The following is a 53,301-nucleotide window of genomic DNA, read 5'->3' as shown; positions in this document are numbered from 1 at the left end:
CCTTGCCGTTCAGCTAACACTTCCCCTCACCGGGTGTGTGGAGGACTTTCACCTCTTAGTCGCTCTTTGGCCACCACAGCTAAAGAACAGCGCCTGTCACGGCGCTACGCGCCATGCCCGGCGCACACATAAATAACCGCCACATAAATGCGGCGGTTCCAACAAAATTAGATTACGGCACCCATAAACTGCTTATTAACAGTTCCCGGTATTGAAATTAGCTCACCGGGTCAAAATAGTCTCAACAGACGCTGGATCGGGATAATACCAATTCCATCCCCAACCTGAATAATATGGATAACCATAATAATTCCAGGCCCCAGAATTATAAGGCACCAATACCCGCTGAACAGTCTTCCAACGTTGATAGCCCGTTGCATTAATCACAACATAGGCGTGATCCGCATGACCAATTTTACCCTTCTCCAACCCCATTATCGGGCCAACAACAGTGACGTAATTTCCTTTAAAATCATCAGGCTCAAGAAAGTTATTAACATAAGCATAGACACGACCGAAAGAAGGCTCATGCAGTTCTGGACTGGCATCTGATGCTAATGGCAATGACGATATCTCCAGACGGGTACGATGATTTTCATTCACCACATCAAGTACCTTACCACCAAACCTCCCTTCCTGACCGATAAACAACTCAGGTGCATTCTTAACAGAAAGCAGATCTTGAACTGGTGATGGCGACGTTCCTTTTACTGAATCAGGAACAGAGATACAACCTGTGAGCATGACAACAGCTAATACGACTAGTGCTTGAATACTCATTCGGCAGTTTATTACTTTTAACATAACCACCTTCTCCTGAAAATTGATCCAATAATACGATCAAAATAACTCTATTTATTTGATGCTTTGTTTTACTACAAGTTTCATCAATCGATGCTTAACGGCCCGGTAATTTTTTCCAAGTAACTTCATTACGTAAGTATACCGGTTCAGCGTGTTCTACGGCCGTTATCTCACCGTTCCGCCACATCTGCACAGCCAGGGGTAACATATCTTCAGCATGAGGTAATGTGATATCACTATCAGTTAGCGTTAAATGACTTGTCACCAATTGAGGATAAGCCTGCCAGCCAGTACCAGCAATCACCCAATCTCCATTCAATGAAGCCATAATCTCCTGTACCCGCTCCGGTTTCAGCACGGCTTCTGTTTCATTACCCTGCCATTCACCTCTCTGATTACGAACATATTGCCCCCAGTAAATTTCCCCCATCCGGGCATCAATAGCCGTTAATACTTGGGTTGATCCTGTCAGACGAAAAACACCTTGTGCCATTGTATTGAGCGTTGAAACACCAATTACCGGCAATTCAGCTCCCAGAGCCAACCCCTGAGCAATACCAACACCAATACGCACACCAGTAAAACTACCCGGTCCACGACCAAAAGCTAGGGCATCAAGTTGCTGTAAACTGACACCCGCTTCTGCCAGAACAGATTGGACCATAGGTAAAATACGTTGTGTGTGTTCACGTGGAGAAATTTCAAACTGTGCCAAAACGGCACCATTATTCCAAAGAGCAACTGAACAGGCTTCCGTTGCAGTATCAATAGCCAGAATTCGTGTGGACATGCCTTAACCTCGGCAAGTAATATATAATTCGAAATAAGGCGCTATCTTATCATAACTTTGTCTATTTTACCCAGCAGACGGCCATAAGCCGGCTATTTACTACTTTCACAACATGGAACATTCTTAATTACGTTACGCAATGGCCTGAATACCATTCTTCTTAACTATCGTAAGCAACCAAGAGCCGGCCCTCTGTTTTTTTTGTCCCTCGCTCCCAATCCGATATAAGATTTTTACTCACATTTAAATACCGGGCAAAAACAGGTTGTGACAAATGTTCCCGCTCACGAAGAAAACGTATTTCCTCTGGAGATAATGATTCTATGGGGGTCAAACAGGCGGCATCAAACTCACGCATAATTTGCTTATTGACACCCCCTATTTCACTCAATGCTTCCATCGTTTCGTGAATTGCAGCAAATGCCTCACTACGATACTTTTTAACCACATTTAATCACCTCTGAAAAATGCCCCTTTTCAATTAACCTATCTTTTTCCTCTTTGATTCAAGAAGATTGCCGAGCCTCAAGGAAAGCAATGGCTTTTGTCAAATCACGAGTTCGTGGCGAAGGGGGTAAACTGTTAAGAAACACTTCGCCATAAGGACGCATCACCAGTCGGTTATCACAAATCACGACCACACCATAATCATCGACATCACGAATAAGCCGCCCGACACCTTGTTTCAGGCTGATAACCGCATCTGGCAGCTGAACTTCATTAAATGCATCACCACCTTTTAGCTGACAATCTTCAATACGCGCTTTTAATAATGGATCATCTGGCGCCGTAAATGGCAACTTATCGATAATGACACAAGAAAGCGCATCACCCCGCACATCTACACCTTCCCAAAAACTGCTGGTTGCCACTAATAACGCATTGCCGGCAGAAATAAACTGCGAAAGTAGCTGACTTTTACTCGTTTCGCCCTGAACTAAAATCGGCAATGTCATGCTGGCACGGAACTCTTCAGCCAAACTGCGCATCATCTGGTGTGAAGTGCATAAAAAGAAACAACGACCTTTATTAGTTTCAATCAGCGGCTTAAGCATCTTCGCCAACCATTTTGCACCACCCGCCTGATTAGGTGACGGCAAATGCCGAGGAACACAAAGTAGTGTCTGACTCTGATAATCAAATGGACTTGGCAACAATAAGGTCTTTGCTTGTTTTAGCCCAAGCCGTTCGGTGAAATGTGAAAGCTGTTCGTTAACAGATAATGTGGCTGACGTAAAAACCCAACAGCTGGATTGTTCATTAATAATTTCACTGAATTTGTCGGAAACTGACAAAGGTGTCAACGCTAGAAGAAAATGGCGACCATAACTTTCAAACCAATAACTGTAACCGGGGATGGTCACCTCTTTCAAACGCTTAAGGCGATTACGATAAACTGTCGCTCTTTCAAATGCAGCATCCAGCATAACTGAACGCCCTAAAGATAATTTCATCACGTCATAACAAAGCTCAAGTGCATCATCAAGCAATACGAGTGCCCGTTGCACATGCGTATTTTGCAATAACTCTCGCAAATTGCCACGATAACCATTCTCGCCCAACGCCAGCCGGAAATCCTGTGTACTCTGACTTAGGCGATCTGCGCTCTTTTGTAACTGAGCTTGATCCCGTACTTCCGTGCGGTACGCCATAATAATATCTCTGGATAGATCCATTAGCTGGCGACTGCTTAATTGCTGACCAAAATATTGACTAGCGATATCGGGAATTTGATGTGCCTCATCAAATATCTTGACTTCCGCTTGTGGGATCAACTCACCGAATCCAGTTTCTTTCACCACCATATCCGCCATAAACAGATGATGGTTGACAACGATCACATCCGCATCCATTGCCCGACGACGAGCTTTCAAAACAAAGCATTCCTGATAACTCGGACAATCACTGCCAAGGCAATTATCATTAGTACTGGTTACCAACGGCCAAACCTGGCTATCTTCCGCTATCTGATGGCAAGTGCTGATATCCCCCTCTTCCGTTTGCGAAGACCAGCTTTTCAGTCGAACCATATCTGACAGAACTTCCGCTTCCAGTTGCCCTCCGCTAAAAGAATTCTGTTCCAGTCGTTCCAGGCAAAGATAATTTGAACGGCCTTTTAACAGTGCCAGTTTACCAGAGAAATTAATTGCCTCAGCAACAGTCGGCAAGTCACGATTATAAAGCTGATCCTGTAATGCTTTGGAACCAGTAGAAATAATCACTTTTTGCCCAGAACGCAATGCAGGCACCAGATAAGCAAATGTCTTACCCGTTCCTGTGCCCGCCTCTACCACCAATTGTTGATGGTTTTTAATTGCACACTTAATAGCAACAGCCATTTCTCGTTGAGCATCACGGGGTTTAAAACCTTTTATTGCTTTAGCAAGCGTACCGTTTTTCGCAAAATCGTCTGACACAGACCGTCTCTTTTAATAGAATGGATGGAGATTATGCCAATACTATTCCCTGATCACCACCCAAAATCCGGCAGATATAGTCGTTAACTTAAAGAGGTATCCATGAAAATTGAACGTATTGATCCACAAGATCGCTGGTCCGAAGCAGTAATCCACAACAAAACCATTTATTACACCAGTGTCCCAGAAAAACTGGATGGTGATATTACGGAGCAGATGGCTGATACACTGGCCGCTATTGATATCATGTTACAGCGCCTTGGTTCTGATAAAAGTAAAATTATCGATGCCACTATTTTTCTGGCTAATACAGAAGACTTTGCCGGTATGAACACCGTCTGGGATGCATGGGTTGTCGCAGGAAGTGCGCCCGTGCGCTGCACAATTGAAGCCAAACTGATGAACCCCAAATATAAAGTCGAAATAAAAATTATCGCGGGAATTTAATATTAATCTCGGGATATTCTTTACTACCCGTAGTTATCCCGTTATCTTTCAAGTTGCCTTTTTGTTGGCTGCACTCACTCCCCCCGGTCACAGAGTTCTCTATGACATAGTTATCTATGGACATAGTTATCTATGCTCCCGGGGATTCGCTCCCTTGCCGTCGCGATGCATCTTGAAATCCATTGGGTATATATTTTACTGTTTCAGATATATTTCCAGCTTTGCAGACAATAGCTGACAAAAATTTGATACCAAAACTTACTATAAATCAATCTCTCAGACCAAAACATCGACTTTAACAATGGCCCTTTTTTAAAATAACTTTAAATTATGCCATGTTTAAGTAACTAATAAGATTTTGATAATAAATTTAAACAAAATAATCACAACTACTGTTTATAATAAAGAGAGTTTATTTCATCTGACAAAGTTAATACACCAAACGGATTTTCTATATTTACACTTCAAATATTGAATTATGCTTATGAGTCATCCATACTTTCTAATAAGCACATAAGTGCCTGGCCATTGTTTATACCCTATGGATTTCAAGATGCATCGCGACGGCAAGGGAGCGAATCCCCGGGAGCATAGATAACTATGTGACCGGGGTGAGTGAGTGCAGCCAACAAAGAAGCAACTTGAAAGATGACGGGTATAGTGAATATCAACGTGGCCTAAACCTTTAATAACTTTTATCACTTGGTATGGAGCATTCTATGGATGTTTGTTCAAGTTGTAATTGTTCCTTTCATGATTCAATTGTTGCAGAACTAGAAGGCAAGCTCTACAAAAGTTGCCCATCTTGTTCTGTCTCAATTGGTCAACACATTTTCTATCGCTATGAAGACTTTGGCATGAGGGATATGGGTGATGGTCGCCATATCGTTCAATCTTGGTGCCCTGGCTGTCGTTCGAAAGATGGTCATACACCAGATGTATGTTTTACTTGCTAAAAGTCATTTTATCTATATCTGCTGGCTATTATGCAAAATAGTTGTATACCAGCAGATATATATCTTTGCCCTGATTTTTAAAATTAAAAAGGGAGGCGACATACAGTATTTAATTAAAATATCTGAGCAGAGAAAAAATAATTATAAGCTGCATCAGAAGCTAAAAAATTAAAACAATCGCTGTAAATCACACTCCCCCAGATTGGGTTACACTATGGCTTAAGCCATCTTGATCATCACCATCCCCAACAGCAATAAAGCAATTCCCCCCCAACCTTTACCATTCAAACGTTGATTAAACATAATCCAACCAGCTGCAACTGTTGCGATAATACCGAAAGCCCCCCACAAAGCATAAGCAATAGAAAGCTCAATTCCCTTCACTGCCTGAGCAAGCGCACTGAAAGCCCCAAGGACAGCAACAAGTGAGAGAATGCCCATCCAAGGACGTCTGAAACCATCAGAAAATTTTAGTAAAATATTCGCTAAAATTTCTAACACTACAGCAAGAAACAGAAACGCAGCATGCCACCATTCAAATTGTTGCAACATGTTATGCCTCCTTTATTTTACTGTTTTTGGTGGTTGCGGCACTGACAGCCTTACTTGCCATCTGTTTCATTGCCTCAGCTGATTTTTTGACCGTGGCTTTTTTAGTGCCAGATTTAATCAGCATAATTCCTGTCACCAGCAGAGCCAAACCGCCCACTTTCATCAATGACAGTGATTCATCAAACCACATCACACTAAAAACAGTAATAAATAGAATGCCAACACCTTCCCACAAAGCATACGCAACGCCCAATGCAACTTTTTTCACTGCCATTGCCAGCAAGATATAGGATGTGGCGATCATGATGTACATAACTGCCATGCCAGCTACACCACCGGAAACACTGGCATGTTTCATCGATAAGGTACCGATAACTTCGGTAACAATTGCCATTGCAAGGAATAACCAATAAATCATTTTCTTTCTCCTGAACACGCAAATATGCACGTCAAGACACAAGTCACAAATAATCTAATCCCACCTACGCATGAGATGAAAAATAAATAACCTGATGTTTTGACGAAACAGAAACACCGGTTGAAAACCGGTTAACAGGAGTCAAACGCTACAATGCACCGCACCAGTAATGTTCACTGGATAAAATGGCAGAAAGGAAAAGTACGTGGGTGGAACTTTGAAACTTGACGCTTTTGGCGCTGTTCATGGTATTTTATTCTTTCATCGCACCGACAATCTGTGCGATATACTAAGAATCCTCATAGTTATAGTGTCGGTTAAGTTATAGGGTCGATTACTTTGATACTTCTACCATATGGAATAATAGAAAGCAATTATTCAATTTTATTCTTTTCTCGTCTAACATCACAAAATGAATAAAAAAACAGCGCAGATATCAGTATAAACCGATAAGACCAAGCCGCTTATAACGCGGCTTGAGCCTCAATGAAGGTATACCCTTCATCTTTCAAGTTGCTGCTTTGTTGGCTGCGCTCCCTTGCCGTCTCGATGCATCTTGAAATCTATTGGGGTTATGCGTTCCTCATTTATTGCCCGTTACTCAAACTCATTCCACGAACGGCCATCACGAGTGATCATAGCAACAGAAGCAACTGGCCCCCATGTTCCCGCCTGATAAGGCTTAGGAGCGTCATTATCTGCCACCCATGCCTCCATAATGGAATCAACCCACTTCCAGGCTTCCTCCACTTCATCACGACGAACGAATAACGCCTGAATACCACGCATAGCTTCCAGCAGCAGCCTTTCATAAGCATCTGCTAACGGAATATGATTGAAAGTTTCAGAAAAACTCAGATCCAGCTTGGTGGTTTGCAAACGGTGCTTATGTTCAAGCCCCGGTGCTTTATTCAGCACTTCAATATCAATACCTTCATCCGGTTGCAAACGAATAGTCAGCTTGTTTTGCGGTAATTGTTGATAAGATTCAGAAAACAGATTCAACGCTGGTTTCTTAAAATAAACTACCACTTCAGAACATTTAGTTGGCAATCGTTTACCGGTTCTCAGATAGAAAGGCACCCCGGCCCAACGCCAGTCATCAATATCGACACGGATAGAGACAAAAGTTTCTGTCCTGCTAGACTGATTCGCGCCCTCTTCTTCCAGATAACCCGGAACTTTACTCCCTTGTACAAAACCGGCGGTGTACTGACCGCGTACCGTTTTCTCCCGCACATTGGTGCGATCAATACGACGCAGGGAACGCAATACTTTCACTTTCTCATCACGGATATGGTCTGTTGTCAAATCTGCCGGTGGGGACATAGCAATCATAGTTAGAATTTGTAACAGATGATTTTGAATCATATCGCGCATCTGCCCGGCTTGATCAAAATAACCCCAACGACCTTCAATACCGACTTCTTCCGCTACTGTAATTTGTACATGATCAATTGTCCGGTGATCCCAGTTATTGACAAACAACGAATTGGCAAAACGCAGTGCTAACAGGTTTAATACCGTTTCCTTGCCCAGATAATGGTCAATGCGATAAACCTGACACTCATTGAAATATTTAGCAACCTCATCATTAATGGCTTTGGATGACTCAAGATCCGTCCCCAGAGGCTTTTCCATCACAACTCGGTTTGGCTCTTTATTCAACCCCGCAAGACCCAATCCGTGGCAAACAGCACCAAAAGTGCTTGGTGGCATCGCAAAATAGTGGATTGCAGGCCGGTTATCTTGCTTAAGAATTTTTTTCAGTCTGGTGAAATCTTCCTTTTCGTTCACATCCAGGTTACAAAACGCCAAACGTGCACTCAACGTCTGCCATAACTTTGGATCTAATTCTTCCGGCAAAAATGTATTTAAAGCTTCTTCAACAACTTTGGTATAAGCTTTTTTATCCCAATCAGCCCGACCCACACCAATAATCCGTGTTTCAGGATGGATATAACCCGCTTTCTCGAGCTGATAAAGGGAAGGTAATAATTTCCGGCGAGCCAAATCCCCTTTAGCCCCAAAAATTACTAAATCACAAGCCTGAGCTGTGGAAGTAACCGCCATATTGCATCTCCTCATTGCGGGATATTGTAATTTTGTTACAGCCTTAACCAATAATGTACCCTTTTGGTTATAGCGCGTAAACAGCTATAGTAAATAACTCTAATCTTCCATTAACAACGGGGGCTACCACCACTGAATAGTTATATTCATATGTAATTTTGCAACTTATATGAAAGATAATTACTAATATGAAAGTTAGACACTTGTCATACTTTTATGAAAAATATTAAATTATTGTGATTTCCTGCTGCCAGCTTCAATTTACTAGTAGTATATTTTCATAAAACTTACATAGATTTCTCCTTTGAATGAAATCGTTAAAACCATAGGTAACTACGTTTTATGAACACACTGGAACGGGTGCAAAACAGTATTGAATTTTTAAGTAAATCAGAAAAAAAAGTGGCGCAAATTATTCTGGCTTCACCGCAAACAGCAATTCATTCCAGTATTGCAACGCTGGCAAAAATGGCACAAGTCAGTGAACCAACCGTTAACCGTTTTTGCCGTCGTCTGGATACCAAAGGTTTCCCCGATTTCAAACTCCATCTGGCCCAAAGCCTTGCCAATGGCACGCCTTATGTAAACCGTAATGTTGAAGAAAGTGACACTGTTAGCGCCTACACCAATAAGATATTTGAATCAGTAATGGCGACGCTGGACACGGTAAAAAACAATTTGGATATCACTGCGGTTAATCGGGCTGTCGATTTACTGACTCAGGCCCGGAAAATCTCATTTTTTGGCTTAGGTGCTTCTGCCGCTGTTGCTCATGATGCAATGAATAAATTCTTCCGGTTCAATATTCCGGTTATTTATTTTGATGACGTTGTGATGCAACGGATGAGCTGTATTAACAGTGCCGAAGATGATGTAGTCGTGTTGATATCCCATACTGGCAGGACGAAAAGCCTGGTTGAAGCGGCACAACTTGCGCGTGAAAATAATGCAACGGTCATCGCGATTACCTCACAAAATTCCCCACTTGCTCGCGAAGCAACGCTCGCCATTCTTCTGGATGTACCGGAAGATACGGATATCTATATGCCAATGGTTTCAAGAATCGCCCAATTAACTGTTATCGATGTTCTAGCTACCGGATTTACCCTGCGTCGTGGCACAACATTCAGAGATAACTTAAAAAGAGTCAAAGAAGCACTACGAAATTCACGCTTTGATAAGATTGGCTTTCCCCCGGTCTGAAACCTTTACTGTCAGGCTGACTCGCAACGATTGCGCAGTCAGCGATCGCCTATTGCTCATTGAGTGTCTGTAAATAATCTGCACTGGTCAATTTACCAATGTCATCCCCACATTCTAAACGATATCGTAACTATCGGCCCCATCAAGCCGCACTACGCCTTCTTGAGTAGGCCAAATTCCGACCAATAAACGTGCTAATGTGGATTTTCCGGATGCGCTGGGACCAATTATTCCCAAAATTTCACCGCTGTTTAGAGCGAAATTAAGATTTTGCAAAACATAGGCATTGTTTTTCGGCGTCTGGTTTTGATCTGAACGTACTGTTCCGGGAGGCATTGCAGATACATTCTCTAACAACAATGATCCCTTAGGAGGAGGCAATGATATGCCTTTTTTACGTTCGGGTTGGGCTTGCAATAATGTATCTAACCGCTGCCATGATAAACGTGCGGCACTCCAGCTCTTCCATGCCTGTATTAGCTGCTCAATCGGAGATAACGTCTTTCCCATTAAAATAGAGCCTGCAATCATCATTCCTGGTGTGATATTTCCTTGAATTGCCAACCAGCCCCCCAAGCCCAAAATCAACGACTGTAAAGCCATACGTACTGTTTTAGTTAACGCTGTAATGGACGCGGCGCGTTCACTGGCAATACGCTGAAAATTCAGAAAACGCTCATGCAACCCAAACCATCGATGACGCAATACGGATAACATTCCAAGCGCTTCGATGACTTCGGCATTACGCAAATTAGTACTGGCTAAATTAGTTGAGCGTAAAGAAAGCTGACTTGCTTCAGCTAAAGGAGACTGAGATAACCACGGGTTCAATACCGCTAGAGAAATCAGAATAATAGCGCCAACTAATGCCAACAAACCTAAATACGGGCTGAATAAAAAAATGACACACAAATAAACGGGAAACCAAGGGGCATCAAAAAAAGCAAACAGCGCATTTCCTGTGAGAAACTGGCGGATAGTCGCCAAATCATTGAGCATCTGGCCGGCATTTGTTGAACCATTTTTTAAGTTGGATTCATACGAAGCGGTATAAACTCGTTGATTCAGATTCATATCAAATTGATTACCAATGCGTATCACTACCATGCTTCGGATATATTCCAACCCGCCCATGATGGCGAACATACCAAGAGTAATCAGCGTCAACATTAACAAAGTCATTTCATTATTGGAGGGCAATACTCGATCATAGACTTGCAGCATATAGATAGAAGGAACCAGCATCAGAAGGTTGATGAAGGCGGTAAATAAACCGATAGTCCAAAATATTTTGCTGCGCGCACGGATAACGTCCGTGATTTCCCCTTTCGGAAAGTGTAATTTCACAATAATTCCTTCACCATCACTAACGTGAGACTTGCAAAAATATCGATAAAATGAGTATTAACTAATTCAGTCCGATGTCTTTTCCATTTTTTTTAAACTCAGCATTCCCTTGCTGCTTGAAATATCTCAACATACTTTTTTACCTGTTTAAAATTAATTAGTTCTAATTAACAACAAAAATAGCAATAATAAATTTTTAATTCGGTTGTTTATTCATCATCTGCGGCCATCATTTCCTTCTTTTATCAAGAAGGAAATTTTAGCTGCCGTATTTTTAGATGATTTTAATCAAAAAAAATTACGCCATTTATTTCAAGTCGAAATTTATTTTTCTGATTTTTTTAATTTAACAATTTCATCCCAATTATTAATAAAACGTGTACATTCATCACATCCAATTTGACTTGCTTTCTTATAATATTCCTCCGCCTTATTAAAGTCTTGGGTTACTCCTATACCATTCAAATAATTAGTCCCAATAGTACGATAACCTTCAAAATTACCACTTTCTCCGGCTTGTTCAAAAAGAGACCGAGCTTCAAAGAATTTATTTTCTTTTTCAAGAATAAACCCTAAGTTAACCATAGACTCTGTCTTATATTTATCATTTCTGGAAATAGATAAATGATACCGTTCACTGGCCTCCTGATAATGACCTACAGTTTGTTGTATTACAGCGAGCATCCAATTTGCTTCTGGATCTCCGGCGTCTGCTTTACTTACCAACTCAAAATAGTCATTTTCATTTTTAGGCATCGGGATAGATAATGCTGATAAAAAATCATCCGGGTAATTAAATATAGCTGATGGAATATTATGTCTATTCATGTGAGCACTCTGCACCGTAAAAGCTAAAAGTAACAAAGAAAAAATAAAGTTCTTTTTGTTTTTTAAAAAGAAATTAATCATAAAATGGCTTCACTCAAGGTCTCATTTACCCCGATGATGTCAACGTAAGGGGTAACTGAGTCAATGGTGTTATTTTTATTCACTGCAAAATACACATCCACTATCTGAGTCACATTTCCATTATCCCAGTTCACGGTACTTTCCAACCCATGGATATTACCGTTAACATCTTTGAATCCATCTTCTTTATACGCAAGATTGATAGATGAAATCCCTGATTCACTTAATTTATGTAACTCTCCGCTGTCAGTTATCGCATCACGATTCGCATCAATCCATAACTCTAATGAATGCCATAGGCTATCATTCTGGTCAAAAATACCATCACCGTTATCATCCAGATCAGCTAATGCCGTGAATCCATTATCTGCTTTGTTTCCATTCTTTAATATTGAGTTATTCCCAAACAACTCACTTCCATTGTTTATTTTCCCATCTTTATTTTTATCCCACACTAAAAAAGCACTGCTTGACTCTATCCATCCCGAACTTTCAATAATGCCGTTATTATCGTGATCAAAAAAGAGATTACCGTTTTCTGGTATCGTAGTAATGCCGTCACCGGTCAAGTCAATAACAAGTGGTGTTTCTTTGTTTTCAAATTCATCAATGTGTTGTTCAATAATCTCTTTCACCTGATTTAGGTCTAAATCTAAAAGACGTATCACCCCATCTGGAGTTAATCCGTGTAATGGTTGAATGTAATCTAAATAATGTAATTCATTATCGTACTCTGTGATTTCTAAAATAGAGTTTACAAAATCGATACAATTATTAGTCAGGAGATTATAATCTTTTTTGAAACCTGAAAAGTTACTATTTTTCAATTCAGAAATGTATCTCTCTATATTACCAACAACAGGTTCTGAATATAATGGATATGTGACACTGACAACCTTTGATGGATCGTAGGCCATAGAGTCTCGAAATGTAAGGTTATCAACCCCTCCGACTTTCTTATTGTCACCTAAACCCCATCCGATAGATTCTCCCTGGAATTCAACCCATGCGTGCCCAAATGGAGATTTACTAACAACTCCCGCAGCATTTGTATATTCCGTTCCTGATGGCGCTACCTTTATTGTTATACCACCATGGTATGGTAATAAGTCGGCGTCAGTTTTGTTAAAATATGTGCCTGAAGACTTTCCACGCATGACGTCGTAGGCTCCAATAAATCCATATGAGTGTCCAGATGGTATTGGTGACATAGGTCCGGATGGCAAAGATGGAAAAGGTGACCAAGGCTTAGTTGTTATCGGTGACATAGGTCCAGATGGCTTAAATGGAAAAGGAAAAACTGGCATAACTGTTTCCTTGTTGAAAGTAAAAAAACCGCCGATTAAAAATAATAACAATCATATTGATATTTATTATTAATTACAAATGATAATGATTATATATACGGAAAAGCGCAGTGGATTGCTGACGGTCTAACTGAGCAACTGGTGTAAATTTTTTCCTAAATTACCTTGAAATTTGATCTAAGTTTTGGCTGAGCGGGGTTCCTTTCGGTAATATATCCGTCTTACCTGCTTTCAGGCGCTCAAAGGCTTCCCGAAACTTCAGTTCCGCTTTGCTAATTTTTCTTAGAGTAATTATTGTCGATAACATGGATTGCTCGCTCCGCTGATTCCAGTTGTGCTTGTAAAGCGTTATGTAAAGGTGAACCAATCTCTGGCACATCATAAACAATCGGGGTTGCCGACAATGTCTCTACCTTATTAGGCAGCTTCGAGACATCCACCATCTGCCGGTTAAAAAAGTGAGGCACTGAGCCTTCTACGTTGATATCCCCGCCCGCATAGGCCAATACACTCATCAAACACTGGTTATAGGCATTAACAATTGAATACTCTTTTTGATGATGCAATTGCAAAACCCAGGCCCGGAATGGACAGACTTCCAATACATATCGCTGATTTAACGGATGAACCTGATAGCCTTTTGGCTCCGGGTCCGGGAAATGATAGGGAGGTGGAATTTTTTTAGGATCATTCCAATCATCAAGCACCGGCACCCCATCACTGATTTGCCCTATCGTCACATAACGGTATTGATGACCTTCGGTTTCTGCTTTTGGTTTCACCACCGATGCCTCTTCACCGCGTTTTTCCCGCAACGGATGCTTCTCCATCTCATTCGCCAGTTCCTGAGCACCGATATACAACCTCACCAGATGGGGTGGAAAGGTTTCTTCCCGGATCATACCAAAACCATCCGTTACCCCCCGACGTTTATCTCGCGGATTTCCCCGACTTCTCAACCGGTAAGGCATATTCACAATCGGCTTGCCTTGCTCATCCACCAATTGGAATTCTATCCAGTGTTTCAGAATGTTTTTACAGTCAATATGATCGAGTGGACCTAATTTATTCATCAATATCACGCCTCTTTCTTTAATTGCGACTACACCCAGAAACACAAGCGGTTCTCATTCCCGTAAACACAGGAAAATAATGATGACAGCCAATCGAATAACCACGCTGTTATTCTCGGTTCATCTCCGTAGATACGAAGAACAGGTACTTAGGATTATTAGGATAGAAAACATCAGGACTTACCCGCTGACATAACAAAGCGATAATCCATTGTTCATATTTAGATAGAGTTGGCAGATAACCCTTATCAAGTTATTTTATTTTCCAGTCACCAATAGCATTGCTACTGATATTCACTCGACCCTGAGGTTAATTCCGTTCTCATCCCCGTGAGCACAGGGAACAGTGGTTGAAATAAATTGAACTATCACTTCATTTATGGTTCATCTCCGTAGGTACAGAGAACATATGACTGAATACTATGTAGGATAGACTGAATTAAGGTTTACCCGGTGACATGACAGAGTAAAATATTATCCATCATTTATTATGAATAATGAATTAGCTTAGGCAGCTACTCATTGTCAAGTTATTTGAGTTTTCTTTAAGCCAGCACGCTCATCCACCAACTGGAACTCTATCCTGTGTTTCAGAATGTTCGCACCGTTAATGCAATCCAACGGACCTAATTTACTCATCAATATCACTGCCCCTTCTTCTTGGTGACGACATTCATCCAAAAATACCGATCAAACATCATCGGTTATCCCCGATCAGTATGCCATAGGAAGCCTTACTACCTTCCACACTGCGCCATTTAGCATAAAAATGCTAATATATACAAATATTTAAGCCATTATATAAATAGGAACAAAATAAACAGATGAACAAATGGCACGTATACTAGATAAATAACTTCTAGAATAATGCTGTGTTTTTGTTCACTATTTATTAAATTGTTAGACTGATAGCATATACTAACGGTAATTTTAAAAATGTAATCTGTAACCAGCCTTGATAGTTGGATTGCCGAAGAGGTTTTCTTACTCGTTTTATAGGATAATTAATAGATTATTGATTATTTTTATCTATACCCAATGGATTTCAAGATGGATCGCGACGGCAAGGGAGCGAATTCCTGGGAGCAGAGATAACTCTGTGACCGGGGTGAGTACAGCCAATAAAGAAGCAACTTGAAAGATAACGGGTATAACCAATACTCACAGGTCAACGGAGTAATACATGTCCAGACGGCTCAGAAGAACGAAGATTGTTACTACCCTTGGTCCGGCTACCGACCGCGATAATAACCTTGAAAAAATTATTATTGCTGGTGCAAACGTAGTCCGCCTCAACTTTTCCCACGGCACGGCAGAAGATCACCTCCAACGTGCCAATAAAGTCCGCGAAATAGCAGCCCGCCTGGGCCGCCATGTCGCTATTCTTGGCGATCTTCAGGGACCTAAAATCCGCGTATCAACGTTTAAAGAGGGCAAAATTTTCCTGAATGTCGGAGATAAATTTCTACTTGATGCCAACCTTAACAAAGGCGAAGGCAATAAAGAGAAAGTCGGTATCGATTACAAGGGATTACCCGCTGATGTTGTACCGGGTGATATTCTGCTGCTGGATGATGGACGTGTTCAACTGAAAGTATTAGAAGTTCAGGGCATGAAAGTATTCACGGAAGTCACTGTTGGCGGCCCGCTGTCTAACAATAAAGGAATCAACAAACTCGGTGGAGGCTTATCCGCTGAAGCTCTGACCGAAAAGGATAAAGAAGACATTATCACCGCCGCCAAAATTGGCGTTGATTACCTCGCCGTCTCTTTCCCTCGCACTGGCGAAGATCTCAATTATGCCCGCCGTCTGGCGCGGGATGCCGGCTGCGAAACGCAAATCGTGGCAAAAGTTGAACGTGCAGAAGCCGTCAGTAGTGATGAAATCATTGACGAAATTATTCTGGCTTCCGATGTTGTAATGGTTGCCCGTGGTGATCTCGGCGTAGAAATCGGTGATCCAGAACTGGTCGGTGTTCAGAAAAAATTGATCCGTCGTGCCCGCCAATTGAATCGCGTCGTCATTACCGCTACCCAGATGATGGAATCCATGATTACCAATCCAATGCCTACCCGTGCAGAAGTTATGGATGTAGCGAACGCAGTGCTTGACGGTACTGACGCAGTGATGCTTTCCGCTGAGACAGCCGCAGGACAATACCCGGCTGAAACGGTTGCTGCCATGGCTCAGGTCTGTTTGGGGGCAGAAAAAATGCCGGGACTCAATGTATCCAAACATCGGTTAGACACTATTTTCGAAAGCACCGAAGAAGCCATTGCCATGTCTACCATGTATGCAGCAAACCATCTAAGAGGTGTGAAGGCAATTATCGCAATGACCGAATCAGGTCGCACCACTCGGATGATGTCCCGCATCAGTTCTGGTTTGCACATTTTCTCTATGTCGCGTCATGAAAAAACGTTGAATCAAACGGCGCTTTACCGTGGCGTTACACCCGTTTATTGCAGCAGTCATACTGACGGCATAACAGCCGCTAATGAGGCCGTTAACCGTCTGCGTGATAAAGGTTATCTGATTTCCGGCGACCTTGTTCTGGTTACTCAAGGCGACCAAATGGGGACAATTGGCAGCACTAACACCTGCCGTATTCTTGAAGTGGAATAAAACATTACTACGGAAATTAAGGGGCGCACCCGAACTGCGCGCCTTAATTTTATATTGATATCGACCAGAAATTTAATCGGTAATTTAATGATCATAATCCAATAATTTTGATCTCTGCTAATATTTTACTGTAGAAATATTTTAATTTTATATTATAAAACATGATATTAAATTCAGGCTAAATACATTTACCTTAAATAACAGTAATAATAACGGCTTAAATCAATTCTCATGACTTATAAAATTAAATCCTACAAGACGATACTTATCTGATATACCCTTCATCTTTCAAGTTGCTGCTTTGTTGGCTGCGTTCACTTACCCCAGTCACAGAGTTATCTATGCTCCTGGGGATGCGTTCTCTTGCCGCCGCGCTGCAATTTGAAATCTATTGGGTATACATACAAAAATCCAGATTTTTACTTCTTAAGCGATGTCATAAAAGACAACAAAACACATTGACAATTCTTTAACATAGTACTATTAATTAAATGCTGATATCAGCATTTTTCATATGGATATAGAACAAGAGACATCCTGATAATACATTTGTATTTAAAGGTAATAATCAATAACTTAACTAATCATCTGAAAATGTGAGCGGAGAATATCATGCAAAACATTCCTATTGAAACCTGTAAAGATCAAGAGTTACTAAATTCCCTTGTCACATCATTCAAAGGGACAGAACTATCAATTACGGAAAAGGCATTGGACGAATTAGCCAATAATACCGAGATCCCTGAAATTAATGCCTGGAACTGGACAAAAAGATTCCCTATCTAAATAAAAAGGGATGTTATTAATCTTTAATCGCAAAGTAATAACTTGACATATCTAAAAGAATTAATTTTTATCTTCTAGATTGAGTCATAAAAAACAGAAAAACACATTGACAATTATTCAACATAGTATTAGTAATTGGACGTTGATATCAGCATTTTCCATATGGAAGTAAGAATTTCCTGACCATGTTTTTATCCGAAGGAAATAGGAAGTTATCTCATTAACCATCTGTAAAACAAAATGGAGATTATCATGCAAAATATCTTAGTTGAAACTTGCAAAACTCAAGAAGCATTAAATTCCCTCGCTGCATCATTCAAAGAAACCGAACTTTCAATTACTGAGAAAGCGCTGAATGAATTAAGCAGCAAACCAAAAATTCCTGAAATCACTGCCTGGAATTGGTCGAAAAGCTTTCAGGAAATTTAATTCTTCAAATTAAGACATTTATTAAACCTTAACCATAGGGTAACCCTATGAATTCATTAGGATTACCCTAAATAATCTCATCATGTTAATATGATAATTTGAACAATATAGATAAGTGTTTTACGTTTAAAATTTTACCCTTGAATATTACTACCTTTTACCACTAATATTATTAAACATTCTAATTTCCACATAAAAATATAATACATTCCAGTAACTAAAAAGAGTAAAAACACGATAAAAAATCAATATTGACAGAAAAAAACATTTTAGTTGGATCTTCATGCATATTATGTGAAATACTCAGAAACAGAGACGAAGATATCGGTATCTAAATACTATATACCCAATAGATTTCAAGATGGATCGCGACAGCAAGAGAGCGAATCCCCAGGAGCATAGATAACTCTGTGACTGACGAGGCAACTTGAAAGATAACAGGTATAGTTTAATCTCAAGAAAAGGAACGTTAGCAACAAAATGAACGCTATTAACCTCTCAAAATCCATGAAGCGTTTCAACATATCGGTATCGATACTCTCGGTGTCAATAGCAATTTTAGCCCTTTATTTACTTTCTACCGCCTTCTATTCAGATACTCAAATCGATAACTATTACCAGGATAATAGCAACCTTTACCGGATAGAAACCACATTCAATTTGCCTAACGGAGAAAAAGTAAGATCGGCAAAATCTCCACTGCCACTCATTGAGGAACTAAGAAAAGATGCAAGAGTAAATCATGTAGACTACATTTTCAAACTTAATACGACCATTGAACTACAAGGTAAAAAGATCACTAAAGTTCCGGTATTTGCCGTGAGCCATGAATTCCTGAATACCTTATCTCCCTTTAAGAAAGCAGATAACACTCTGGGAGCAAATGAAATTTATATCACAAAAGATTTCAACAACCGATATCTCGGCTTGGAAGATCCCAAAGGAAAATCTATTACTCTGGATAATGAAACCTATATCATCAAGGATATCTTAGAAAGACGTCATGACTCTAGTCTTAATATGGATGCTATTATTTCATTCAAACCAAACCTTATAAAAGACTATAATAAAGAAATATTCAATTGGTATGATACACACGCTTATATTTTTGTGAAATTTACTGATAAAAACACAATATTTAATAAAGATACATTTCTCAAAAATATCATTGAAACAAAAGCATCCAATCTTCCCGGTGCGCCATTTACCGCCAGTGAATTTATTCATTTATCATTAAAGAAATTAAAAGACATTCATTATCAGGATAAATTGCCTGATGAAATTGCTATTGGTTTATCAAAGGAAGTCATCTATAGCTCATATATAGCCTTCGCATTTATTTTATTTGCTGCGTTAACAAATTATTATAATTTAACTTCCGCTGATTCATCAGAAAAAAGGGATATCTATCAATTAAAAAAAGCGTTGGGTGCATCAACCTTCAATATTATTTGTGATTCGCTACCAACAATGTTAGTAAGAATGGTATTTTCCACTCTTATTTTCTTATTACTTATCATAACCATATTCAATACATCCCTATATATAAAAAACCTATTTTACACTTTAGAAATAAACAATTTAATATATCTCGGGGTATTTTCTATTCTTATTGCGTTTATTCTTGTTTCATCAATACATTTTTCATTCTCATTACGCTTCTATATTTATCAGAGAAACCGAAAAATGGATATGAGATATGAGTCAACCTTGTCCTCTTGGTTTAGGAAATCATCATTAGCTATTCAATTGCTTGTTTCTGGCATCTCTATCTATTTAGTCACTGGATTAGTTAATCAGTATATCCATCTTGTTGATGTACATACTCCATATGATAATACCAAAACAATATCGATCACCATTAATAATGACAATAATAAGAAATTAAGTATTAATGAATTAAGCTATGACCTTACTAGCAAATATAGCACTTCGAAAATAACACTTAGTAACTGGCAACCATTTGATATGTCAAGAGACAATATAACTATTTATTATTCTGGTCAACAAGATATAAATAATTATATATCTTCAAATGTCATTATTGCAGACGAGAACTTTACTGATGTTTGGAAAATGAAGATATTAGCGGGTAATGACAAACGAATATACCAAAGCGATAATACGGATGTTGTTAATGCATTAGTTACAAAAGAGTTTTTGAAACAAAATGGAATTATCAAGTACGATGATATTTTTAACAACTACTATTGGTATACAATCGAAGGTAAAAAAATCCAAATCAGGTTTATTCAGATTATAGAAGATTTTAATTTAGGTGCTATAGATGAACCATTCAAGCCAATAGTTATTTTTATAAAAAAGGATCAGAGTAAATATGCTTCACTAAATTTAAATAGCATAAATAACCTTTCAGCGGTATTTAATGAATTGTTAGCACATGGCTTTGATAAAAATGACATTAATTTAACCAGTGATTTATTCAGTTCTTATTATGATAATTATTTAAAAGTGATAAAATTATCATCTGCTGTCGCTATTTTCTCAATATTATTATTGATTATAGCCTGCTTTACTACCAGCATGACTGATTTCAACCATATGAAAAAGGAATTAAGTATAATGGAGTCTATTGGGGGTTCTATTTATACAAATCTTATCCATTTTTTATCGAAAAGCGTCATTCCTATAATTGCATCAATTTTCATAGCATATATATCAGGAAGAACCATTTTGGTTTATTTACTCGGCGAATATAATGTGATTTACACTGATTCTTTTGTATATAGCGCTCTCGCCTTATCTGCGACAATGATATTCACCGTTATTATAATGATCACTACCTATCTGATGAATTATAGAAAATTATCTGCTACTAAATTTTTGTGAGATTAATCATGGATATAGAAATCAGAAAAAAAGGCACACATAATAAAGAGAAGTTATTAATTCTTATTTTCTTTATCGCTTTTATTTCATTTGTCGTATTTATTGCTTATTATGTTATTTCATCTAAAGAAGCTTCCGTAAATGGAAATGAGGTCAAAAAATTTCGTATCAGTAGCAAAATAGATAGTGATATTTTAAAAACAAGAGCGGTTGTTGTTCCTAATAAAAGTGTATCGATCTCAACAGAGATTGGCGGAATCGTTACCGATATAATGAAAAAACCATCACAAAATGTCTTAAAGGGAGAAGAAATAGTTAAATTATCTAATTTTAATTTCACATTGAATAATTCTGCCATGTTAGCAGACGTTACAGACAAGCTGAATAATTTAATAAATATAAGAATAAACTTGCAATCTGATTATAGAGATATCAATAACAGATTCTTAGAAGCATCCAAAGAGTTAAAAGAAACAGAAGATAAGTTAAGAAGATATAATAACCTGGTAAATAAAAATTATGTTTCTAAAGAAACCATTTCTGATTTAAAGATTAAAAAAGACTATTGGCATGATGTTTATTTATTTTACAAAAAATTAAAAAATGATAAAGATCGTGACATATCAAAGCAATTAAAAGAGATAGACGAATTTGTTGAAAAACAAAGAAAACTCTCTGAAATCATTGAAAATGGTTTTGAACAACTTTCAATAAAATCACCTATAGCAGGTAATATAAGTTCATTAGATTTAATTTTAGGTCAACGGTTAAAACCCGGTGATCAAATAGCCATTGTTGATGATTTATCAAGTTTTTATTTCGAATCAGAGATCAACGAATACTACTTGAAAAAAATAACATACAACTCATCTGCTAATTTAGTCTATAACAACGGAAAAACACCTTTGCTTGTGAAATTGATTTCATCTGAGGTGAATAATGGAACTTTCAAAGTTAGATTTGAATTAGAAGATAAGAAAGCTCTTGACTTCAAACGAGGTCAATCGGTTGATATTATCATTAAACTTGATGAAGATAGGAAAATATTCTCTGTACCTTCATCTATGGTGTTTTCCATTGACAACAAGAGCTATGTGTTTATTTACCATCCAGATAAAAAAATTGCCCAGCGCATTCAGGTCTCCACCGGCCAAGATAATGGCTCTGATATTGAGATCAAAAATGGTGTTACTGAAGGGCAAACAATAGTTAGCTTTGGTAAGAATAGATTAGTTAATAATGATACTGTAAGGATTGAATAAAATGATTAGCATGATGAATGTCTGTAAATCATATAAAACGAAATTCATTCAGACAAATGTTTTGAATGAAATAAATCTCAATATAGATAAAGGTGAGTTTATTTCTATAATGGGAGCCTCTGGATCAGGGAAATCAACATTACTGAATGTTATTGGTATGTTCGAAACCATCGACAGTGGTCAATTGACACTGAATAATAATAATATTTTAAAGATGAAATATTCTGAGAAAATATCATTCAGACGCGAATTTATTGGCTATATTTTTCAATCATTCAATCTATTACCCAATCTAACTGTATTTGAAAATATAGAATTACCTTTGAAATATAGAGGTTTTTCTAAAAAGCAGAGAAAGAATAAAGTACTTGATACAATAAATAATTTTGGATTAGAAAATCGGGGAAATCATAAACCGATACAATTATCTGGTGGGCAACAGCAACGTGTCGCGATCGCCAGGGCAATGATCTCAAACCCGACTATTTTATTAGCTGATGAACCAACGGGGAACCTGGATAGCATAAATGGTCAAAATATCTTGTCTTCACTGAAAAATCTGAATGAAAACGGCACGACTATTGTTATGGTAACCCATTCCGTAGAAGCGGCTTCATTTTCTGACAGAATATTAACAATGAAGGATGGCCATTTGCTTGTTTGAGCATAACTTGTTTGAGAATAAATAACATGAAGGAGTTCGTTATGGATACTATAATCCCAATAAAACATTTAGATTCAGACGGATCATCGATTCTCAAGAAATCGCCTAAAATTAATTATAGGCAACTAGCTTGTAGAATTATTGGTGAAATTCCTGCCGAAAAAATATTAGATGATGATGAACTGGCTCTATATAATGAGGAAATTGGTATACAATTTAGCCCTGAAGTGGTCAATGCCAATAAGTTAGTTGTTGTTGTTAAAGCTACAAGGCTTTGCAACTTGAGGTGTACTTATTGTCACTCCTGGGCTGAAGGAAAAGGGAATACCTTAACGTTTTTTAACTTGATGCGCTCTATGCACCGTTTCTTATCCATACCCAATATAAAGCGATTCGAATTCGTTTGGCATGGTGGTGAAGTCACTTTATTGAATGTTAATTATTTTAAGAAATTAATCTGGTTGCAGGAGCAATTTAAAAAGCCAGATCAAGTTATCACTAATTCGGTACAAACCAATGCCGTCAACATTCCCGAAGACTGGTTGGTATTCCTTAAAGGTATCGGAATGGGAGTCGGTATAAGCGTTGACGGTATTCCAGAAATACACGATAGCAGAAGATTAGATTATAGAGGAAGACCAACATCTCATAAGGTTGCTGCGGGTATGAAGAAATTGAGAAGTTATGGCATACCTTACGGTGCACTGGTTGTCGTCGATAGAGATGTTTACGAATCTAATATCGAAAAAATGCTCTCTTATTTTTACGAAATTGGTTTAACGGATATCGAATTTCTGAATATTGTTCCAGATAACCGGTGTCAACCCGGTGACGATCCTGGAGGAAGTTATATCACTTACCATAATTATATCAATTTCCTTTCTAATGTTTTCCGGGTCTGGTGGGATGGTTATAAAGGTAAAATAAATATTCGTCTGTTTGATGGATTTATTGACAGTATTAAATCATCTCAAAAGAAAATATCAGATTGTTATTGGGCTGGTAACTGCTCTCAGGAAATCATTACATTGGAACCCAACGGTACTGTATCAGCATGTGACAAATATGTTGGTGCCGAAGGGAATAATTATGGTTCAATTATCGATAATGATCTTGGGAATTTATTAGTTAAATCAGATACAAATAAAAACCATCTTATAGAGGAGAGGGAATCATACGAAAAAATGCATCAATGCAAATGGTTTCATTTATGTAATGGCGGATGCCCCCACGATCGAGTGACTAACAGGAAGCATAATCCAAACTATGATGGTTCTTGCTGTGGAACGGGCGGTCTGTTAGAGACAATCAAACAAACCATAGCCGCATAAATGTTGTCCTGATATTTCAAGTGTAAGTAAAATGCTTCATCATATACCCCCCCTAATCACTGGATATATTATGTCCAGCATTAGGGGTACAATTTAAATTTTCAAACTGTGATTATGACTTAGAGCCTATCTCAATAGGCGTAATTGTTGCAGGCAGTTTGAACACGGACAGCGCGGAAAAACCGGAGCGTACACGTAGTACGTGAGGATTTTGAGCACTGCCCAGGTTCGCTCTTTATGGCAAAGAAGGGCAAATAAAATAGCCCTATTGGGATAGGCAGTTATGATTAGAATCACAGATCTTCTCTATTATACGGCTCAATATCACCCTGTTTCCGGGTCTTAAGCAATTTAAGTATCCAGGTGTACTGTTCAGGATTTGGTCGCACTAATTGTTCTAATTCTTCATTCATCCGACGAGCAATAAAAGCATCATCTTTGCCATCAATATCATCCATTGGTGGACGAATATAAATATCAAGCTGGTGAGTACGGTAATTATAAACCGGAAACAAGGGAACAATAGCCGCACGACAAACTTTCATCAATCGCCCAATTGCCGGTAATGTTGCTTTATAAGTTGCAAAGAAATCAACAAATTCACTGTGTTCTTCACCATGATCCTGATCAGGAAGATAATATCCCCAGAAACCCTGGCGAACAGAGGCGATAAAAGGTTTAATTCCCGCATCACGGGAATGTAAACGACCACCAAATTGACTGCGAGCTTTATTCCACAAATAATCTGATACTGGGTTTTTTTGATGATGAAACATAGCCGCTGCTTTCTGTCCATTCGCTGTCAGCAATATCGCCGGAATATCCACAGCCCAGCCATGAGGAACCATGAAAATAATGTTTTTTCCCTGCTCTTTCAGTTGAAGAGTAATCTCTTCGCCATGCCAATGAGTCCGGTTTAACGCTGATTTTGTACCACGTAAATACATTTCAGCTAGCATGACAAAAGGTTGAGGCGCGGTAGAAAACATTTTATCAATCAATGCTTCGCGCTGCTGCCCAGTCAGTTCCGGCATACAGTAACACAGGTTTATTCTCGCTCTGCGCCGCGCCCCTTTTGCAAACTTACCCGCCAACCATCCTATTTTCGCCAACAAAGGATCACGCAGTTTAACTGGAACGTAAGCTAGCCCAGCCAACACCCCCACTCCCGCCCATATTCCCCAGTAACGAGGATGCAGGTAGGATTTATGGAATGTCGGTACATAACCCACTTTACTGTCTGTATCTGTCTCTTTATTCATGAGCTAACTCTTTAAAACAAAACGATAATTTGGCATTTTAGTACTGGGATTTATATCAACAGATGTCAACATCTCTTGTTTTGCAATACAAAACGACAGCGGATGATATCAATCATCCGCTTTAAAGTCTGTTATTTATGATCAGTTAAACTCAATCTAGCAAAAGCTGAGGCGTCACCTCTTTCACCGTTGCCAAGAATTCTGTGCGTTCTTTACCACTCAGACCACCAGAACGCGGCAATTTCGCGGTTAATGGATTGACTGCCTGCTGATTGTTCCAGAATTCATAGTGCAAATGAGGGCCAGTAGAACGACCGGTACTACCAGACAGTGCGATACGATCACCACGTTTTACTTTCTGCCCCGGTTTCACCAATAGTTTTCTCAGGTGCATATAGCGGGTGGTATATTGGCGGCCATGCCGGATAGCAATAAAGTTACCTGCGGCCCCATTATATTTAGAGACAATAACCTCGCCATCCCCTACCGCCAAAACAGGTGTTCCCACTGGCATGGCAAAATCCACGCCTTTATGCGGCGCAATTCGACCTGTCACCGGATTCACACGCCGGGGATTAAATTGTGACGAGACGCGGAATTGTTTGGTTGTTGGAAAACGTAAAAAACCGCGCTCAAGACCGGAAGCCTCTCGATCATAAAAACGACCATCTTCCGCCCGGATTGCATAATAATCTTTACCACCACTGTTCAGACGAACGCCAAGTAATTGACTTTGTTCACTGTGACCATCCAATATTTCACGGGAAAGTAGTACAGAGAAACGATCACCTTTGCGTAATTTACGCAAATCTATTTGCCATTGTAGTGCCTTAGTGACTTCACGAGCTTCGCCACTGGTTAAGCCCGCATTTAAAGCACTGCTGGTAAAGTTATTATCAACAACACCTATAATAGCGCTATTTTTCCATTCACCTTTTTGAAACTCTTTCGTCTCTTTAAATACATCACCTTCACGGGTATAAATGCGGGTTTCCCGACGGGAAACGTCCCAGATCAGGCTTTGCAAGTCTCCCGCGTCGTTTACTGTCCATGACAATGGCTGTCCAATATTAAGCCCCCGTAACACCCGGTGCTGATTAGCCAGTAACGCCACATCAGAAGAGTCGATACCAAATTGAGTCAGAATACTACTAAGAGTGTCCCCGTCAGAAACAATATATTCATGCGGAGTTTGAGCTGTAGCTTCCGAATTGGTTTCCTCATCAGGAATACCTTCATCCGGCAGCTGTTCACTGCTATCCGCAATAATCTCATCGGTATTTGCTGCGGAAGTATTGATAGCAATGCTATCCGTTGTGATTTCTTCTTGTTCATGATGATAAGCAATCGGCTGCCACATCGTGACAACCAATGTTGCTACAGTCAACGAACCAAGCATAATCTTATGCGGTCGCGGTAACTCCCTATACACCAGAACGATAGTTTTAACTATCTGTTGCACTAATAGAATTCCTTATTACTCTAATTCAGGCAACCTGCGTACTGTTCCGACAACTGGGTTATAAATTTCATATAGCTGTCCTTATCCAATACAATGCGGCTTCCTAACGGGTCTAAAGTGCCCATCCGCACTCCCGTATCTTTCGCGACAACATTTATCACGGTCGGCCTGAATTGTGGCTCAGCAAAAATACAGGTTGCTTTTTGCTCAACCAATTGTGTTCGTATTTGATGTAATTTTTGTGCGCCAGGTTGTATTGCAGGGTTAATCGTAAAATGCCCTAATGGAGTCAGGCCATAATGCTGTTCGAAATAACCGTAAGCGTCATGAAAAACAAAATACCCCTTACCGCGCACCGGTTTAAGAATATTAGCAATATTTTTGTCAGTTTGCGCAAGCTGAGTGTTGAATTTACGTAGGTTTACGTCCAGTGCAGCTTTTTTATGCGGATAGTGCATCAATAATTGGTCATGGATGGCCTGAGCAGCCTGTTTCACTATTTCTGGCGACAACCAGATGTGCATATTATATTCGCCATGAGAATGATGTTCATGACCGTCCTCATGTTTATGCTGATCCGGTTCGGGTAAATCTTCATCATTTTTCAGCAATAATGGTTTAACCGTCGGTAATTGTGCTAAAGCCAGCTGCTTATCTTGTGGAACTTTGGCTAACGGTTTAGACAAAAAGACTTCCATATCAGGTCCAACCCACACAACTAAATCTGCCTGATTAATTTTCTTAAGATCGGACGGTTTCAATGCATAATCATGCGGTGATGCGCCATCAGGTAATAGTACCTGTGTATCAGTGACCCCATCAGTCATTGCAGCAGCAATAAAACCTAACGGGCGGATTGATGTTACGACATCAGCATTAGCTGATTGTATTGTTCCTGACATTAAAACAGTGGCAATCGCCGCTTTGCAGAAAAATTTATGCGTCAGTTTATATGATTTGTGTAACATAATGTAAATATCTCGTGGACATAAGCAAGAATTGTTATATTATAACATCTCAATGTTCACGCAAGATATATTTAACATGTCTATACTTATCGCCTTAAAAAATGTTGCCGTTACCTTTGGCAATCGTCAGGTACTCAACAATATTTCCCTAAGCTTACAACAAGGGAATATTCTGACGTTGTTAGGGCCTAATGGTGCCGGTAAATCAACATTAGTCCGTGTTGTTCTGGGGCTTATTGGGCCGTCATCCGGCACCATTGAACGTACCGAGGGGTTAAGAATCGGCTATGTTCCACAAAAGTTACATCTTGATCCCACCCTGCCACTAACCGTCAAGCGCTTTATGATGCTGAAACCCGGTGTAAAATCTGCCGATCTATTGCCAGCACTTGAGCGGGTCAAAGCTGCACATCTATTGCAGCAACCCATGCAAAAATTATCCGGCGGAGAAAGCCAACGGGTTTTATTAGCCAGAGCGCTATTAAATAAACCCCAGTTATTGGTTCTTGATGAACCAACACAAGGAGTTGACGTTAATGGTCAATTAGCACTCTATGATTTAATCAATCAAATCAGAACTGAACTGAATTGTGCTGTACTTATGGTATCCCATGATTTGCATTTGGTGATGGCGAAAACAGACGAAGTTTTATGTCTTAATCAACATATTTGCTGTTCCGGTACTCCTGAAGTCGTTTCTATTCACCCTGAATTTATCGCTATGTTTGGTCACCATGGCGCCAAGCAATTAGCAGTATACCGACATCAGCATAATCATCATCATGATCTGAAAGGGGAAATTGTTTTGAAAAAAAATAGGGAATGTGCCACTGATGCTTGAATTATTACTTCCCGGTTGGCTGGCAGGAATATTATTAGCCATTGCAGCTGGGCCATTAGGTTCATTTGTTGTCTGGCGCAGAATGTCTTACTTTGGCGATACTCTGGCGCATACCTCATTACTCGGCGTTGCTTTCGGATTATTGCTAAATATTAGCCCTTTTTACGCGATTATCGCTGTCACGTTGATATTAGCAATCATTCTGGTCTGGCTGGAAAAACGCCCTCAACTGGCAATTGATACTTTATTGGGAATTATGGCCCACAGCGCATTATCATTAGGACTGGTAGTTGTCAGTTTAATGTCTAATGTGCGAGTTGATTTAATGGCTTATCTGTTTGGTGACTTACTGTCAGTCACTTATGCCGATATTTGGTTGATTGCGATCGGTGTCGCTATTGTCACCACGCTACTGTTTTGGCAATGGAACGCCCTGCTTTCTATGACCGTCAGCCAAGAAATGGCTTTTGTCGATGGCATTAAAATACAGCGATTGAGAGTGCTGTTAATGTTGGTAACCGCGTTGACCATTGGCCTGGCAATGAAGTTTGTCGGCGCTCTGATTATCACCTCCCTGTTGATTATCCCCGCTGCTACCGCCCGCCGTTTTGCCCGTACACCTGAGCAAATGGCGGGTATTGCCATTGCAACGGGTATCGTCGCCGTCACTGGCGGATTAGCCTTTTCTGCCCTTTACGATACCCCAGCCGGGCCTTCTGTTGTTCTGTGCGCTGCGGTGTTATTTATTATCAGCCTGGTCAGTAAAGCAAGAAAATAATCTATCTCACTGATATTCCCATTCCCCAATTTCTTATTTTTACAAGTAAAACAAGAATGGGATGCCCTTGAAAGCGTCCCCATTCCTGTTACTCCTGATCTTTAACCATGCCAAAATGACGATAAGCATGATTAGTAGCAATTCGTCCGCGAGAAGTACGCTGAATAAACCCTTGCTGGATCAAGAATGGTTCCAGCACATCCTCGATGGTTTCCCGCTCTTCACCAATAGCGGCGGCAAGGTTATCCACCCCAACAGGCCCGCCCATAAATTTATCAATGATGGCAATCAGTAACTTACGATCCAAATAATCAAAACCCGCAGAGTCTACACTCAGCATATCCAGCGCCCTGGTAGCAATATCACCATCAATAGCACCATTCCCTTTTACCTGAGCAAAATCACGTACCCGACGCAATAAACGGTTGGTTATACGAGGCGTCCCACGAGAACGCATAGCAACCTGCCGCGCCCCATCGTCAGTAATATCGACTCCCATAAAACGAGCGCTGCGTGAGACGATACTTTGTAAATCATCCACGTTATAAAATTCAAGCCGCTGCACAATACCAAACCGATCACGCAGTGGAGAAGTCAAAGAACCTGCACGGGTGGTAGCCCCAATCAAGGTAAAAGGAGGCAAATCAATTTTTATCGAACGGGCTGCCGGACCCTCACCGATCATAATATCCAATTGATAGTCTTCCATTGCCGGATAGAGAATCTCTTCCACTACCGGAGACAAACGGTGAATTTCATCAATAAACAACACATCGTGAGGTTCAAGATTCGTCAACATTGCCGCCAAATCGCCCGCCTTTTCCAAAACAGGGCCAGAAGTTGTTCGGAGGTTCACCCCCATCTCATTAGCAACAATATTCGCCAGCGTTGTTTTCCCTAATCCTGGTGGGCCAAAAATCAGCAGATGGTCAAGAGCATCCCCCCGCTGCCTGGCAGCCTGAATAAAAATCTCCATCTGTTCACAAACTTGCGGTTGCCCGACATATTCAGACAACAATTTAGGTCTGATGGCCCGGTCAATGGCTTCATCATCTTGCAAAACTTCCGCAGAAACCAGACGGTCAGCTTCAATCATGGCTTACCCCTACCAACTAAAGAACTGCGCGAAGCGCTTCGCGGATAAGTGTTTCACAATCCGCCCCCGGTTTAGCAACCTTACTGACCATTCGGCTCGCTTCCTGTGGCTTATAGCCGAGAGAGACTAATGCAGCTGCGGCTTCTGCTTCTATATCAACATCAGATGTTGTCTGTTTAGCCGTTGCAGGCAAATCAATATCACTGTTCTGATTGAACAAATCGCCATTAAGCCCTTTAAAACGATCTTTCATTTCAACCACCAGCCGTTCAGCGGTTTTCTTGCCCACACCGGGCAGTTTAACCAGAGAAGCAATTGCCTCTTTCTCAATCGCAGAAACAAATTGCTGGGCAGACATGCCTGAAAGAATCGCCAGTGCCAATTTAGGCCCCACGCCATTCACCTTAATTAATTCACGGAACAGCGCCCGCTCTTGTTTATCATTAAAACCATAAAGTAATTGCGCATCTTCACGCACCACAAAGTGAGTAAACAAGACAGTTTCCTGTCCAATATCAGGCAATTCGTAAAAACAGGTCATTGGCATATGCACTTCATAACCCACACCATTCGTTTCCAATAAAACTAACGGTGGTTGTTTCTCCAGCACAATTCCTCTGAGACGCCCTATCACTTGTTTACCCCCTGAAAATAAAACTGATTATTCTGCTCATGCTTATAACACAAAAAAGGCTGGATGCATATCCAGCCATTATTTTAAACGTCCACGTGCCAGAATTAATCTGGGGTCACCAACACGCAAAAGATTCTGATTAAAATGACAATGGGTGATCGCAATTGCCAATGCATCTGCCGCATCTGATTGCGGATTAGCAGATAATTTCAGCATAGAACGCACCATATGCTGAATCTGACTTTTTTCAGCGGCCCCGGTTCCAACAACGGTTTGTTTAACCTGTCGGGCGGCATATTCAAAAACCGGTATCGATTGATTGACTGCGGCAAGAATAGCCACCCCACGCGCCTGTCCTAATTTCAGGGCTGAATCAGGGTTTTTCGCCATAAATACCTGCTCGATAGCAAAAGCGTCCGGTTGGAATTGCGTAATAATTTCAGTGATACCGGCATAAATGCGCTGTAATCGGCTCGGTAGATCATCAACTTTAGTGCGGATACAACCACTGCCAAGATAAATCAGATGGCGCCCTTGCTGACGGATCACACCATAACCGGTGACACGGGAACCTGGGTCGATACCTAAGATGATCGCCATATTTGCTTATTCGCCTTTACTCCATCAATAAAGGGGATAAAAACGTTAGAGAAAGTGCCCTGCATAACAGCACACTTTCTCTACGCTATACAACTCGATTGAAATTACAGCAACGCTGCAACTTCATCAGAGATTTCACCGTTATGGTAAACCTCTTGCACATCGTCTGAATCTTCCAGCATGTCGATCAGACGCATTAACTTAGGGGCAGTTTCCGCATCCAGTTCAGCTTTAGTCGAGGGAATCATTGCAACTTCTGCTGATACAGCAACAAAACCCGCTGCATCCAACGCATCTTTCACATCACCAAAAGTTTCTGGTGTCGTGTAAACATCAATAGCGCCATCATCATAAGTTTCTACATCATCCGCACCCGCTTCCAATGCCGCTTCCATAACCGCATCTTCATCCAGCCCCGGAGCATAAGAAATCACCCCTTTCTTGGTGAACAAATACGCAACAGAACCATCAGTTCCCAGATTACCGCCAGTTTTGGTAAAAGCATGACGAACGTCAGAAACAGTACGGTTACGGTTATCACTCAAACACTCAACCATCACCGCAGTACCACCCGGACCATACCCTTCATAAATGATGGTTTCCATGTTATCCGCGTCATCGTTGCCAACACCACGAGCGATAGCACGGTTCAAGGTATCGCGAGTCATGTTGTTGGACAGCGCTTTATCAACTGCCGCACGCAGGCGTGGGTTAGATACAGGATCGCCCCCCCCTAAACGAGCAGCCGTTACCAACTCACGGATAATTTTGGTGAAAATCTTACCGCGTTTCGCATCCTGTGCAGCCTTGCGGTGTTTGGTGTTGGCCCATTTACTATGACCTGCCATAAGGTTCTCCGATAAAATATCTACTCATAGACTCAAAACCTAATTTCAATAGATTTTTAATCAATCACAAATTCTTCAATTGCCTGCCGATTGCTCCATGACTTAGTGAGCTTTGCTGCTTTATCCGCATCCAGCCACTGATAAGCCAAGTGTTCAGTCAACAGAAATTCACGCTCTTCAGGCAATGCCAAACAGAACCAGTACTCTTTATTACGCGTGACTCCCGGAGCATAACGATGGCGCAAGTGGGTAAAAATCTCAAAATAAAGAGAACGTCGGCAATCTATCAGTTCAAGATTTTCACCTATGATATTAATACCAACTTCCTCTTGCACTTCGCGCAATGCCGTCTCACACGGCGTTTCATCTCCGTCAAGACTGCCAGTCACAGACTGCCAAAAATCAGGATCATCACGCCGCTGTAACATTAGCACCCGTCTGCTGGAAAATGCATAAATAACCACCAGCACAGATTCAGGGCGCTTATAAGCCATTATTCACTCTCTTTCCTGGCAACCACCGAAATTGACAGCTCTTCAAGGGCTGCGGTATTGGCATAGCTTGGTGCTTCCGTCATCAGACAAGCGGCAGCCGTTGTTTTAGGAAACGCAATAACATCACGAATATTATCAGTACCAGTCAGCAACATCACCAGACGATCAAGACCAAATGCCAAGCCTGCATGGGGTGGCGTACCAAATTTCAGTGCATCCAACAGGAAGCCAAATTTTTCCTGCTGTTCCTGCTCATTGATACCCAGAATGTGGAACACAGCTTGTTGCATTTCGTTACGATGAATACGTACTGAACCGCCGCCCACTTCATAACCATTAATTACCATATCGTAAGCATTGGCAATCGCCGAAATCGGATCTTGCGCCAATTCTTCGGCTGACATATTACGCGGTGAAGTAAATGGATGATGCATTGCACTCAAACCACCGTCTTCACCATCTTCAAACATTGGGAAATCGATAACCCACAGCGGCTGCCAACTATCCAGTTTCGTCAGATTTAGGTCACGACCCAATTTCAGGCGCAACGCTCCCAACGCATCAGTGACCACTTTTACCGCTCCAGCACCGAAAAACAGAATATCACCATCCTGCGCGTCAGTACGAGTAAGCAGCCCTTCAATCACTTCTGCATCGAGGAATTTGACTATTGGACTTTGTACCCCTTCCAGACCCGCAGCTCGCTGATTAACTTTTATCCACGCCAGCCCTTTAGCGCCATAAATCCCAACGAATTTGCCATATTCATCAATTTGCTTACGGCTCAATTCAGCGCCGCCCGGCACACGGATAACGGCGACTCGACCTTTATGGTCATTTGCCGGTTCAGCAAAAACGCTGAATTCCACATTCTTAACCAAATCAGCAACATCAACTAATTCTAATGGGTTACGCAGATCCGGTTTATCTGAACCGAAACGGCGCATAGCTTCCGCAAAAGTCATGACCGGGAAATGCCCTAAATCAACACCTTTAATTTCAAGCCACAATTCACGGATCATTTTTTCCATCATTTCCCTTACCTGCTCAGCAGTCATAAAGGAAGTTTCCACATCAATCTGAGTGAATTCTGGCTGGCGGTCTGCGCGCAAATCCTCATCACGGAAACATTTAACAATTTGATAATAACGGTCAAAACCGGACATCATCAGCAATTGCTTAAATAATTGTGGCGACTGAGGCAATGCATAAAATTTGCCTTTATGAACACGGCTTGGCACCAAATAGTCACGAGCACCTTCCGGTGTCGCTTTAGTCAGCATTGGGGTTTCAATATCCAGGAAATCCTGACTGTCCATGAAACGGCGAACAAAACTGGTAATTTTAGCGCGGGTTTTTAAGCGATTTGCCATTTCAGGACGGCGCAGATCAATATAGCGATATTTCAGACGCTGCTCTTCACTATTCGTCTGGTTGCTATCCAATGGCAGAGGTTCGGAACGGTTGATGATATTCAGGCTTTCCGCAAAAACCTCGATCTCACCGGTAGCCATATCTTTATTGATTTGACTGTCAGGACGGGCGCGTACAGTACCGGTGATTTGAATACAGAATTCATTGCGCAGTTCAGCAGCCAGAGAGAATGCTGCTTGCTGATCCGGGTCAAAAAATACCTGAACGATACCTTCACGATCACGCATATCAATAAAAATCAGTCCACCCAGATCACGGCGGCGGTTTACCCAACCACAAAGAGTCACCTTCTGGCCTTCATGGGTCAGATTCAACTGCCCACAATAATCAGTACGCATACAATATCCTTTTACTCGGCTGTTGTGCTGTTGCTGCGGAAATTTTGGCATCGGTTTTGCATTTGAAAAATTCTTTTTTAGAACTTAAAAAATTCAAAACTGTCAAAAAAGGCCGCTATTATAATAGAAATTCTGCTCAGAGATAAGGGCAGGCAATACCCTTGATGATACTATTGCCTTGCTGTCTGATAATCAGGCAATTTATTTTCAATTACTGTTTTTTTATAGCGACAGTTTTATTTTTGCGGTTTATCATTACTTAATTGGCCAATTTCGGTTAGGCAATGGAGTTAAAAATGGTTAGCTCGCTTTATGTTGTGTTGGGCGCACTATTATTGATTAAGCTGTCTTTTGATGTGGTTAAATTAAGAACACAATATCGAGTCTCATATGGAGATGGCGGCTTCTACGAATTACAAACAGCTATCCGTATCCATGGCAATGCCGTGGAATATATTCCTATTTCCATGTTATTGCTGGTCATGATGGAGATGAATGGTTCAAATGTGTGGATGATACATGTTTGTGGTTTGATCCTACTCATCGGAAGATTGTTACATTATTATGGCCTGCACCACCGTGAGTTCCGCTGGCGACGTTCAGGTATGGTGGCAACCTATCTTTCAATGGTATTAATGATCATGGCTAATATTTACTACTTGCCTTGGGAGCAGATATTTTCTCTTTATGTCTGATATTTTCGGCATTATTTGACAGGCAGCGAGATCTGCTGCCTATGACTCCAACCGTCGCTGTTCCTTGACGGGATGACCTAACTTCTTCCACTCTTTTAAGACCCGCTTTTCAAATTGCAGGCTATAGCTCATCCAGGTTCACACTGACAAATTCAGCATCTTTTAAACGTTCATCCGCAATTCTATTTAGTGCGGCATCCTCAGCCAGTTCCTGATAGTAGGCGAATAACTCAGGCGGCACACAATAAAACGCAGGTTCATTCCGATTAAGTATTGCGACAGCCTCACCTTCTCCCTGCAAATAGGTCCCCATTGGGTTACGTTTCAAATCGGTAATACTTGCCGCTAAATTTGTTAAGATCTGATATGTCATACACCACCTCGCGCTTTTATGTAAGCAAAAAATAGGTCATTTAAACGTACTCTTCAATGTATCTTCACTTTTTTATATAGAATCAGAAGATCCCCGATGCTAACTGACCATTAAAGAAAGAGAAAATTGGTTCAAGGCCAGGCTTTACATCTGTTAGAATGCCGCCTTCTATTTTTTCTGATAATCAATGCTGTTATGTCAAATCAAGATCCTCACAATCAAAGGGATAGCCTGTTTGCAGCACCTATTGCTAATTTAGGTGACTGGAGTTTCGATGAACGGGTTGCTGAAGTTTTCCCTGATATGATCCAACGTTCTGTGCCAGGTTATTCAAATATCGTTTCCATGATTGGTATGCTGGCCAGTCGTTTCGTGACATCAAACAGTCAAATTTACGATCTGGGTTGCTCTCTTGGCGCATCAACCTTGGCAATACGCCGCAATATTACAGCGGAAAACTGTAAAATCATCGCGATTGATAATTCCCCCGCAATGGTAGCACGCTGCCGTCGCCATCTTGATGCTTTCCGCGCACAAACACCTGTTGAAGTCATTGAAGCTGACATTCTTGATATCAACATCCAGCATGCTTCTATGATCGTGCTGAATTTCACCTTACAATTCCTCAAACCACAAGATCGGCAAGGTTTGCTTAACCGGATTTATCAGGGATTACGTCCCGGTGGCGTTCTGGTCTTATCAGAAAAATTCAACTTTGAAGATCAACAGATTGGTGAATTACTGTTTAATATGCATCACGATTTTAAGCGTGCTAACGGATACAGCGAACTGGAGATCAGCCAGAAACGCAGTATGCTTGAAAATGTGATGTTGACCGATTCTGTCGAAACACATAAATCCCGCCTCCACCAATCGGGTTTTGAACATGTTGAAGTCTGGTTTCAATGTTTCAACTTTGGCTCATTGCTGGCGATAAAAGGAGCCAGTCAATGATCGATTTCAGTAATTTTTATCAACTTATCGCGAAAAATGATCTTAAGCAGTGGCTCAATTGCCTGCCGGCCCAACTGGATGAATGGCAAAAAGCTGCCCTGCATGGCAGTTTTAAATCATGGGTAAAAACCCTGGAAAACCTGCCAGAAATTTCACCAACAACATTAGACCTAAAAAACGGTGTGATCGCAGAACGCAATCCCGCCCTATCTGACGGTGAAGAAACCTGTATTACAAATATATTGCGAATATTCATGCCATGGCGTAAAGGGCCATTCTCTCTTTATGGTGTGAATATTGATACTGAATGGCGTTCAGATTGGAAATGGGAGCGAGTGCTGCCCCATATTTCCCCATTAACGGGTCGAACAATTCTTGATGTTGGCTGCGGCAGTGGTTATCACCTCTGGCGTATGGTAGGTGAAGGCGCGGAACTTGCCGTGGGTATCGATCCAACTCAGCTTTTTCTCTGTCAGTTTGAAGCCGTCAGAAAGTTATTAGGCAGCGATCAACGTGCGCATCTTTTACCTTTGGGAATCGAACAATTGCCCGCTCTGGCCGCTTTCGATACGGTTTTCTCGATGGGTGTCCTTTATCACCGCCGTTCTCCACTCGACCATCTCTGGCAATTGAAAAACCAACTGGTCTCCGATGGCGAATTAGTACTAGAAAGCCTGGTGGTTGAAGGTGATGAAAATACCTGCTTAATCCCTGGTGAGCGCTATGCTCAAATGCGCAATGTCTATTTCATTCCATCAGCAAAAATGCTGAAAGTCTGGCTGGAAAAGTGCGGTTTCGTCGATGTAAGAATTGTCGATCAGGCAATTACAACCACAGAAGAACAACGCCGTACTACATGGATGAAAACTGAATCATTATCTGATTTTCTTGATCCTACGGACAACAGCAAAACCACCGAAGGTTACCCTGCTCCTCTGCGTGCAGTATTGATTGCCCGTAAACCCTGATAATTTGATTTGAGAACTGGCCCAACAGAGTCAGTTCTCAAATTTACTTAACAGCGGGATTTATTCAAATAAAGTCAGACTCAACATTCCCTTCATCACCTCTACAACACCACCATCAACACCGTAATGTGAAAACTCATCCACTTCATTGTCAGAACTCATCGTCACCCCTGCTTTGCGGTAAGTCATGGTAGAAGGCATAATCCGGCCTGCTGAGCTATGAACTTCCGTTAATCCTATGTCGATAAATTTATGGATATTACTAAGGCGAACACCTGCACCCGCCATAATAATTGGCCCTTGACTGGCTTGTTGCAGCTCTTTTAATAATGGTAATCCCAATTCAGCATTCTGTTGCTGACCAGAAGTCAATATCCGCTTAACACCAAGCTGAGTTAGCTGGTCCAACGCGACATAAGGATTAAAACACATATCAAATGCACGGTGAAAAGTAACAGCCATATCACCAGACAATGCCACCAATTGTTGCATACGCGGCAAATCAATATGCCCTTCTTCATCCAATATGCCAAAAACAACACCCTCAAATCCCATATCACGGATCTGAGCGATATCATTTTTCATCACCTCAAAATCTGAATGGCTATAACAAAAGTCGCCCCCTCTTGGGCGGACAATGGGGTGTACAGGAATACTTAATTGCTCAATAGCCTGCTTTAACGTACCAAAACTCGGTGTTAATCCTCCTTCCGCCGGACTGGCACACAGCTCTATCCGGTCAGCCCCGGCCTGTTGCGCGATCAATGCACAACCTACGCTAAAACAACAAATCTCTAACTTTGTCATCAGAAGTTCCTTAAACACCCGGTCATTTAGCAAGCAATGAATCTAAACGATTCAGTAAGTCAATTCACTAACTATGGCATTTAACTATTTCCAATGATTTGTAGGAAATCACAAGGTCAGAATTTTTCTCTGAATCGTAGGGATGAAAAAGTTACTTTTGCTGACTAGTGCTCATTTTTAACAATCTCACGCAATGTAAATGGGTGAAACTTGACGGTGATTTCGCCATCAGTAATCGCTAAGGTAGGATTAGGCAGCCGTTCTTGCTCCCCTTTGGGCTGACTCTGTTTAACTATCCCCAACTTGGGTGTATATTATATTCAAGTTGGGGACAGATGGATAAACGATGGAAGCGATATTTATTGAACTACCACCCTTTGAACGTTACCGCCATAACTACCTAAGTGATGAGGAGTTTCGAGCCTTCCAAAATATGCTGTTGAAAGATCCAACAGCAGGAGACGTTATCCAACACACTGGCGGATTACGTAAAGTACGTTTTACTGATTCGCGAAGGAAAAAAGGAAAACGGAGCGGTATTCGGGTAATTTACTATTGGTGGGTATCTGAATCGCAATTCATGCTTTTCACTATCTACGATAAAGATGAAATGTCAGATTTGACTAAAGAGCAACGCGAATCTTTACGTCAAATGTTAGAAATGAGAAAAAAGGGGACATAAATGAGCCGTGATCTATTTGCAGAACTCAATGAAGGAATGAAAGCTTGGGAGGAAGCTAATAAAGGCAAACTCACATTGAAAACACACAAGAGAGTGTTAAAAAATGATATCACCATCAATCCAGATGAGTTGAAATCCATCCGGAGTAAACTGAATATTTCTCAGGCTGTTTTTGCCCAGTACCTGCATACTGGTGAAACAACATATCAGAACTGGGAGCAGGGACGAGCCAAACCAAATAAACAAGCGGTGTTACTGATTAAAATGGTGGAGCGCCACCCGCAGGCACTAGAATTCCTTGCCAGCCTCACATAACAATATCACTTTAATTCATGTGGCCTGGAATTCACTTTTAACAATCTCACGCAATGTAAATGGGTGAAACTTGACGGTGATTTCGCCATCAGTGATAGCTAAGGTAGGATTAGGCAACCGTTCTTGCTCCCCTTTAGGCTGACTCTGTTTAACAGAAAAACCTGTCGGCAAAGGTTGTGGTAATAACGCCTTTGCTGTTGCTGATAATATTTCGGGAGCCACAGGCAACACCAGTTCTACATGTTCCCAGCCCTGATGCGGGTAAATTTTCTTACCCGGATAGGGCAATTCAACACAATCAATTTGCCAATTAAGCACCGCGATTGGCTGCGCTAAATCAAACAGGTAAATCGAACGCCCATTAATAATATTTTCCGACATCAGACTGCCACATTGCAAAAAACCTTTACGCCAGCGTTCCGCTACAGATATGTCATGACAACGTAAAGAAATATGATCGGCTTGATATTGCTCAACATTCAAATTAAGCCGCTGTTTAAACCGCGCCAATTTTTGCGCAAATATGGCCAGATCAGCCACTAAATCCTGTAATTCAACAATGGAAGAAAAATGTGTCATATTATCCCAGTTAAGATGCAATAGATTGGTCCCTTCCCTTGGCCCCAAACAGCCCAAGAATTTTAAAGGGTTGCCGCCGTTTCAAACCTCAAATGATACTCTCGATTGGTAATAATTGAAATTCGATGGTACCAACACCATCACTCTTTCAATAATTCCATGAATTCTCATTACCCTATTTCACTCACAAAAAACTGCAATTAAGCGAAAAAACCCGCTTGGGACAAGGTTTGATACCTTGCAAGAAACACTATCTATCAATAAGTTACTATACCCGTTATCTTTCAAGTTGCCTCTTTGTTGGCGGCACTCTCTCACCCCGGTCACATAGTTATCTATGCTCCCGGGGATTCGCTCCCTTGCCGTCGCGATCCATCTTGAAATCCATTGGGTATATAACCATTTTATTTTACACAATTTCCGCACGTAATGGGAATTAAGGGGAATTAAGGGGAATTCTGGTTTTATAATATAATTAGATTAGGAAATTAAAAATAGGAATATTATTCTTTTATTCTAACGATTCAGGACAATTATTTAAAATAAAAAATCACAATATTAAAATTAACGGTAGATACAAAGATTATTGTAATTGATACAGATCACAAACACTAATTTTCTCATTGAAACCCAACCATAAAGAAAATAAATTACATTTTAGTCAAATATGTAAACATCTTTGACAAAACTATTTCTATAAAACATAATTTCTGAGGCAATACTATGTCTGATTGGTCAGGAAGTGTTCCAGCTAACGCTGAAAACGGTAAACCCACAGGACTTATTCTCAAACAAGGAGATATAATCTCTGTCGTTGCTCATGGCTGGGTGAAATATGGCCGTGATTATCTTGAATGGGCAGCACCTGATGGTTCTGTACCTAATAATCTACAACCGTCACCAATAGTCACTCTCGTTGCTAAAATCGCCAACAAGAAGTTTGCAATTGACAACGGAGTACTTCATAAAACAGTTCCTGTAGATGGAGAATTAATACTTTTATTCAATGACGTACCGGGTACTTTTGGTGATAATTCAGGTGAATTTCAAGTCGAGGTCATAATAGAATCTCGGTATTCCCCTCTAAAGGAAATAATATAAAAATTATATGAATATGTATTACTAATATAATAAACATTCTATTTAATACAACGCCAAGTGAAAAATCACATTATTTCACTTGGCAGATAAGAAAAAGTCCGCGTTAAATAGCAGCCTCATCATTATTATTACTGTTTCCTACAAATGGATGCTTACTATGTTTTTCTTCAAACGATATAAGCATCCACATCAGATAAAGAAAAAGATTCTATTTGGTCTATTGGTAATATATGTCAGAATAAAGCCACCTGAAAGTAAGCATTCCCCCCTTTCGCTTTTTATAACTCAATTTTTAATGTATTCCATTATCCACGACATCAACGGAAAAGAAAGTTTTGCCTATCAACAAAACAGGCCACGCAATGCGCAGCCCTTAATAAATTGCACTAGCGAATTAAGTCATCAGAATATTATTTCTCCCGAACACCTTCGAGAGAAATTAATAAATCCGCTTCCTGTGATTTAGGCCCCAAATCTTTTTGGAAATTAAAGTCTTTCAGTTTGATTTTGCCATAAGCTTCAAAACCTGCGCGGTAACCACCCCACGGATCTTTACCTTCACCCATCAGTTTTGCATTCAGTACCACTGGCTTTGTCACACCGTTTAAAGTCAGATCACCTGTAACAATATATTTCTCCCCTTCTTTTTTCACTTCAGTTGAAATGAATTTTGCTTCAGGGTATTTCTCTGTATTAAAGTAATCTTTACTACGCAGATGTTTATCACGCTCAGCATGATTAGTGTCCAGACTGGCTATTTTGATCGTCACATCAACTTTATTCGCTGCCGGATTTTTCTCATCAAATGTGAAAGAACCATCAAAATCTTTAAATGTCCCATATAACCAGCTGTAACCCAAATGCTGAATGCGGAATTCAATAAAAGCGTGCTGGCCTGGGATATCAATTTTATAATTGGCTGCTAATGCAGAACTTGCATTCAGTAACAATGCACCCGCAGTCAGGCCAAGTAACGTCTTCTTCAACAACATATTATTCTCCATAAGCATTTTTTGTATTATTCAGAACGGAAACCCAGCATACGCTTTAGGGTTGCATCACGATCAATAAGATGATGTTTTAACGCCGCAATAGTATGTAATAGCGATAAAATCACCACCGTCCAGGCAAGGTAAAGATGAATCATTCCAGCAGCATCTGCCTGTTTGCCCTGACCCATTAATGTGGCTGGCACAGTAAACCAATCAAAGACAGTAATCGGTTGTCCATCAGCGGTCGAAATTAAATAACCACTAATTAAAATGCCAAACAGTAAGATGTACAACAGAATATGCATTAAAACAGCACTGACCCTAGTCAAACAGCTATAACTGGCTAATGGTTTTGGTGGTGGTGATACAAAACGCCAGATAACACGCCCAACCATCGTTATCAGTAGCACTATTCCGATGCTTTTATGAATTTCAGGTGCTTTGTGATACCACGTATCGTAATATCCCAATGTCACCATCCACAATCCTAGTGCAAACATGCCATACACAGCCAATGCAACCAGCCAGTGTAAAAGGACGGATAAATGACCAAATTGGTTAGAAGTATTCTTCCAAAGCATATGTAGTTCCTTTTTAGGTCAATGCTGGTGAGCTGTTTTGGATTAATTAAATCATAAACTATATGGATTTCTTTTTTATTAAAAATTTCAACAAATAATTTGCAAAAGATTTTCAATTTTAATCAATAAAACTCATTTAAGAATAAAAAACATTAAATAACAATGAAATAGGGGAAAAATCAGATTAATAGCGATACCCAAAAACACATAATATATATCTTTTTATTATATTGGATTTTGAATTTTAACTCATGAGCGAATCAATTATCTTATTCTCTATTGTTTATTTTATAATTTTTTGTTTATAAGGGATTTAATTACCTAAAAAAAAGTAGCTATGATGAAAAAAATTTCGTTTATACCGTATATTGATTATTTTAACAATAAAAGTGAATAAAACATGAGGAATATCACTATTTACAGCAACAAATCTTACAGCATTAATCATGTAATAGTGGTAAAAATAAGATCAATAATTATCAAAAATGAGGTTTTTATGTCAGATAACATCTTACAAGCACTTACTTTATTAAAATCGAAAAAATGGGTCGATTTGACACACAGCTTCGATAAAGACTCTCCACGTTTTTTTATGTTTGATTCAGCAGAATTTAAAACTCTTTTTGATTATAAAGATGGCTTTTTTACTCAGCAATTTTCTTTTCCCGGCCAATATGGGACTCACATTGATGCGCCCTGCCATTTTGTTCCCAATACCCGTTATGCTGATGAGCTAGAATTAAAAGAGCTGGTTTTACCTTTAATCGTACTTGATCAATCAGAAAGAGCAAAACAAGACCCTAATTTTTCACTTTCTAAAGCAGATATTCTTAAATTTGAAGAAGAATACGGGATTATTGAAGCAGGGACTTTCCTTGCTCTCAGAACTGACTGGAGTAAACGTTGGCCATCTCAGGAAAAAATGGAAAATAAAGATGATTCTGGCAATAACCAGACACCGGGTTGGGGAATAGACGCCCTCAAATTTTTATTTGAAGAACGCCATATTAAAGCCGTTGGGCATGAAACATTTGATACCGACGCCGCTAAAGATTTTAGAAAGAATAATGCGTTGCTAAGCGAAGATTATGTGTTAAAACAAGATACCTATCAGATAGAACTTTTGGCTAATTTGGATCAGGTACCTGTGCGTGGTGCCGTCATTTTCAATATCGTGGCCAAACCTAAGAAAGCCTCTGGTTTTCCGGTTCGCTCGTTTGCCATACTCCCATAATGGTTCCCCAATGCCGTATATTCATTACGGCATTATATACCCTCCATCTTTCAAGCTGCTGCTTTATTGGCGGCACTCACTCCGGCCACATAATTTTTCGATAAAATACGTTTTTTATCTTCACCGACTGGCACAAAGCAACAGTAAAGTGGAACGTCATATGTTGAATATGGTATAAAACCTGCCGTTTTTTCTTATGAATCATTTTGTATAGGGTATTGTTTGCTACAATATGCCTATTCTCGTTCGTAATTTAAGGTAACCAGGTGAATATTCAGGCGATTCTTTCAGAAAAAGTCAGCCAAGCGCTGATTGCAGCCGGTGCTCCAACCGACAGCGAAGCTCACATCCGCCAATCCGCGAAAGCACAATTTGGTGACTATCAGGCCAATGGCGTGATGGCCGCTGCGAAAAAAGTGGGTATGCCCCCCCGACAACTGGCAGAAAAAGTTGTTAACCTGCTAGATCTGCAAGGTATCGCCAGTAAAGTTGAAATCGCTGGCCCCGGTTTTATCAACATTTTTCTTGATAAAGCATGGATTGCAGCCAATATCGAAACGGCACTGAAAGATGAAAAACTGGGCGTTACCCCGGTCGAACCACAAACTATCGTTGTCGATTATTCCGCTCCCAATGTCGCTAAACAGATGCATGTGGGTCATCTGCGTTCCACGATTATTGGTGATGCCGCTGTCCGTACGCTCGAATTCCTCGGTCATAAGGTTATCCGCGCTAACCACGTTGGTGACTGGGGAACCCAATTCGGTATGCTGATTGCCTATCTGGAAAAAGTGCAGAACGAAAATGCTGGCGATATGGCGCTCTCCGACCTCGAAGCTTTCTACCGTGAAGCGAAAAAGCACTACGATGAAGATGAAGAGTTTGCGGTTCGCGCCCGTGGCTATGTAGTAAAACTGCAAGGCGGTGATGAATATTGTCGTACCATGTGGCGCAAGCTAGTAGACATCACGATGGCCCAGAATCAGCAAACCTATGATCGTCTGAATGTCACTTTGACTAAAGACTCTGTCATGGGTGAAAGTTTGTACAACGATCTGCTGCCGGGTATTGTCGCTGATCTAAAACAAAAAGGACTGGCGGTAGAAAGTGATGGTGCAACCGTGGTTTACCTTGAAGAATATAAAAATAAAGAAGGTGAACCGATGGGCGTTATTATCCAGAAGAAAGATGGTGGTTACCTTTACACCACAACGGATATCGCCTGTGCAAAATACCGTTATGAAACCCTGCACGCTGACCGCGTTCTTTACTACATCGACTCCCGTCAACATCAGCATTTGATGCAAGCCTGGGCTATTGTCCGTAAAGCAGGCTATATCCCAGAATCTGTGTCACTGGAACACCATATGTTCGGCATGATGTTGGGCAAAGATGGCAAACCATTTAAAACCCGCGCCGGTGGTACGGTCAGACTGACTGATCTGTTGGATGAAGCCATTGAACGGGCCAATACCCTTATCCGTGAAAAGAACCCGGATATGCCAGAAGATGAACTAAAAGAAATCGTTGAAGCTGTGGGTATCGGCGCGGTGAAATATGCTGATCTTTCCAAGAGCCGTACCACAGATTACATCTTCGATTGGGATAATATGCTCGCCTTTGAAGGCAATACTGCACCTTATATGCAATATGCCTACACCCGTGTAGCTTCAATCTTCAAACGTGCTGAAATTGATGAAAGCAGCCTGACACTGCCCGTTATCCTGAATGAAGATCGCGAACAAGCGTTAGCCACCCGTTTATTACAATTTGAAGAAACCATTACCACCGTCGCCCGCGAAGGAACGCCACATGTTATGTGTGCCTACCTGTACGATCTGGCTGGTCTGTTCTCTGGCTTCTATGAACACTGCCAGATCCTCAATGCGGAAAGTGAAGCATTACGTCAAAGCCGCCTGAAACTGGCTCTATTGACTGCTAAAACATTAAAGCAAGGTCTGAATACTTTGGGCATAGAGACAGTAGAACGGATGTAATTAATAGAGCAATCATTGCTTTGCTAAGAAATTGGCGTGATATGGGATATATACCCAATAGATTTCAAGATGCATCGCGACGGCCAGGGAGCGAATCCCCAGGCACCTATACCCAATAGATTTCAAGTTGCAGTGCGGCGGCAAGAGAACGCATCCCCAGGAGCATAGATAACTATGTGACTGGGGTAAGTGAACGTAGCCAACAAAGCAACAGCTTGAAAGATAAAGGGTATAGATAACTCTGTGACTGGGGTAAGTGAACGCAGCCAACAAAGAGGCAACTTGAAAGATAACAGGTATATCGTATTGTCACGCCTTTTATTTTAAGTTGTCTACTTAGCGCTACCTGAACTTATTGCAAATCGCGTTGAGCGAAATCTTTCAACCGGAATCCCATCAAAGCTAATGCAGCAAAATAACTACCCGCTCCGGCGATTACCACCATCATTAACCTCAACAAACGGATTGCCATATTTCCCTGCTCCCATGCTGGCATTAACCATAAAATCACCGCTAATACGGCGATCATTACCGCAATGGCCACAACCAGTTTAAATAAGAAAACGCCCCAACCTGCTAATGGCTTAAAAATATTTTGTTTACGTAATTGCCAATAAAGCATACTGGCATTAAAACAAGCGGCCAAACCGATAGAAAGCGCCAACCCGGCATGTTTCAATGGACCAATAAAAACAAGGTTCATTAATTGGGTCAGAATCAAAGTCGCAATCGCAATTTTTACCGGAGTTTTAATATCCTGACGGGAATAGAAGCCCGGTGCCAACACTTTGACAATAATTATCCCCATCAATCCAAAACAGTAAGCAATCAATACGTTCTGGGTCATTTCCGCATCAAATGCAGTGAAATTACCATATTGGAAAAGAGAAACCGTCAAAGGTTTTGCGAGAATACCCAACGCAATAGCACAGGGTAACGCCAATAGAAAACAGAGCCGAAGTCCCCAATCCATCAGCCTGGTATACTCCTCATGATTTCCGCTGGAAAAACTTTTCGCTAGGGAAGGCAAAAGAATCGTTCCGAGAGCAACACCTAACACACCGGAAGGTAATTCCATCAAACGGTCAGCATAATACATCCAAGACACAGAGCCGGATACCAGAAATGAGGCGAAAATTGTATTGATAATTAATGAAATTTGGCTGACTGAAACCCCAAGAATCGCGGGTCCCATCTGCCGCATCACCCGCCATACTCCGCTGTTACGGAAAGAAACACGCGGCAATACCAGCATGCCTATTTTTTTCAGGTGGGGAAGTTGATAGACGAGTTGCAAAACACCGCCGACAACCACCGCCCAACCCAACGCCATCACGGGTGGATTGCAATAAGGTGCGACAAACAACGCAAATATAATCATGCTGATATTAAGCAACGTCGGGACGAAAGCGGGCACAGAAAACCGGTTCCAAGTATTTAATATTGCCCCTGCCAACGAAGCCAGTGATATTAGGAAAATATAGGGAAAAGTAATTCTTAACAGATTCGTCGTCAAAATAAACTTATCCGGGGTATCAGTAAAACCCGGAGCCGTAATATAAATCACCCACGGTGCTGCTAAAATACCCAGCACAGTGACAACCGCCAGAATTAGCGTCAGCATACCGGAAACATAGGCAATAAACGTCCGGGTGGCTTCATCACCCTGTTGATTTTTATATTCTGCCAAAATAGGCACAAATGCCTGAGAAAATGCCCCTTCTGCAAATATACGGCGCAATAGATTAGGTAATTTAAATGCAACAAAAAAGGCATCCGGGGCCGCACCCGCGCCAAATATACGGGCAATAATGGCATCTCGGATAAAACCCAGCACCCGGGAAAACATAGTCATAGAGCTGACCGCAGCCAGCGACTTCAATAAACTCATCGTATTTATCTCAAAATCATGTTAATTGATTTCCGAACTGTCTGTATAGCAGTACACCGTTAGATATTAACTTCAACCTGCTGATTGTCAAAGAATATAATGGTTGTAAAGTGAAAAAATCCTTTTAAGAAATACTTAATTTCATCATAAAATCAATGAATTATTAATTTACACAAAAAAAGCAAATCAGATTCGACGCAAACATCATCCTTTTATAGCAGCAAAAACACGGATTTGGGTAGAACTGAATAGACATTAAAATAAGTCGATTTATCAGAAACTTTTATAATCGCTGGAGCGAATAGTAAATAAATGATAAAACAATGACATGAATATAAATTAAATTCCATTAATCATAAAACAAGTCATCTAAATATTTATTTTCAATTTAACTGACATTATCCAAAAAATGAAAACTCATCAAGTCATTATGAAATGAAACTCGGCACTCATTAAATCCATAATCAATAATAATAAAATGTTCATTGAAATATTTAAAGGAACACGGACATATTTATTTTCGGATTAACGATGTTGTACTTATTGTCTGAATCTACCAATTACCCCCCCCAAAAAATGAGAGGGCCTATTGTCATATACCCAATGGATTTCAAGATGGATCGCGACGGCAAGAGAACGAATCCCCGGGAGCATAGATAACTCTGTAACCGGGGTGAGTGAGTGCCGCCAACAAAGAGGCAACTTGAAAGACGACGGGTATATACCTGCCAAATACATTCTGGCTTAACCTAACGGGTTACCTGTTTATTAAGGTCTGATATCTTATTAGGATCTAACGTCTTATTAGGGTCTAACATCAGAATAATCGTATTTGTTACTTGATTCTGAGATGTTCCAGCATTCACTGGTTTCTGAGTTACCTCTGCATTGACTGCTTTCTGAGTCTGAGGTAGCTCAGCGATCACTGCCTTTGGATGCAGCGTATACATCCCGCCATTAAACGGATCAAATAAGAGCCAACCAATTAAACTACCGAATATAAAATTACCACCAATATACCAACCATTAGCGCTCGCTTTAATTGGTAACGTTACAGACTCAGAATTCTCTTTAGTAAAAGAGACCAGATAACCTTTCTTACCAAAATAACTCCCGTCGGACTTCTCTAAAATCACATCTTGAGGCGTTTTCCCTTGTGCAACAACCCTGCCTAACTCATCTTTGATGGAGAATGTGGCTCCTGATGGATTACTATCAACCTGAATATGCTGAGTTTTATCCCCCACAATCGTAGCGCAACCGCTAGTAAACATTACAGCAGCCAAAGACAAGGCGGTAATATTATTCATGACTAATCATCCACTTTATTAATAAGCGCGGCGAGTATACATAAACACATGCTTATGCACTAGAGCTCATTACGCTATAAATCATTAACTTTTATAAACTGCCTGTACGGCAGTGCACGTATGATGCATATACCTTAAATCCAACTTCTGTTTCTAAGCTGCCTGTACGGCAGTGCACGTTCTGCGTCCGTTTTCGAATTCGCTAGTCATTTTCTAAGCTGCCTGTACGGCAGTGCACAACGGTGACAGACGGGGCTGAAATTGACTATCTTTCTAAGCTGCCTGTACGGCAGTGCACCAAGATATGGAGGCGTTTTTATTCAACCTTATTTTCTAAGCTGCCTGTACGGCAGTGCACCACCCTCAGCTATGAACATATCGTAATCTTTATTTCTAAGCTGCCTGTACGGCAGTGCACTTCAATAATGATGATTGTTTTTCTATAAAGCATTTCTAAGCTGCCTGTACGGCAGTGCACTTCTCGCGTTTGATATGTTCGAGGGGGATTTCTTTCTAAGCTGCCTGTACGGCAGTGCACAGCTGAGTATACAAATCACATCAATAACTACTTTTCTAAGCTGCCTGTACGGCAGTGCACTGGTTATCTGAAAGTAATTTCTCAGAATTAATTTTCTAAGCTGCCTGTACGGCAGTGCACAGTATCGTCCCTGCCGGGATCATCGTACCCTCTTTCTAAGCTGCCTGTACGGCAGTGCACTTGAAGTTCGTCAGAAGATACAAGACGAGATTTTTCTAAGCTGCCTGTACGGCAGTGCACCTATTGACGTCTATTCGGCATTTACTCTTGATTTTCTAAGCTGCCTGTACGGCAGTGCACCCAGTTTTGGCGCGGTGGCGTTATTCAGTAAAGTTTCTAAGCTGCCTGTACGGCAGTGCACGCGTGTTTTTCCTGCCAGCGTTGCAGCGACTGTTTCTAAGCTGCCTGTACGGCAGTGCACCGAAAACAATTTGAATTTGGCGAGCACAATGTTTTCTAAGCTGCCTGTACGGCAGTGCACGTAAGAACTCTTGGATGAGCTTTGTAGAAGACTTTCTAAGCTGCCTGTACGGCAGTGCACGATGAGCATCTTTCTCATAGAATGATGGCCGATTTCTAAGCTGCCTGTACGGCAGTGCACGTGCCGAAATCTGGCAGCAGAACCCGAAGAGCTTTCTAAGCTGCCTGTACGGCAGTGCACAGCTTGAACCTGAGAGTAAATATTTTCCTGCCTTTCTAAGCTGCCTGTACGGCAGTGCACAACGCTTTACATAACCGCTTCACGGTCAGAGGTTTCTAAGCTGCCTGTACGGCAGTGCACGTAACACATAGTTAGTCACATCGACTATCGGATTTCTAAGCTGCCTGTACGGCAGTGCACGCCGTCATGCTCTGGAATACCATTTATATGCATTTCTAAGCTGCCTGTACGGCAGTGCACTGTTGCATATTAACCTTAACTTACTGACAGTTAAAGTATATTTTAATAAAACAACGAAAAAACCCTTTTTTACAAGAGAAATAATATTCCATTGAAAATCAATAAATTAAAATCGCCTCTTAAAAAAGGGTCAAAAATAAGGTGCGGGGAACCTGGCAGATTTTCAACAGTAATTTAATTCATCATTACTAATCCGCTTCACTTTATCTGGTGACAATACAGCTTAAGCATCAACTTTTTTCACTCCATTTTTCATCCGTCAATGCCGTTAATACATGATCCTGCCAGACTCCATTGATCATCAGGTATTTCCTGGCATAACCTTCTCGTTCAAAGCCTAATCGTTCCAACAATTTTCCACTACGATGATTATTTGGCATATAATTAGCCATAATCCGATGTATCCCCTGTTGACGTTGCATATAACGAATAGCTGGCTGTAAAGCTTCATACATCAGCCCTTTTCCCTGCCATTTTTCACCAAGAGAGTATCCCAAATAACAAGCATGGAAAGCACCTCGCAATATGTTACTGAAGTTTGCAACCCCCATAACTTCATTCTCATTCGGTTCAAGCAGCAAAAAATGAAAAGCCGCGCTCTGTCTTTGCATTTCTGTAATTAAATTAAGCCGGTTCATCCAACCAGAAGGTTGGCAATGGCTTTTATCTCTGCCCGGTTCCCAAGGTTTAAGAAATTCATCATTTTCTGAATAATACTCCGCCAAACGATAAGCATCCCGCTCATACACTAAACGCACCACCATTCTATCTGTTATCAGACGAACTTTCGGTAAAGTGGAACGATAACCAAACATTATGTCTCCCTAACTATACAAATTTATCCGTTAAAAATTTAAACCACTTACCCGTAAAACACACCTTCCAGTCATCACTTTACGATAAAAAAATATTATCCATAAATCACTATCCTAATAATTAAATTAAGTACAGAATATAGAAGAACTATATTATCCTCTCTTCTCAATACCCCAATGGTGAGCAATGTCACTGGTTTCGCAAGCACGTAGCCTGGGAAAATACTTCCTGCTATTCGATAATTTACTGGTTGTTCTGGGCTTCTTCGTTGTCTTTCCTTTAATATCAATACATTTTGTTGAGCAACTCGGTTGGGCTGCATTAGTTGTCGGTTTTGCTCTTGGTTTGCGTCAGTTTGTGCAACAAGGTTTGGGCATTTTCGGGGGCGCAATTGCAGACCGTTTTGGCGCGAAGCCGATGATCGTCACCGGGATGCTGTTACGCGCTCTTGGCTTTGCTTTAATCGCCTTAGCCACTGAACCGTGGATATTGTGGCTTTCCTGCATATTATCCGCACTGGGCGGTACCTTATTTGATCCTCCGCGAACCGCACTGGTCATCAAACTAACCCGACCGCACGAGCGTGGCCGTTTCTTCTCGCTGCTGTTGATGCAAGACAGCGCTGGAGCGGTTATCGGCGCGCTGATTGGCAGCTGGTTGCTGCAATATGACTTCCAGCTTGTCTGCTGGACAGGAGCCGGAGTTTTCGTCCTGGCTGCTATCTGGAATGCCGGGTTCCTACCTGCCTACCGGATTTCTACTACCCGCACTCCCATTTGGGAAGGTATGGGGCGCGTCATTAAAGACCGCCGTTTCTTCACTTATGTACTAACATTGACTGGCTACTTTATGCTGTCTGTACAAGTGATGCTGATGTTCCCGATTATCGTCAATGAAATCGCCGGGACACCCGCTGCGGTGAAATGGATGTACGCAATTGAAGCCACCTTATCGCTCACTTTACTGTATCCGATCGCCCGTTGGAGCGAAAAACGATTCCGGCTAGAACAGCGTTTAATGGCCGGGCTTTTCCTAATGAGCTTGAGTATGTTTCCAATAGGCTTAATTGGTGAAATAAATACTTTGTTTGGCCTTATTTGCCTGTTCTATCTCGGTACCATCACCGCTGAACCGGCCCGTGAAACATTAAGTGCCTCACTGGCCGATCCCCGCGCGCGCGGTAGTTATATGGGGTTTAGCCGTCTTGGTCTGGCATTGGGTGGTGCCTTGGGTTATACCGGCGGTGGTTGGTTATATGATACCGGCCACGCATTGAATATTCCGCAATTGCCCTGGTTCCTGTTTGGGATTATTGGCTTGATCACGTTATATGCTCTGCACCGTCAATTTAATCAACGTAAAATTGAATCCGCCATGCTGAAAGGTAGTTAATGAGGTAAAATCTGCCCTGTGACTGCTCCCCGCCGTAAACGGCGAGTCTTCCCACTTCTCAGGCCGCAACCGTCTGTGTGACGGATTTACGCTGGCCTCCATGGGCAGAAACGACGAGTCCCGCCGCCTGTAATTCCTGTATGCCCTTGCGCCGGATGTTGAGCGCCGCATTGATA

45 protein-coding genes, 5 pseudogenes and 1 CRISPR repeat array are annotated in these 53,301 nt (G+C 41.0%); of the genes and pseudogenes, 20 read left to right on the top strand and 30 right to left on the bottom strand.

Annotated features, from left to right (window positions below; translation table 11 throughout):
- Positions 1–222: 222 nt before the first annotated feature.
- The 4 genes from EAE89_RS17695 to yoaA form a co-directional block, all read right to left on the bottom strand.
- On the bottom strand, positions 223–804 hold the full coding sequence (locus EAE89_RS17695) for a Slp family lipoprotein (RefSeq protein ID WP_054476576.1): 582 nt from the start codon (positions 802–804) through the stop codon (positions 223–225).
- 94 nt (positions 805–898) lie between these two features.
- Positions 899–1,594, bottom strand: a complete 696-nt coding sequence (gene tsaB, locus EAE89_RS17690) for a tRNA (adenosine(37)-N6)-threonylcarbamoyltransferase complex dimerization subunit type 1 TsaB (RefSeq protein WP_054476578.1) — start codon at positions 1,592–1,594, stop codon at positions 899–901.
- A 160-nt stretch (positions 1,595–1,754) separates the two neighbouring features.
- Entirely contained in the window at positions 1,755–2,042 is a 288-nt protein-coding gene (locus tag EAE89_RS23760; protein WP_262499966.1) for a helix-turn-helix domain-containing protein, read from the bottom strand.
- A 58-nt stretch (positions 2,043–2,100) separates the two neighbouring features.
- Positions 2,101–4,011: a DNA repair helicase YoaA gene (gene yoaA, locus EAE89_RS17680; protein WP_149616891.1), complete on the bottom strand. Its 1,911-nt coding sequence runs from the start codon at positions 4,009–4,011 to the stop codon at positions 2,101–2,103.
- 102 nt (positions 4,012–4,113) lie between these two features.
- Here yoaA and EAE89_RS17675 point away from each other — a divergent pair, with 102 nt between their 5' ends.
- Positions 4,114–4,458, top strand: a complete 345-nt coding sequence (locus tag EAE89_RS17675; RefSeq protein ID WP_214086321.1) for a RidA family protein — start codon at positions 4,114–4,116, stop codon at positions 4,456–4,458.
- A gap of 1,175 nt (positions 4,459–5,633) precedes the next feature.
- Here EAE89_RS17675 and mdtI read toward each other — a convergent pair.
- The 3 genes from mdtI to zwf all read right to left on the bottom strand — a co-directional run bounded on the left by mdtI (position 5,634) and on the right by zwf (position 8,457).
- Positions 5,634–5,966 carry a multidrug/spermidine efflux SMR transporter subunit MdtI gene (gene mdtI / locus EAE89_RS17670; protein WP_280516028.1) on the bottom strand — a complete coding sequence of 111 codons (333 nt, stop codon included), beginning with the start codon at positions 5,964–5,966 and terminating at the stop codon, positions 5,634–5,636.
- Position 5,967: 1 nt separating this feature from the next.
- On the bottom strand, positions 5,968–6,384 hold the full coding sequence (gene mdtJ / locus EAE89_RS17665; protein WP_054476590.1) for a multidrug/spermidine efflux SMR transporter subunit MdtJ: 417 nt from the start codon (positions 6,382–6,384) through the stop codon (positions 5,968–5,970).
- Between the two features lie 597 nt (positions 6,385–6,981).
- Positions 6,982–8,457 carry a glucose-6-phosphate dehydrogenase gene (zwf, locus tag EAE89_RS17660; protein ID WP_054476592.1) on the bottom strand — a complete coding sequence of 492 codons (1,476 nt, stop codon included), beginning with the start codon at positions 8,455–8,457 and terminating at the stop codon, positions 6,982–6,984.
- Between the two features lie 342 nt (positions 8,458–8,799).
- On the opposite strand from zwf, the gene EAE89_RS17655 reads away from it, so the two are divergent.
- A complete protein-coding gene (locus EAE89_RS17655; protein ID WP_054476594.1) occupies positions 8,800–9,660 on the top strand; it encodes a MurR/RpiR family transcriptional regulator in 861 nt (286 codons plus the stop codon).
- 126 nt (positions 9,661–9,786) lie between these two features.
- Here the strand turns inward: EAE89_RS17655 and EAE89_RS17650 are convergent.
- The 4 genes and pseudogenes from EAE89_RS17650 to EAE89_RS17635 form a co-directional block, all read right to left on the bottom strand.
- Positions 9,787–11,007, bottom strand: a pseudogene (locus tag EAE89_RS17650) (type I secretion system permease/ATPase); the annotation flags it as partial.
- A 324-nt stretch (positions 11,008–11,331) separates the two neighbouring features.
- On the bottom strand, positions 11,332–11,835 hold the full coding sequence (locus EAE89_RS17645; RefSeq protein ID WP_244866569.1) for a tetratricopeptide repeat protein: 504 nt from the start codon (positions 11,833–11,835) through the stop codon (positions 11,332–11,334).
- A 77-nt stretch (positions 11,836–11,912) separates the two neighbouring features.
- A complete protein-coding gene (locus EAE89_RS17640; RefSeq protein ID WP_149616893.1) occupies positions 11,913–13,223 on the bottom strand; it encodes a C97 family peptidase in 1,311 nt (436 codons plus the stop codon).
- Positions 13,224–13,594: 371 nt separating this feature from the next.
- Positions 13,595–14,296 (bottom strand): annotated as a pseudogene (locus EAE89_RS17635) (lipase family protein); the annotation flags it as partial.
- Positions 14,297–15,479: 1,183 nt separating this feature from the next.
- On the opposite strand from EAE89_RS17635, the gene pyk reads away from it, so the two are divergent.
- The 7 genes from pyk (at position 15,480) to darE (ending at position 24,244) form a co-directional block, all read left to right on the top strand.
- Positions 15,480–16,922 (top strand): pyruvate kinase, encoded by a 1,443-nt coding sequence (pyk, locus tag EAE89_RS17630; RefSeq protein WP_054476597.1) that lies wholly within the window; start codon positions 15,480–15,482, stop codon positions 16,920–16,922.
- 612 nt (positions 16,923–17,534) lie between these two features.
- Positions 17,535–17,708 (top strand): peptide antibiotic darobactin B, encoded by a 174-nt coding sequence (darA-b, locus tag EAE89_RS17625; RefSeq protein WP_161804209.1) that lies wholly within the window; start codon positions 17,535–17,537, stop codon positions 17,706–17,708.
- A 252-nt stretch (positions 17,709–17,960) separates the two neighbouring features.
- Positions 17,961–18,137, top strand: coding sequence for a darobactin family peptide antibiotic (darA, locus tag EAE89_RS17620; protein ID WP_161804210.1), 177 nt, complete (start codon positions 17,961–17,963; stop codon positions 18,135–18,137).
- Positions 18,138–18,617: 480 nt separating this feature from the next.
- The gene (darB, locus tag EAE89_RS17615) at positions 18,618–20,987 is read left to right on the top strand and encodes a darobactin export ABC transporter permease subunit (RefSeq protein ID WP_054476599.1); all 2,370 of its coding nucleotides are present in this window, start codon (positions 18,618–18,620) and stop codon (positions 20,985–20,987) included.
- A gap of 8 nt (positions 20,988–20,995) precedes the next feature.
- Positions 20,996–22,249 (top strand): darobactin export ABC transporter periplasmic adaptor subunit, encoded by a 1,254-nt coding sequence (gene darC, locus EAE89_RS17610; protein ID WP_149616895.1) that lies wholly within the window; start codon positions 20,996–20,998, stop codon positions 22,247–22,249.
- A gap of 1 nt (position 22,250) precedes the next feature.
- Positions 22,251–22,913 carry a darobactin export ABC transporter ATP-binding protein gene (darD, locus tag EAE89_RS17605; RefSeq protein ID WP_149616896.1) on the top strand — a complete coding sequence of 221 codons (663 nt, stop codon included), beginning with the start codon at positions 22,251–22,253 and terminating at the stop codon, positions 22,911–22,913.
- A 41-nt stretch (positions 22,914–22,954) separates the two neighbouring features.
- Complete coding sequence (darE, locus tag EAE89_RS17600) at positions 22,955–24,244, top strand: darobactin maturation radical SAM/SPASM protein DarE (protein WP_054476603.1); 1,290 nt, start codon at positions 22,955–22,957, stop codon at positions 24,242–24,244.
- A 293-nt stretch (positions 24,245–24,537) separates the two neighbouring features.
- Here darE and lpxM read toward each other — a convergent pair whose 3' ends face one another.
- The 3 genes from lpxM to znuA form a co-directional block, all read right to left on the bottom strand.
- A complete protein-coding gene (gene lpxM, locus EAE89_RS17595; RefSeq protein ID WP_054476604.1) occupies positions 24,538–25,506 on the bottom strand; it encodes a lauroyl-Kdo(2)-lipid IV(A) myristoyltransferase in 969 nt (322 codons plus the stop codon).
- 151 nt (positions 25,507–25,657) lie between these two features.
- Positions 25,658–26,968 carry a murein DD-endopeptidase MepM gene (gene mepM / locus EAE89_RS17590; RefSeq protein WP_054476606.1) on the bottom strand — a complete coding sequence of 437 codons (1,311 nt, stop codon included), beginning with the start codon at positions 26,966–26,968 and terminating at the stop codon, positions 25,658–25,660.
- Positions 26,969–26,988: 20 nt separating this feature from the next.
- On the bottom strand, positions 26,989–27,936 hold the full coding sequence (gene znuA / locus EAE89_RS17585; RefSeq protein WP_054476607.1) for a zinc ABC transporter substrate-binding protein ZnuA: 948 nt from the start codon (positions 27,934–27,936) through the stop codon (positions 26,989–26,991).
- A gap of 76 nt (positions 27,937–28,012) precedes the next feature.
- Here znuA and znuC point away from each other — a divergent pair, with 76 nt between their 5' ends.
- Positions 28,013–28,777, top strand: a complete 765-nt coding sequence (gene znuC, locus EAE89_RS17580; RefSeq protein WP_054476609.1) for a zinc ABC transporter ATP-binding protein ZnuC — start codon at positions 28,013–28,015, stop codon at positions 28,775–28,777.
- Positions 28,770–29,555 (top strand): zinc ABC transporter permease subunit ZnuB, encoded by a 786-nt coding sequence (gene znuB / locus EAE89_RS17575; protein WP_054476611.1) that lies wholly within the window; start codon positions 28,770–28,772, stop codon positions 29,553–29,555. The genes znuC and znuB overlap by 8 nt, the downstream gene beginning before the upstream one ends.
- Before the next feature lie 88 nt (positions 29,556–29,643).
- Here the strand turns inward: znuB and ruvB are convergent, their stop codons facing one another.
- From ruvB to aspS, 6 genes are all read right to left on the bottom strand, one after another.
- The gene (ruvB, locus tag EAE89_RS17570; protein ID WP_054476613.1) at positions 29,644–30,651 is read right to left on the bottom strand and encodes a Holliday junction branch migration DNA helicase RuvB; all 1,008 of its coding nucleotides are present in this window, start codon (positions 30,649–30,651) and stop codon (positions 29,644–29,646) included.
- A gap of 16 nt (positions 30,652–30,667) precedes the next feature.
- A complete protein-coding gene (gene ruvA, locus EAE89_RS17565) occupies positions 30,668–31,285 on the bottom strand; it encodes a Holliday junction branch migration protein RuvA (RefSeq protein ID WP_054476615.1) in 618 nt (205 codons plus the stop codon).
- A 78-nt stretch (positions 31,286–31,363) separates the two neighbouring features.
- Positions 31,364–31,885, bottom strand: coding sequence for a crossover junction endodeoxyribonuclease RuvC (gene ruvC, locus EAE89_RS17560; protein WP_054476616.1), 522 nt, complete (start codon positions 31,883–31,885; stop codon positions 31,364–31,366).
- Positions 31,886–31,989: 104 nt separating this feature from the next.
- On the bottom strand, positions 31,990–32,733 hold the full coding sequence (locus EAE89_RS17555) for a YebC/PmpR family DNA-binding transcriptional regulator (RefSeq protein ID WP_054476618.1): 744 nt from the start codon (positions 32,731–32,733) through the stop codon (positions 31,990–31,992).
- A gap of 56 nt (positions 32,734–32,789) precedes the next feature.
- Positions 32,790–33,227: a dihydroneopterin triphosphate diphosphatase gene (gene nudB / locus EAE89_RS17550; protein WP_054476620.1), complete on the bottom strand. Its 438-nt coding sequence runs from the start codon at positions 33,225–33,227 to the stop codon at positions 32,790–32,792.
- Entirely contained in the window at positions 33,227–34,999 is a 1,773-nt protein-coding gene (aspS, locus tag EAE89_RS17545; protein ID WP_054476622.1) for an aspartate--tRNA ligase, read from the bottom strand. Before aspS ends, nudB begins: the two co-directional genes overlap by 1 nt.
- Positions 35,000–35,295: 296 nt before the next feature.
- Here aspS and EAE89_RS17540 point away from each other — a divergent pair, with 296 nt between their 5' ends.
- Entirely contained in the window at positions 35,296–35,694 is a 399-nt protein-coding gene (locus tag EAE89_RS17540) for an MAPEG family protein (protein ID WP_054476624.1), read from the top strand.
- Between the two features lie 121 nt (positions 35,695–35,815).
- Here EAE89_RS17540 and EAE89_RS17535 read toward each other — a convergent pair whose 3' ends face one another.
- Complete coding sequence (locus EAE89_RS17535) at positions 35,816–36,067, bottom strand: type II toxin-antitoxin system Phd/YefM family antitoxin (RefSeq protein WP_214086320.1); 252 nt, start codon at positions 36,065–36,067, stop codon at positions 35,816–35,818.
- A gap of 195 nt (positions 36,068–36,262) precedes the next feature.
- Here EAE89_RS17535 and cmoA point away from each other — a divergent pair, with 195 nt between their 5' ends.
- Both cmoA and cmoB read left to right on the top strand, forming a co-directional pair.
- Entirely contained in the window at positions 36,263–37,021 is a 759-nt protein-coding gene (gene cmoA, locus EAE89_RS17530; RefSeq protein WP_214086319.1) for a carboxy-S-adenosyl-L-methionine synthase CmoA, read from the top strand.
- Entirely contained in the window at positions 37,018–37,989 is a 972-nt protein-coding gene (gene cmoB, locus EAE89_RS17525) for a tRNA 5-methoxyuridine(34)/uridine 5-oxyacetic acid(34) synthase CmoB (protein WP_214086318.1), read from the top strand. Before cmoA ends, cmoB begins: the two co-directional genes overlap by 4 nt.
- 60 nt (positions 37,990–38,049) lie before the next feature.
- Here cmoB and cutC read toward each other — a convergent pair whose 3' ends face one another.
- A complete protein-coding gene (gene cutC, locus EAE89_RS17520) occupies positions 38,050–38,796 on the bottom strand; it encodes a copper homeostasis protein CutC (protein ID WP_054476629.1) in 747 nt (248 codons plus the stop codon).
- Between the two features lie 164 nt (positions 38,797–38,960).
- Positions 38,961–39,089, bottom strand: a pseudogene (locus EAE89_RS17515) (VOC family protein); the annotation flags it as partial.
- A gap of 53 nt (positions 39,090–39,142) precedes the next feature.
- Between EAE89_RS17515 and EAE89_RS17510 the strand changes: the two are divergent.
- Together EAE89_RS17510 and EAE89_RS17505 are read left to right on the top strand one after the other, a co-directional pair.
- Complete coding sequence (locus tag EAE89_RS17510; RefSeq protein WP_149616899.1) at positions 39,143–39,478, top strand: toxin; 336 nt, start codon at positions 39,143–39,145, stop codon at positions 39,476–39,478.
- Positions 39,479–39,793, top strand: a complete 315-nt coding sequence (locus EAE89_RS17505; RefSeq protein ID WP_036772775.1) for a helix-turn-helix domain-containing protein — start codon at positions 39,479–39,481, stop codon at positions 39,791–39,793.
- Positions 39,794–39,808: 15 nt separating this feature from the next.
- Here the strand turns inward: EAE89_RS17505 and EAE89_RS17500 are convergent, their stop codons facing one another.
- Positions 39,809–40,372, bottom strand: a complete 564-nt coding sequence (locus EAE89_RS17500) for a VOC family protein (RefSeq protein ID WP_214086317.1) — start codon at positions 40,370–40,372, stop codon at positions 39,809–39,811.
- Positions 40,373–41,095: 723 nt separating this feature from the next.
- Here EAE89_RS17500 and EAE89_RS17495 point away from each other — a divergent pair.
- Complete coding sequence (locus EAE89_RS17495) at positions 41,096–41,473, top strand: LecA/PA-IL family lectin (RefSeq protein ID WP_214086316.1); 378 nt, start codon at positions 41,096–41,098, stop codon at positions 41,471–41,473.
- Between the two features lie 410 nt (positions 41,474–41,883).
- Here EAE89_RS17495 and EAE89_RS17490 read toward each other — a convergent pair whose 3' ends face one another.
- Positions 41,884–42,462: a YceI family protein gene (locus tag EAE89_RS17490; RefSeq protein ID WP_214086322.1), complete on the bottom strand. Its 579-nt coding sequence runs from the start codon at positions 42,460–42,462 to the stop codon at positions 41,884–41,886.
- A 29-nt stretch (positions 42,463–42,491) separates the two neighbouring features.
- Positions 42,492–43,046 (bottom strand): cytochrome b, encoded by a 555-nt coding sequence (locus EAE89_RS17485; RefSeq protein ID WP_149616902.1) that lies wholly within the window; start codon positions 43,044–43,046, stop codon positions 42,492–42,494.
- A 496-nt stretch (positions 43,047–43,542) separates the two neighbouring features.
- Here EAE89_RS17485 and EAE89_RS17480 point away from each other — a divergent pair, with 496 nt between their 5' ends.
- Together EAE89_RS17480 and argS are read left to right on the top strand one after the other, a co-directional pair.
- A complete protein-coding gene (locus tag EAE89_RS17480) occupies positions 43,543–44,280 on the top strand; it encodes a cyclase family protein (protein WP_054480917.1) in 738 nt (245 codons plus the stop codon).
- A gap of 266 nt (positions 44,281–44,546) precedes the next feature.
- Positions 44,547–46,277, top strand: coding sequence for an arginine--tRNA ligase (gene argS, locus EAE89_RS17475; protein ID WP_214086315.1), 1,731 nt, complete (start codon positions 44,547–44,549; stop codon positions 46,275–46,277).
- A gap of 352 nt (positions 46,278–46,629) precedes the next feature.
- Here the strand turns inward: argS and murJ are convergent, their stop codons facing one another.
- The 3 genes and pseudogenes from murJ to rimJ all read right to left on the bottom strand — a co-directional run bounded on the left by murJ (position 46,630) and on the right by rimJ (position 51,732).
- Positions 46,630–48,168, bottom strand: a complete 1,539-nt coding sequence (gene murJ / locus EAE89_RS17470; protein ID WP_214086314.1) for a murein biosynthesis integral membrane protein MurJ — start codon at positions 48,166–48,168, stop codon at positions 46,630–46,632.
- Positions 48,169–49,097: 929 nt separating this feature from the next.
- A pseudogene (locus tag EAE89_RS17465) lies at positions 49,098–49,478 on the bottom strand (hypothetical protein); the annotation flags it as partial.
- 90 nt (positions 49,479–49,568) lie between these two features.
- Positions 49,569–50,917: a CRISPR direct-repeat array (repeat unit 28 nt; unit sequence TTTCTAAGCTGCCTGTACGGCAGTGCAC).
- A gap of 230 nt (positions 50,918–51,147) precedes the next feature.
- Positions 51,148–51,732, bottom strand: a complete 585-nt coding sequence (gene rimJ / locus EAE89_RS17460; protein WP_214086313.1) for a ribosomal protein S5-alanine N-acetyltransferase — start codon at positions 51,730–51,732, stop codon at positions 51,148–51,150.
- 187 nt (positions 51,733–51,919) lie between these two features.
- On the opposite strand from rimJ, the gene mdtH reads away from it, so the two are divergent.
- A complete protein-coding gene (mdtH, locus tag EAE89_RS17455) occupies positions 51,920–53,125 on the top strand; it encodes a multidrug efflux MFS transporter MdtH (protein WP_054480926.1) in 1,206 nt (401 codons plus the stop codon).
- Positions 53,126–53,183: 58 nt separating this feature from the next.
- Here mdtH and EAE89_RS17450 read toward each other — a convergent pair.
- Positions 53,184–53,301: pseudogene (locus EAE89_RS17450) on the bottom strand (RNA-guided endonuclease InsQ/TnpB family protein); the annotation flags it as partial.

Origin of the sequence: Photorhabdus heterorhabditis, assembly GCF_018448905.1 — a bacterium.
Classification (GTDB): Bacteria; Pseudomonadota; Gammaproteobacteria; order Enterobacterales; family Enterobacteriaceae; genus Photorhabdus; species Photorhabdus heterorhabditis.
The sequence above is the reverse complement of the archived record's forward strand: the minus strand, read 5'-3'. Positions and strand labels throughout refer to the sequence as shown.

What these genes read in the sequence shown, in the direction of transcription:
- EAE89_RS17695 (WP_054476576.1), bottom strand. Translation starts at nt 804, where the DNA reads ATGTTAAAAGTAATAAACTGCCGAATGAGTATTCAAGCACTAGTCGTA.
- tsaB (WP_054476578.1), bottom strand. Translation starts at nt 1,594, where the DNA reads ATGTCCACACGAATTCTGGCTATTGATACTGCAACGGAAGCCTGTTCA.
- EAE89_RS17675 (WP_214086321.1), top strand. Translation starts at nt 4,114, where the DNA reads ATGAAAATTGAACGTATTGATCCACAAGATCGCTGGTCCGAAGCAGTA.
- mdtI (WP_280516028.1), bottom strand. Translation starts at nt 5,966, where the DNA reads ATGTTGCAACAATTTGAATGGTGGCATGCTGCGTTTCTGTTTCTTGCT.
- mdtJ (WP_054476590.1), bottom strand. Translation starts at nt 6,384, where the DNA reads ATGATTTATTGGTTATTCCTTGCAATGGCAATTGTTACCGAAGTTATC.
- zwf (WP_054476592.1), bottom strand. Translation starts at nt 8,457, where the DNA reads ATGGCGGTTACTTCCACAGCTCAGGCTTGTGATTTAGTAATTTTTGGG.
- EAE89_RS17655 (WP_054476594.1), top strand. Translation starts at nt 8,800, where the DNA reads ATGAACACACTGGAACGGGTGCAAAACAGTATTGAATTTTTAAGTAAA.
- EAE89_RS17645 (WP_244866569.1), bottom strand. Translation starts at nt 11,835, where the DNA reads ATGAATAGACATAATATTCCATCAGCTATATTTAATTACCCGGATGAT.
- EAE89_RS17640 (WP_149616893.1), bottom strand. Translation starts at nt 13,223, where the DNA reads ATGCCAGTTTTTCCTTTTCCATTTAAGCCATCTGGACCTATGTCACCG.
- pyk (WP_054476597.1), top strand. Translation starts at nt 15,480, where the DNA reads ATGTCCAGACGGCTCAGAAGAACGAAGATTGTTACTACCCTTGGTCCG.
- darA-b (WP_161804209.1), top strand. Translation starts at nt 17,535, where the DNA reads ATGCAAAACATTCCTATTGAAACCTGTAAAGATCAAGAGTTACTAAAT.
- darA (WP_161804210.1), top strand. Translation starts at nt 17,961, where the DNA reads ATGCAAAATATCTTAGTTGAAACTTGCAAAACTCAAGAAGCATTAAAT.
- darB (WP_054476599.1), top strand. Translation starts at nt 18,618, where the DNA reads ATGAACGCTATTAACCTCTCAAAATCCATGAAGCGTTTCAACATATCG.
- darC (WP_149616895.1), top strand. Translation starts at nt 20,996, where the DNA reads ATGGATATAGAAATCAGAAAAAAAGGCACACATAATAAAGAGAAGTTA.
- darD (WP_149616896.1), top strand. Translation starts at nt 22,251, where the DNA reads ATGATTAGCATGATGAATGTCTGTAAATCATATAAAACGAAATTCATT.
- darE (WP_054476603.1), top strand. Translation starts at nt 22,955, where the DNA reads ATGGATACTATAATCCCAATAAAACATTTAGATTCAGACGGATCATCG.
- lpxM (WP_054476604.1), bottom strand. Translation starts at nt 25,506, where the DNA reads ATGAATAAAGAGACAGATACAGACAGTAAAGTGGGTTATGTACCGACA.
- znuA (WP_054476607.1), bottom strand. Translation starts at nt 27,936, where the DNA reads ATGTTACACAAATCATATAAACTGACGCATAAATTTTTCTGCAAAGCG.
- znuC (WP_054476609.1), top strand. Translation starts at nt 28,013, where the DNA reads ATGTCTATACTTATCGCCTTAAAAAATGTTGCCGTTACCTTTGGCAAT.
- znuB (WP_054476611.1), top strand. Translation starts at nt 28,770, where the DNA reads ATGCTTGAATTATTACTTCCCGGTTGGCTGGCAGGAATATTATTAGCC.
- ruvB (WP_054476613.1), bottom strand. Translation starts at nt 30,651, where the DNA reads ATGATTGAAGCTGACCGTCTGGTTTCTGCGGAAGTTTTGCAAGATGAT.
- ruvC (WP_054476616.1), bottom strand. Translation starts at nt 31,885, where the DNA reads ATGGCGATCATCTTAGGTATCGACCCAGGTTCCCGTGTCACCGGTTAT.
- EAE89_RS17555 (WP_054476618.1), bottom strand. Translation starts at nt 32,733, where the DNA reads ATGGCAGGTCATAGTAAATGGGCCAACACCAAACACCGCAAGGCTGCA.
- nudB (WP_054476620.1), bottom strand. Translation starts at nt 33,227, where the DNA reads ATGGCTTATAAGCGCCCTGAATCTGTGCTGGTGGTTATTTATGCATTT.
- aspS (WP_054476622.1), bottom strand. Translation starts at nt 34,999, where the DNA reads ATGCGTACTGATTATTGTGGGCAGTTGAATCTGACCCATGAAGGCCAG.
- EAE89_RS17540 (WP_054476624.1), top strand. Translation starts at nt 35,296, where the DNA reads ATGGTTAGCTCGCTTTATGTTGTGTTGGGCGCACTATTATTGATTAAG.
- EAE89_RS17535 (WP_214086320.1), bottom strand. Translation starts at nt 36,067, where the DNA reads ATGACATATCAGATCTTAACAAATTTAGCGGCAAGTATTACCGATTTG.
- cmoA (WP_214086319.1), top strand. Translation starts at nt 36,263, where the DNA reads ATGTCAAATCAAGATCCTCACAATCAAAGGGATAGCCTGTTTGCAGCA.
- cmoB (WP_214086318.1), top strand. Translation starts at nt 37,018, where the DNA reads ATGATCGATTTCAGTAATTTTTATCAACTTATCGCGAAAAATGATCTT.
- cutC (WP_054476629.1), bottom strand. Translation starts at nt 38,796, where the DNA reads ATGACAAAGTTAGAGATTTGTTGTTTTAGCGTAGGTTGTGCATTGATC.
- EAE89_RS17510 (WP_149616899.1), top strand. Translation starts at nt 39,143, where the DNA reads ATGGAAGCGATATTTATTGAACTACCACCCTTTGAACGTTACCGCCAT.
- EAE89_RS17505 (WP_036772775.1), top strand. Translation starts at nt 39,479, where the DNA reads ATGAGCCGTGATCTATTTGCAGAACTCAATGAAGGAATGAAAGCTTGG.
- EAE89_RS17500 (WP_214086317.1), bottom strand. Translation starts at nt 40,372, where the DNA reads ATGACACATTTTTCTTCCATTGTTGAATTACAGGATTTAGTGGCTGAT.
- EAE89_RS17495 (WP_214086316.1), top strand. Translation starts at nt 41,096, where the DNA reads ATGTCTGATTGGTCAGGAAGTGTTCCAGCTAACGCTGAAAACGGTAAA.
- EAE89_RS17485 (WP_149616902.1), bottom strand. Translation starts at nt 43,046, where the DNA reads ATGCTTTGGAAGAATACTTCTAACCAATTTGGTCATTTATCCGTCCTT.
- EAE89_RS17480 (WP_054480917.1), top strand. Translation starts at nt 43,543, where the DNA reads ATGTCAGATAACATCTTACAAGCACTTACTTTATTAAAATCGAAAAAA.
- murJ (WP_214086314.1), bottom strand. Translation starts at nt 48,168, where the DNA reads ATGAGTTTATTGAAGTCGCTGGCTGCGGTCAGCTCTATGACTATGTTT.
- rimJ (WP_214086313.1), bottom strand. Translation starts at nt 51,732, where the DNA reads ATGTTTGGTTATCGTTCCACTTTACCGAAAGTTCGTCTGATAACAGAT.
- mdtH (WP_054480926.1), top strand. Translation starts at nt 51,920, where the DNA reads ATGTCACTGGTTTCGCAAGCACGTAGCCTGGGAAAATACTTCCTGCTA.